This is a genomic window from Terasakiella sp. (assembly GCF_048267425.1).
Lineage (GTDB): Bacteria > Pseudomonadota > Alphaproteobacteria > Rhodospirillales > Terasakiellaceae > Terasakiella.
This window is the reverse complement of sequence record NZ_JBLWXN010000005.1, coordinates 1-57,671: the sequence shown is the minus strand read 5'-3', so window position 1 is coordinate 57,671 and position 57,671 is coordinate 1. Positions and strand designations below refer to the sequence as shown.

Annotated in this window: 52 protein-coding genes and 1 pseudogene (1 of these 53 running past the window's edge); 28 read left to right on the top strand and 25 right to left on the bottom strand. The window is 44.7% G+C overall.

The window, feature by feature from the left end; all coding sequences use genetic code 11:
• Nucleotides 1-1,103, bottom strand: partial view of a hydrogenase small subunit gene (locus ACN0VA_RS09525; protein ID WP_188665005.1) — the 5' portion only. 13 nt of this gene lie to the left of the window's left edge; only the first 1,103 of its 1,116 coding nucleotides appear in the window; it begins with the start codon at nt 1,101-1,103; its stop codon lies off the left edge, out of view.
• A 454-nt stretch (nt 1,104-1,557) separates the two neighbouring features.
• Between ACN0VA_RS09525 and hybE the strand changes: the two genes are divergently transcribed.
• The 4 genes from hybE to menA all read left to right on the top strand — a co-directional run bounded on the left by hybE (nt 1,558) and on the right by menA (nt 4,997).
• The gene (gene hybE / locus ACN0VA_RS09520) at nt 1,558-2,151 is read left to right on the top strand and encodes a [NiFe]-hydrogenase assembly chaperone HybE (RefSeq protein WP_417820921.1); all 594 of its coding nucleotides are present in this window, start codon (nt 1,558-1,560) and stop codon (nt 2,149-2,151) included.
• Nucleotides 2,152-2,162: 11 nt separating this feature from the next.
• Nucleotides 2,163-3,626 (top strand): sigma-54-dependent transcriptional regulator, encoded by a 1,464-nt coding sequence (locus ACN0VA_RS09515; protein ID WP_417820920.1) that lies wholly within the window; start codon nt 2,163-2,165, stop codon nt 3,624-3,626.
• Between the two features lie 111 nt (nt 3,627-3,737).
• Nucleotides 3,738-4,112, top strand: a complete 375-nt coding sequence (locus ACN0VA_RS09510) for a hypothetical protein (RefSeq protein WP_417820919.1) — start codon at nt 3,738-3,740, stop codon at nt 4,110-4,112.
• A gap of 21 nt (nt 4,113-4,133) precedes the next feature.
• Nucleotides 4,134-4,997, top strand: a complete 864-nt coding sequence (gene menA, locus ACN0VA_RS09505; protein WP_417820918.1) for a 1,4-dihydroxy-2-naphthoate octaprenyltransferase — start codon at nt 4,134-4,136, stop codon at nt 4,995-4,997.
• 79 nt (nt 4,998-5,076) lie between these two features.
• On the opposite strand, the gene ACN0VA_RS09500 is transcribed toward menA, so the two are convergent.
• From ACN0VA_RS09500 to ACN0VA_RS09490, 3 genes are all read right to left on the bottom strand, one after another.
• On the bottom strand, nt 5,077-5,283 hold the full coding sequence (locus ACN0VA_RS09500; RefSeq protein WP_417820917.1) for a cold-shock protein: 207 nt from the start codon (nt 5,281-5,283) through the stop codon (nt 5,077-5,079).
• Between the two features lie 285 nt (nt 5,284-5,568).
• Nucleotides 5,569-5,889 carry a hypothetical protein gene (locus ACN0VA_RS09495; RefSeq protein WP_417820916.1) on the bottom strand — a complete coding sequence of 107 codons (321 nt, stop codon included), beginning with the start codon at nt 5,887-5,889 and terminating at the stop codon, nt 5,569-5,571.
• Nucleotides 5,890-5,940: 51 nt separating this feature from the next.
• On the bottom strand, nt 5,941-7,134 hold the full coding sequence (locus tag ACN0VA_RS09490) for a GAK system CofD-like protein (RefSeq protein ID WP_417820915.1): 1,194 nt from the start codon (nt 7,132-7,134) through the stop codon (nt 5,941-5,943).
• A 259-nt stretch (nt 7,135-7,393) separates the two neighbouring features.
• On the opposite strand from ACN0VA_RS09490, the gene ACN0VA_RS09485 reads away from it, so the two are divergent.
• From ACN0VA_RS09485 to ACN0VA_RS09450, 8 genes are all read left to right on the top strand, one after another.
• Entirely contained in the window at nt 7,394-9,019 is a 1,626-nt protein-coding gene (locus ACN0VA_RS09485; RefSeq protein WP_417820914.1) for a PhoU domain-containing protein, read from the top strand.
• The gene (locus tag ACN0VA_RS09480) at nt 9,016-9,906 is read left to right on the top strand and encodes a GAK system ATP-grasp enzyme (protein WP_417820913.1); all 891 of its coding nucleotides are present in this window, start codon (nt 9,016-9,018) and stop codon (nt 9,904-9,906) included. Before ACN0VA_RS09485 ends, ACN0VA_RS09480 begins: the two co-directional genes overlap by 4 nt.
• Entirely contained in the window at nt 9,903-10,976 is a 1,074-nt protein-coding gene (locus ACN0VA_RS09475) for an HprK-related kinase B (RefSeq protein ID WP_417820912.1), read from the top strand. Before ACN0VA_RS09480 ends, ACN0VA_RS09475 begins: the two co-directional genes overlap by 4 nt.
• 7 nt (nt 10,977-10,983) lie before the next feature.
• Complete coding sequence (locus ACN0VA_RS09470; RefSeq protein WP_417820911.1) at nt 10,984-11,937, top strand: NUDIX domain-containing protein; 954 nt, start codon at nt 10,984-10,986, stop codon at nt 11,935-11,937.
• A complete protein-coding gene (locus tag ACN0VA_RS09465; RefSeq protein ID WP_417820910.1) occupies nt 11,930-12,625 on the top strand; it encodes a histidine phosphatase family protein in 696 nt (231 codons plus the stop codon). Before ACN0VA_RS09470 ends, ACN0VA_RS09465 begins: the two co-directional genes overlap by 8 nt.
• On the top strand, nt 12,626-14,002 hold the full coding sequence (locus ACN0VA_RS09460) for a metallophosphoesterase (protein WP_417820909.1): 1,377 nt from the start codon (nt 12,626-12,628) through the stop codon (nt 14,000-14,002).
• Nucleotides 13,999-14,268: an amphi-Trp domain-containing protein gene (locus tag ACN0VA_RS09455; protein WP_417820908.1), complete on the top strand. Its 270-nt coding sequence runs from the start codon at nt 13,999-14,001 to the stop codon at nt 14,266-14,268. Before ACN0VA_RS09460 ends, ACN0VA_RS09455 begins: the two co-directional genes overlap by 4 nt.
• A gap of 83 nt (nt 14,269-14,351) precedes the next feature.
• The gene (locus tag ACN0VA_RS09450; protein ID WP_417820907.1) at nt 14,352-17,180 is read left to right on the top strand and encodes an EAL and GGDEF domain-containing protein; all 2,829 of its coding nucleotides are present in this window, start codon (nt 14,352-14,354) and stop codon (nt 17,178-17,180) included.
• On the opposite strand, the gene ACN0VA_RS09445 is transcribed toward ACN0VA_RS09450, so the two are convergent.
• From ACN0VA_RS09445 to ACN0VA_RS09435, 3 genes are read right to left on the bottom strand one after another with little or no spacing between them, the layout of a single operon-like run.
• Nucleotides 17,177-18,736: a SpoVR family protein gene (locus ACN0VA_RS09445; protein WP_417820906.1), complete on the bottom strand. Its 1,560-nt coding sequence runs from the start codon at nt 18,734-18,736 to the stop codon at nt 17,177-17,179. The two genes, ACN0VA_RS09450 and ACN0VA_RS09445, sit on opposite strands and share 4 nt — an antisense overlap.
• Nucleotide 18,737: 1 nt before the next feature.
• Entirely contained in the window at nt 18,738-20,051 is a 1,314-nt protein-coding gene (locus ACN0VA_RS09440; protein WP_417820905.1) for a YeaH/YhbH family protein, read from the bottom strand.
• Nucleotides 20,052-20,056: 5 nt separating this feature from the next.
• Entirely contained in the window at nt 20,057-21,991 is a 1,935-nt protein-coding gene (locus ACN0VA_RS09435) for a PrkA family serine protein kinase (RefSeq protein WP_417820904.1), read from the bottom strand.
• A gap of 249 nt (nt 21,992-22,240) precedes the next feature.
• Between ACN0VA_RS09435 and ACN0VA_RS09430 the strand changes: the two genes are divergently transcribed.
• The 5 genes from ACN0VA_RS09430 to ACN0VA_RS09410 are packed head-to-tail and all read left to right on the top strand — an operon-like array spanning nt 22,241 to nt 25,552.
• On the top strand, nt 22,241-22,915 hold the full coding sequence (locus tag ACN0VA_RS09430) for a c-type cytochrome (protein WP_417820903.1): 675 nt from the start codon (nt 22,241-22,243) through the stop codon (nt 22,913-22,915).
• A gap of 11 nt (nt 22,916-22,926) precedes the next feature.
• Complete coding sequence (locus ACN0VA_RS09425; protein ID WP_417820902.1) at nt 22,927-23,499, top strand: SCO family protein; 573 nt, start codon at nt 22,927-22,929, stop codon at nt 23,497-23,499.
• On the top strand, nt 23,496-24,212 hold the full coding sequence (gene ubiE / locus ACN0VA_RS09420) for a bifunctional demethylmenaquinone methyltransferase/2-methoxy-6-polyprenyl-1,4-benzoquinol methylase UbiE (RefSeq protein ID WP_417820901.1): 717 nt from the start codon (nt 23,496-23,498) through the stop codon (nt 24,210-24,212). The genes ACN0VA_RS09425 and ubiE overlap by 4 nt, the downstream gene beginning before the upstream one ends.
• 21 nt (nt 24,213-24,233) lie before the next feature.
• Entirely contained in the window at nt 24,234-25,109 is an 876-nt protein-coding gene (locus ACN0VA_RS09415) for a bile acid:sodium symporter family protein (RefSeq protein ID WP_417820900.1), read from the top strand.
• Entirely contained in the window at nt 25,106-25,552 is a 447-nt protein-coding gene (locus ACN0VA_RS09410; protein ID WP_417820899.1) for an SRPBCC family protein, read from the top strand. Before ACN0VA_RS09415 ends, ACN0VA_RS09410 begins: the two co-directional genes overlap by 4 nt.
• On the opposite strand, the gene ACN0VA_RS09405 is transcribed toward ACN0VA_RS09410, so the two are convergent.
• The 10 genes from ACN0VA_RS09405 to nosZ form a co-directional block, all read right to left on the bottom strand.
• Nucleotides 25,530-26,357, bottom strand: a complete 828-nt coding sequence (locus ACN0VA_RS09405) for an ABC transporter permease (RefSeq protein WP_417820898.1) — start codon at nt 26,355-26,357, stop codon at nt 25,530-25,532. The two genes, ACN0VA_RS09410 and ACN0VA_RS09405, sit on opposite strands and share 23 nt — an antisense overlap.
• A gap of 14 nt (nt 26,358-26,371) precedes the next feature.
• Nucleotides 26,372-26,848 carry a nitrous oxide reductase accessory protein NosL gene (locus tag ACN0VA_RS09400; protein WP_417820897.1) on the bottom strand — a complete coding sequence of 159 codons (477 nt, stop codon included), beginning with the start codon at nt 26,846-26,848 and terminating at the stop codon, nt 26,372-26,374.
• A 5-nt stretch (nt 26,849-26,853) separates the two neighbouring features.
• Nucleotides 26,854-27,720 carry an ABC transporter ATP-binding protein gene (locus ACN0VA_RS09395; RefSeq protein ID WP_417820896.1) on the bottom strand — a complete coding sequence of 289 codons (867 nt, stop codon included), beginning with the start codon at nt 27,718-27,720 and terminating at the stop codon, nt 26,854-26,856.
• Between the two features lies 1 nt (nt 27,721).
• Nucleotides 27,722-28,699, bottom strand: coding sequence for a NapH/MauN family ferredoxin-type protein (locus tag ACN0VA_RS09390; protein ID WP_417820895.1), 978 nt, complete (start codon nt 28,697-28,699; stop codon nt 27,722-27,724).
• Nucleotides 28,696-29,442 (bottom strand): 4Fe-4S dicluster domain-containing protein, encoded by a 747-nt coding sequence (locus tag ACN0VA_RS09385; RefSeq protein ID WP_417820894.1) that lies wholly within the window; start codon nt 29,440-29,442, stop codon nt 28,696-28,698. Before ACN0VA_RS09385 ends, ACN0VA_RS09390 begins: the two co-directional genes overlap by 4 nt.
• A complete protein-coding gene (gene nosD, locus ACN0VA_RS09380) occupies nt 29,439-30,773 on the bottom strand; it encodes a nitrous oxide reductase family maturation protein NosD (RefSeq protein WP_417820893.1) in 1,335 nt (444 codons plus the stop codon). The genes ACN0VA_RS09385 and nosD overlap by 4 nt, the downstream gene beginning before the upstream one ends.
• A gap of 21 nt (nt 30,774-30,794) precedes the next feature.
• Nucleotides 30,795-32,081: a hypothetical protein gene (locus tag ACN0VA_RS09375; protein ID WP_417820892.1), complete on the bottom strand. Its 1,287-nt coding sequence runs from the start codon at nt 32,079-32,081 to the stop codon at nt 30,795-30,797.
• A gap of 109 nt (nt 32,082-32,190) precedes the next feature.
• Nucleotides 32,191-32,895 (bottom strand): c-type cytochrome, encoded by a 705-nt coding sequence (locus tag ACN0VA_RS09370; protein WP_417820891.1) that lies wholly within the window; start codon nt 32,893-32,895, stop codon nt 32,191-32,193.
• A 24-nt stretch (nt 32,896-32,919) separates the two neighbouring features.
• The gene (locus ACN0VA_RS09365; protein WP_417820890.1) at nt 32,920-33,642 is read right to left on the bottom strand and encodes a c-type cytochrome; all 723 of its coding nucleotides are present in this window, start codon (nt 33,640-33,642) and stop codon (nt 32,920-32,922) included.
• Nucleotides 33,643-33,718: 76 nt separating this feature from the next.
• Entirely contained in the window at nt 33,719-36,016 is a 2,298-nt protein-coding gene (gene nosZ, locus ACN0VA_RS09360; RefSeq protein ID WP_417820889.1) for a Sec-dependent nitrous-oxide reductase, read from the bottom strand.
• A gap of 421 nt (nt 36,017-36,437) precedes the next feature.
• On the opposite strand from nosZ, the gene ACN0VA_RS09355 reads away from it, so the two are divergent.
• The 5 genes from ACN0VA_RS09355 to ACN0VA_RS09335 all read left to right on the top strand — a co-directional run bounded on the left by ACN0VA_RS09355 (nt 36,438) and on the right by ACN0VA_RS09335 (nt 43,063).
• On the top strand, nt 36,438-36,629 hold the full coding sequence (locus ACN0VA_RS09355) for a (2Fe-2S)-binding protein (protein ID WP_417820888.1): 192 nt from the start codon (nt 36,438-36,440) through the stop codon (nt 36,627-36,629).
• A 128-nt stretch (nt 36,630-36,757) separates the two neighbouring features.
• On the top strand, nt 36,758-37,252 hold the full coding sequence (locus ACN0VA_RS09350; RefSeq protein WP_417820887.1) for a MarR family winged helix-turn-helix transcriptional regulator: 495 nt from the start codon (nt 36,758-36,760) through the stop codon (nt 37,250-37,252).
• A gap of 223 nt (nt 37,253-37,475) precedes the next feature.
• The gene (locus tag ACN0VA_RS09345; RefSeq protein ID WP_417820886.1) at nt 37,476-38,807 is read left to right on the top strand and encodes a TrkH family potassium uptake protein; all 1,332 of its coding nucleotides are present in this window, start codon (nt 37,476-37,478) and stop codon (nt 38,805-38,807) included.
• Nucleotides 38,808-38,891: 84 nt separating this feature from the next.
• Complete coding sequence (locus ACN0VA_RS09340; RefSeq protein WP_417820885.1) at nt 38,892-39,950, top strand: efflux RND transporter periplasmic adaptor subunit; 1,059 nt, start codon at nt 38,892-38,894, stop codon at nt 39,948-39,950.
• Nucleotides 39,947-43,063, top strand: a complete 3,117-nt coding sequence (locus ACN0VA_RS09335) for an efflux RND transporter permease subunit (RefSeq protein WP_417820884.1) — start codon at nt 39,947-39,949, stop codon at nt 43,061-43,063. Before ACN0VA_RS09340 ends, ACN0VA_RS09335 begins: the two co-directional genes overlap by 4 nt.
• On the opposite strand, the gene ACN0VA_RS09330 is transcribed toward ACN0VA_RS09335, so the two are convergent.
• The 3 genes from ACN0VA_RS09330 to putP form a co-directional block, all read right to left on the bottom strand.
• Nucleotides 43,060-44,745: a methyl-accepting chemotaxis protein gene (locus tag ACN0VA_RS09330; RefSeq protein ID WP_417820883.1), complete on the bottom strand. Its 1,686-nt coding sequence runs from the start codon at nt 44,743-44,745 to the stop codon at nt 43,060-43,062. The two genes, ACN0VA_RS09335 and ACN0VA_RS09330, sit on opposite strands and share 4 nt — an antisense overlap.
• Before the next feature lie 22 nt (nt 44,746-44,767).
• Nucleotides 44,768-45,379, bottom strand: coding sequence for a hypothetical protein (locus ACN0VA_RS09325; RefSeq protein ID WP_417820882.1), 612 nt, complete (start codon nt 45,377-45,379; stop codon nt 44,768-44,770).
• Nucleotides 45,380-45,645: 266 nt separating this feature from the next.
• Complete coding sequence (gene putP, locus ACN0VA_RS09320; RefSeq protein WP_417820881.1) at nt 45,646-47,112, bottom strand: sodium/proline symporter PutP; 1,467 nt, start codon at nt 47,110-47,112, stop codon at nt 45,646-45,648.
• Between the two features lie 302 nt (nt 47,113-47,414).
• On the opposite strand from putP, the gene ACN0VA_RS09315 reads away from it, so the two are divergent.
• Entirely contained in the window at nt 47,415-47,870 is a 456-nt protein-coding gene (locus tag ACN0VA_RS09315; protein ID WP_417820880.1) for an Lrp/AsnC ligand binding domain-containing protein, read from the top strand.
• A gap of 5 nt (nt 47,871-47,875) precedes the next feature.
• On the opposite strand, the gene ACN0VA_RS09310 is transcribed toward ACN0VA_RS09315, so the two are convergent.
• From ACN0VA_RS09310 to pxpB, 3 genes are read right to left on the bottom strand one after another with little or no spacing between them, the layout of a single operon-like run.
• On the bottom strand, nt 47,876-48,649 hold the full coding sequence (locus ACN0VA_RS09310) for a LamB/YcsF family protein (RefSeq protein ID WP_417820879.1): 774 nt from the start codon (nt 48,647-48,649) through the stop codon (nt 47,876-47,878).
• A gap of 2 nt (nt 48,650-48,651) precedes the next feature.
• Nucleotides 48,652-49,743: a biotin-dependent carboxyltransferase family protein gene (locus ACN0VA_RS09305; RefSeq protein ID WP_417820878.1), complete on the bottom strand. Its 1,092-nt coding sequence runs from the start codon at nt 49,741-49,743 to the stop codon at nt 48,652-48,654.
• Nucleotides 49,743-50,486 carry a 5-oxoprolinase subunit PxpB gene (pxpB, locus tag ACN0VA_RS09300; protein ID WP_417820877.1) on the bottom strand — a complete coding sequence of 248 codons (744 nt, stop codon included), beginning with the start codon at nt 50,484-50,486 and terminating at the stop codon, nt 49,743-49,745. The genes ACN0VA_RS09305 and pxpB overlap by 1 nt, the downstream gene beginning before the upstream one ends.
• A gap of 120 nt (nt 50,487-50,606) precedes the next feature.
• Here pxpB and ACN0VA_RS09295 point away from each other — a divergent pair, with 120 nt between their 5' ends.
• The 5 genes from ACN0VA_RS09295 (at nt 50,607) to ACN0VA_RS09275 (ending at nt 54,965) form a co-directional block, all read left to right on the top strand.
• Nucleotides 50,607-51,581, top strand: coding sequence for a TRAP transporter substrate-binding protein (locus ACN0VA_RS09295; protein WP_417820876.1), 975 nt, complete (start codon nt 50,607-50,609; stop codon nt 51,579-51,581).
• 66 nt (nt 51,582-51,647) lie between these two features.
• Entirely contained in the window at nt 51,648-52,187 is a 540-nt protein-coding gene (locus ACN0VA_RS09290) for a TRAP transporter small permease (protein ID WP_417820875.1), read from the top strand.
• Nucleotides 52,187-53,488, top strand: coding sequence for a TRAP transporter large permease (locus tag ACN0VA_RS09285; RefSeq protein ID WP_417820874.1), 1,302 nt, complete (start codon nt 52,187-52,189; stop codon nt 53,486-53,488). The genes ACN0VA_RS09290 and ACN0VA_RS09285 overlap by 1 nt, the downstream gene beginning before the upstream one ends.
• Nucleotides 53,464-54,342, top strand: coding sequence for a universal stress protein (locus ACN0VA_RS09280; protein ID WP_417820873.1), 879 nt, complete (start codon nt 53,464-53,466; stop codon nt 54,340-54,342). The genes ACN0VA_RS09285 and ACN0VA_RS09280 overlap by 25 nt, the downstream gene beginning before the upstream one ends.
• Before the next feature lie 92 nt (nt 54,343-54,434).
• A complete protein-coding gene (locus ACN0VA_RS09275; RefSeq protein WP_417820872.1) occupies nt 54,435-54,965 on the top strand; it encodes a winged helix DNA-binding protein in 531 nt (176 codons plus the stop codon).
• A 91-nt stretch (nt 54,966-55,056) separates the two neighbouring features.
• Here the strand turns inward: ACN0VA_RS09275 and ACN0VA_RS09270 are convergent, their stop codons facing one another.
• Together ACN0VA_RS09270 and ACN0VA_RS09265 are read right to left on the bottom strand one after the other, a co-directional pair.
• On the bottom strand, nt 55,057-57,267 hold the full coding sequence (locus tag ACN0VA_RS09270) for a methyl-accepting chemotaxis protein (protein WP_417820871.1): 2,211 nt from the start codon (nt 57,265-57,267) through the stop codon (nt 55,057-55,059).
• A 107-nt stretch (nt 57,268-57,374) separates the two neighbouring features.
• Nucleotides 57,375-57,671, bottom strand: a pseudogene (locus ACN0VA_RS09265) (amino acid ABC transporter ATP-binding protein); the annotation flags it as partial.

Genomic DNA, 57,671 nt, shown 5'->3' with positions numbered 1-57,671 from the left:
TCGGAATCAGATTTTCCAAGCCGGGTTGACACCACCGCCGCCGCACCAACGGCCGCACCTACAGCCGCACCAGCAACAGCTGCCGCACCGGCGCTCATACCTGGGGTATCTTCACGTTGTGCAATTGATGGAAATGCATTTGGTGGCGTATGGGTTTGCACTTCTGCAAGACTGAACAAAGGCTTGGTAAAGCCAACCCCCTGTTCCGTACACCCGAAACAAGGATGCCCAACGCCGACCGGCCATGTACCGCCACCGACGTCATTAAATTCCACCGCCGGACAGTTGGAATAGGTTTCAGGCCCCTTACACCCTAATTTATACAGACAATACCCTTTTTTATGTCCTTCATCGCCGAATTCCTTGGCAAAACGCCCAGCATCAAAGTGCGGACGGCGTTCGCAGTTTTCATGGATAAGACGCCCATAGGCAAATTTTGGTCTATTTTGACTATCCAGTTCCGGTAGGGTACCAAACGTCAAGAAATGCATCACTGTCGCCAAGAAGTTATACGGGTTCGGTGGGCAGCCCGGAATATTAACAACGGTTTTCCCCGGTAAAACAGCTTGCGCACCAACAGCCCCTGTCGGATTTGGTCCGGATGATTGCACCCCACCCCACGACGCACAAGATCCGAATGCAATGATTGCCGCTGCATTTTCCGCAGCTTCGACCGTATGTGCCAACATCGTCTTACCGGCAATTTTACAGTAAACACCGCCGTCTCTCGTCGGGATAGACCCTTCAACGACCAGCAGATATTTACCGGCATTTTCCTTCATGGACAGTTCTTTTAAATGCTCAACCTGATGGCCGGCACCGGCATCCAGCGTCTGGTGATACTCCAGAGACACCATTTCCAAAATCAATCGTTCCAGCGTTGGATGCTCGGAACGTAACATCGTTTCCGTCGGCCCTGTACATTCCTGACCATGCAACCAGATCACAACCGGACGCTTTTTAGGTTTCGCCACGGCTTCAGCCATTGCAATGGCTTCAGACGTTGACAACCCCAGCGTTGCTGCGATCCCTGTGCAATATTTCAGAAAATCCCGGCGGCTGATCCCAAGTCGTTTCTCAAGCGCGTCAAAATCACCCTGCATAATTCGGATATCCTCCCATCTTGGAGCAATTGCCCCTATAACCAATAATCGTCCCAACACCTTTCAGCAAAAAACGTACCAAACAAACAATCCATTGTTATTAATGAATTATTTTGATTTCTCATTCTTTTTTCACAAAAAAAGTGGCAGCCGTAACGTATATCGCAGCCAAAAAATGAAAAGTAAGTAACCACTTACACAGGGAAGTGACCTCAAACCCCTTAGCTTTTGCATATTTAATAACTAATATGAGAGTTATTATTAAAAAAATACCTATCCGTTAGAATGGTATTACCAGTATGCAGCGCAGCATTTTAGGTACTTAAGTACTATTTTTTATGTGCAACGCAAACTAACCAACCACTTACATATTTTTTTGAAAAAAAACCTTCCAATTTTCTAAAAATACTGCTTCCCTATATCCTCATTTTTACTTTATTTGAGGACCGGGACAGTGACATATCCACTGCATACCCTCAGCCCATCACAAGCGGCTGAGACATTAGAAGGCTGCTTCAATAAAATCTGGAAAGAAAATATGGTCGGGATTCAAATCTTGAATAACGACCTTGTCGTCGAAGCGGTCGAATTTCAGCAATGGGATGAACGTGTTCTTGGCATGATGGTCACCCCGTGGTTTATCAACCTTATTATTCTCCCTAAAGAAGGAGAGAATTGGGAATGCGAAAAGTTAGGCACGCGTGAGACGTTCAACTTCCCTCAAAAAGAATGTCCGGTCATGGTCAATGAAATTGAAGGCTTTGGCTTTTGCAAAACTTACTCGCTATATTCCCCGGTCAACGATTTCCCCAATCCAGAAGCAGCACGGATTGCCGCTGCCATTTTCTTGCGCGACCTGCTGGACGAGAAAAAACGTGTCGACCCCACCTATTCTGAAGAACAAATTCAACGTTATTTGAACAAAGAAGAAATGGTACATCGCGAAGAATTGAAAAAACAATTCTCAGAACCTGCCGATATGAAAAAAGAAGTTAACCGACGTGATCTCCTTCGTGGAAAATTACGTGAAACCCCGCCCTCGGCATAAAGGTTGACACAATGACGCAAAAAACAACCATCCTGATCGTCGACGATGAAGTTCGCAGCCTGGAAAGCCTCGAACGCATCCTTGAAGATGACTTCAACATTTTAACCGCGGAAAACACCATTGAAGCGGAAAAAATCCTTCAGACGGAATGGGTTCAAATCATCTTGTGCGATCAACGCCTGCCGGGTTTAACCGGTGTGGAGTTCCTCAAACTCGTGCGTCATAAATGGCCCAATATCGTACGTATGATTATTTCCGGCTACACGGATTCTCAGGACATCATCAGCGCATTAAATGATGCAGGCATTTATCAATACATCACAAAACCGTGGCAACCGGAAAGCTTGATACATTTACTAAAAAATGCAGCCCAACTCTTTGATCTACAACGTCTAAATGAATCTCTTTCTATTGAATTAAAGATGGCACCTGATGCTTTTAAAGATAGTATCGAGCGCAAAAGAGAGAAGTTAAAACAAAACTATCAAAGCGACGATGGCATCACCCGATCCGAACAGTCCATTATGAACGAAATTTGCGCAAAAATTCGTCGTGTGGCCCCTTATGATATTTCCGTTCTCATCACGGGTGAGTCCGGCACCGGGAAAGAACTCGCCGCACGCGCACTTCATTATAATTCACACCGTGCCAACAAGGCTTTCGTCGTTGAAAATTGCGCTGCCCTACCCGATCAACTGCTGGAAAGTGAGCTCTTCGGCTACAAAAGCGGTGCCTTTACCGGTGCGGTTGAAGATCGCATCGGTCTTTTTGAACGGGCCAATGGCGGTACAATTTTTCTGGATGAGATTGGCGAAGTTTCACCCGCCTTTCAGGTCAAACTTCTTCGCGTCCTCCAAGAAGGTGAAATCCGCCCCTTGGGTGCCAGCAAGACAAGGCAAGTCGATGTTCGCGTTATCGCCGCAACAAACCGTGATTTAGCCGCAGATGTTAAATCCGGGCGCTTTCGCGAAGACTTATATTACCGTTTAACCCCTATTGGCATTCACTTACCACCCTTGCGTGAACGCATTGAAGATATTCCGGTTTTGGTTCAAAAACTTCTTCATCAGGCAACAATCAACCTCGGAAAAAAAGTCGATGGTATTAGCGACGAAGCTATTACCTGCATGCAAGCCTACCATTGGCCCGGCAATGTACGCGAATTGCAAAATGAAATTCAGCATCTGCTGGTAATGAGTGACAGCAATATTTTAGGGGCAAACAATCTTTCCGCCCGTATATTACGCGCAGCCCCCCGAGACGAAGAATTGGAAATTCAAAGCTTATCCAAGCTGAATGGAAATCTGAAAGACAGGGTTGAATCCATTGAATCACGCATTTTGAAAGAGTGTCTCATTCGACATCAATGGAACAAAAGTCGCGCTGCCAAAGAACTTGGCTTATCCCGTGTCGGTTTGCGCTCTAAACTTGAACGATACGGCCTTTCTAAAAACGATCAAATTCAGACAGGATAACGCGTCTTCCTCGGTTTCGAGGATTAGGCAAATATTACCTATTTTTTATTTTAGCTTTTAACGCTAAAATAACCTTATCCTGTCAGAAATGGAGGATACCTTGTCTCTTTTATGATTGATCAAACAATGAAATGCACGACGTTTTTTAAATGGACATCAAAAGCAAAAATAGCATTTCCCTTGGCTGCACTTTTCTTATTATCCGCTTGCTCTGAACTGCTTGTAACGGATGCAATCTCAACCATTGCTACTGACAAGACAATCGGCGATCACGTTATTTCCTATGTCAGCAAAAAAGATTGTTCAACCATTCGCAGTGAACAGGGCATGACCTATTGCAAAGAAGATGACCCCAGTCTTAAAAAAGACCCGAAACGCTATTGCTACCATGAGCTAGGCAAAGTAACCTGCTACGAACAAGCAGACTTAAATAGTGTTCGACGTGATATCGAGGACAAAAAAGAGCCTGTTCCCTCAATAAAATAATAAACTGGCTTTTAAAAACAAATGCTTCTGCCTCGTTTCTCCGTTTTATGGGTCGGCATACGTCCCAAAACATTATCCATGTCGTTAACACCGATCCTTGTCGCCTTCAGCCTCGCACTCCACAACCAGCAGCCCCCGAATTATCTTGTCTTGCTTGCAATCTGCATCGGTGCAATTTCCATCCAGATTGCAACGAATTTGTTTAATGATGCACAGGATTTTTTAAATGGCACGGACACAGGCACCCGTATTGGCCCCCAACGCATTACACAGGCAGGTCTTGCGACACCATCGCAAACCCGATATAGCGCTTTTCTCTTTATAACGATTGCGGCTTTTTGTGGTTTATACCTGATTGGCATTGGCGGCTGGATCGTAACATTATGCGGGGGCCTTGCCTTACTTTGCGCATACACCTATTCCAATGGCCCTTTCCCTATTTCACGCGGTCCCTTCGGTGAATTGTTCGTTATGCTCTTTTTTGGCATGGCCGCTTTTAACGTCAGCTACCTTCTTTTGGCAGGCGACTGGCCTGAAAACGGGTGGATATATGGGGTTGCAATTGGCTGCCCGGCATGTGCGATTTTGTTATTGAACAACTATCGCGATTTGGAAAATGACGCCCTTGTGGGACGCAAAACACTCGCCGTATATTTAGGGGCCAGAGCCTCACAAATTGTCTTTGCCTTCTTTATGTTTGCCCCTTATGCCCTGCTCCTTACTCTGCCTGTTCCCTTATGGTTTTTAGCGGGTATTCCTCTCGCAATTCTCGCAACTTTCAAAATGTTTACCGTCAAGAACAAGATAGAACTCAACGCCAATCTTGGCATTTCTGCAGCCAGCCAGATTTTATTGTGTATTGGCCTTGCTATCAGCCTTCTGTAAAATTGAAAAAGGCATTCCGACCTAGATCGAAATGCCTTTATTCTTTATCCCTTGAACAAACAAGGAATATAGGTCGAGATTAGTCAACCAGTTTGATGTCAGCTGCTGCTTCTTTGCCGCGGCTTACAGAAATTTCAAAAGAAACTTTCTGACCATCATTCAGTTGCTGAATACCAGACTCGTGCAATGCTGAAATGTGAACAAAAACGTCTTTGCCGCCTTGTTCCGGTTCGATGAAGCCATAACCTTTTGTGGCGTTAAACCACTTAACTGTACCGTTAGCCATTAATCTTTAGTCCTTAGGATGTTTTATAGTCTGCCCCCCTTTCAAGGGACGTATTGAGTTCGAAGAAAGTCTGCGATGAAGTTTTGGAGAACTCAAGGAACAAATAGAATTATCCTTCGAAAAAAAGGAGTGGCCCTAAAAGGTTCGGCTTAAGGTCTATATTCTACCCCATAACGAGCAAAAAACGTAACTCACGAATAAACTGTATGTGAGTTTAAAAATAAAAGCAATTCATATTCTATTACAATATTTGCTCAGTTACATTTCAGCAATCGAACACAAAGATTACAGCTCTAATTCACCCGGTGAAACGGCGGCACGACGTTCTTCATTCAAGGCCAGAACCTTAATTTTCCCATTGGCAATTTTAAAAGAATCATAGCCAAAATCAAAAGCGAGACTCAACAGTGTATTCACCACTTCCATATCACTATTGCGGAATTTATCATTTTGCATCCAATGGTTTGCAATAGACTGCACAACCATTTGCTCAACGGTTATTTGATTGGCTTTTGCCTTATCAACCAAGGCCTTCAGCGTCCATTCACTGATAACCTGATCATTGATAACGATTTTCTTCTTATTGATACGGATGAATTTTGCCATTGCCCTGCTCTGGATATTAAAATGTTATTTCATCCAGACAGGAATACACCATCACGTCAAAGACAACAATGCCGTAACCAGCAACTGCGGATCATAATAAGGGGCACTTTGCGGTATCACCAAACGCGTATCGACTACCGAAATTTTTTCTTTTCGCAGCCTTGCTTTGGTTTCAGGTCGCAAGTTTTGACCATTCTCACTATCAATAAACACATGCGTGATAAAGGCAGATGCGGGGGGATCCTCATCCGTATCCAAGCATAGGTATTCAATTAATTTAAAAATAGAATCATCCAGCGAAAGGCCGATTCTTTCCGGATCGTCCCCCAAACTCGGCACATAAACCTTTGGACATTTTTTTCGTGCGATCGCCTGCCCCACCCCTTTGGGAAGGAGATTGGCAACAATGCTTGTATAAAAGCTTCCCGGTGGAAAACAGATTAAATCGGCTTCATCTATAAATCGCTTTTTCTTCTTTGAAATTTGTGTCGTTGTGCGCTTCTGTGTCTTCAAATCTTTTACGAGGAAAAGTTCCTCCAATGCCTTATCTAGCTTACAGACTTCCTTACCGGTGATCATATGTTGCCCATAGATCACCTGACCATCTTCCAAACGTGCCGCTAAATGCAGGGTGTCGTTCACAATTGTCGTTACTTCACCCAAAACATTCACAAGTTTCGAAAACATAAAAATAACCGGATCCATTTGCTTTCGATGGTTGAGATATCCTGCAGACAAAATCAGGTTGCCAATACTGGCACCTCTCAAATCAAAATCATCAGGCATAGCATCTAGAAACATAGATAAATGTGTTCTAATCAACCGGCGCATAGGCTGCTTAATCGCTGCAACCTGCGGGTCCTTTCCACTCGCCATCGCCTGTAGCAGCACCAACAGCTCTTTGCGTTTTGCCTCTTTGGGCAAACGATGCGCAAATAGACTAAAGATTTCAGGGCTACCACTGATGCGTTCATCCGCCAGCGCCATCATGCGTGAACGCATATCCCCAATGGCTGGCATGTCAAACGCTTTTCGTAAAATAGCCGAGCTTCCCCCGCTATCAAAAGGCGTCACTAAATGAATGGAATTATGTGTAAATTTTTTGAGAACGCGACTGGTTTCCGTCAGCGCTGTTCCCCCTGAAAAAAACAATACCCTCGGCCCGTATTCAGGTGCTCTTTCATATCGTGCGGCACGCAGCATATCGGGCATAGTCACGGTGCGAGAAACTGTTGTTTTTTTCATATCGTCCCAAAAATAATAGATCTTTTATGATATAATGCGAACCGTTGCTTCAAAGGTCCAGAAGATTATTGTTAAACTTCCAAGGAAGGTTCAGCAGGTTGCTTTTAAATTTAAACTACATTTTTAAGGACCGTCACAGAACTGAAACACAAATGACGCAAAATGCGGACCGCTTGCATAGCCGCTTAAATATAAAGATTTAAAATTTTTAATCCCTCGTTTTCGATTGTACTGAAACATCCGGTTCGCTGATATAATTATGCATTTACCCAAATCCATTCACGATAACCTGCATTTCCTTTTGGCTGAAACCCAGTCGCAAGTGAACAACCTTCTTGTTCTGCTGGAAACAGCATCGCAAACGGTTTCCCAACGCATTCTGGATCGCCAAGGCTACACCTACAATTTAAAAATGCGCGTCCATGATGGATGTTTGGACACTTTACGTCATGGCAAAAAAGGCAACGTCAATATCTATTCTTTAAGAGCTGCCGAAGCCATCGCATCTGATTTGGAACGTATCACCGATCTGTGTCACGAATGCGTTCGCCTGATGGCAAATCTATCCAGACGTGATGCCCTTAAAAAAAGTGATAATGCGGCCCTTTTATCCAAGATAGATAAAGGGATTGCCTTGATTGAGCGCGCCATAGAGGAAGATGACACGCGTCTCGCTTTAAAGATCGGCAATATCGAACGCGAATTGGACCGTGCCTATGAACGTGTCTTCAAAAAACATCTCAAAACCTTATCCAAGCAAAAAAAGCCTGAAGATGCCTTAACATCCTTGTTTGTTTCCCAGCGGATTGAAGAAATGGGCGACATTCTTTTAACCATTTCAGAATCGATCATGTCCGCAAAACTTGGGCAACCCATGCATATTGATCGTTTTCGTTCACTTAAAACAGCCTTATCCGACCTTGGGCTTCTGAATGCAGACGTCGAAACCATTGCAGAAACAAAATCCGGTAGTGCAATTGCAGGCATCAGTGCAAGTGATGACGAAACAAATGGCTATCTGGCTATTTTTAAAGACGGCAAAAAAGAAAAGTTAAAAGAAGAATTGGAAAGCGTCGAAAGCTGGCACGAAATTTATCCCGGTCTGGCCCCGCAAATTCTGTCTTATAAAAAACAAGGTAAAAATGCAGCGCTTTTGATTGAACATCTTCCAGGTCTGACTTTTGAACAAGTTTTGCTGCAAGAACATGATGATGTTGTTGAAAAGGCTCTCAAACGACTGAGTAAAACCTTAAAGGCTGTGTGGAACGAAACAAAAAAGAAAAAGAAAATTCCAGCCAACCATATGGCACAACTCAAAAAACGCTTAAAGTCAGTTTTGGATATTCATCCGGAATTCCAAACATCCTCAGTTAAAATTGGTTCGCAAAAAGTCATTTCTTTGGATGATTTGATTACACAGGCGGCACAGATTGAAAAAGACCTAGATCCTCCATTTTCCGTCTATATTCACGGAGATTTCAATCTGGATAACATCATCTTCGACCCGGAAAACCAAACCATCAAATTTATCGACCTGCATCGCTCATGCTATCAGGATTACACACAGGACATATCCGTTTTCATGGTGTCCAATTATCGTTTGCAGGTCTTGGATAATCGAACACGTAACCGAATTAAAACCAGCGCTCTTTATCTACATTCTTACGCAAGAGAATTTGCCCGCAAAAACAATGATGAAACCTTCGAACTTCGTCTTGCTTTGGGTTTGGCTCGTTCATTCATTACATCCACCCGTTTTATTTTAGACAAAGGCCTTGCCAACACCATGTATTTGCGCGCGGTCTATATTCTGCAATGCATTCAGGCTTGCCCGAAAAAAAATATAAAGAAATTTAAATTGCCGATTGAGGATCTCTTCACATGATTAATAAAAAGATTGCTGTCATAGGAATACCGGGCAAGTGGTCAACCGAAGTACTTGCTGAACGATTGGAAGAGAAAACAGGATTTCGTCTGGTTATATCTATGGCGGATGTCCATGCTGACCTTTCGACAAATACCCTTTATGCACAAGGTGTAAACCTTTGTCAGTTAGACGGCATAATCGTAAAAAAAATTAGCCAAACCTATAATCCCAATACACTGGATCGTATTGAATTGCTGCGTTTGGCTGAAAAAAATGATGTCCGCGTCTTTTCAAAACCCGACACCATTATTCGAATGATTGATCGCCTTGGCTGTACCATGACATTACGCCACGGGGATATTCCCATGCCGGCAACACGTATCAGCGAAGACATTGATTATGCGCTTAAAACCGTTCAAGATTTTGGCGCAGCCGTTTTCAAACCCCTTTATTCAACAAAAGCCCGTGGTATGTGCGTTATTGAAAGCAATCAATCTGATGATCAAATCCTGAACCAAATTTCAGAATTTAAACGCGATAACCCGATGATGTATATGCAAGAAAAAGTCGAACTCGCGGGTCAAGATTACGGAATGGTCTTTCTAGGCGGGGATTATATGGGTACCTATGCCCGCATTTCCCAAAACGACAGCTGGAATACGACCATTAACAGCGGCGGCAAATATGCCCCTTATACCCCACCGCAAAGCACAATAGAACTTGCACACAAAGCACAAGCCCTTTTCGGAATGGATTTCACCACCGTTGATGTAGCTGACACCGAAAACGGCCCCATTATTTTTGAAGTTTCCGCATTTGGTGGTTTTAAAGGCGCGAAGGAAGGTATCGGAATTGATGCCGCCAATCTTTATGCCGATTATGCGTTAAAGGAGCTCAGCCAATGATCACCCTGCAAAACATTGCACACCGTATGCAAAGTGGCTTTCCCTTATGTGATGGCCAAGTTCTATTGGACTTGGATGGTTATAAAATCGGTATTCAATCCAACTGTGAAGAGCTGTTGGAAAAACTTGGTATTTATTTCGCCCATACCTTAGGCCACGGTACACCGGATATTGTCGTCAAAGCCATTCAACGCCCACAAGACGCTTATGATTTGACTTTCACGGACTGGAAACGCGAACCCGGCAAAACTGGACGCAAAGATGCCTACGTCGATATTGAACACGCACGTATCATTCAAAAAGTTCGCACAGGCATGGTCTTTTTACAAAGCCAAACCGAACGCATCGCCGCAGGCCCTTGTCTTGAAAATGATAATCAGGTTATTAATTTCATCAATGCACAATATATGAACCACCTACAACAAAACGGTGCTCTCATTTGCCATGCATCCGGTCTTTGCGCCCGTGAAAAGGGCTTAGGAATTGCCGGGTTCTCCGGTGGGGGCAAATCTACATTGATGCTCCATCTGTTAAGCACAGATAACGTTCAATATCTGACAAATGACCGATTATTTTTACAAGATGACTTGGCCATTGGCATTCCAAAACTGCCACGCGTTAATCCCGGCACCATGCTGCATGATCCCAATTTGATCGACCTCCTCCCCACCGACAGGATCGATGCGTTAAAAGCACTTCCCCCGGCTGAATTATGGGATTTGGAAGAAAAGTATGACGTCTTTGTTGAAGATATTTATGGCCCAAATAAAATAATCGATCACGCGCCGCTCAATGCTTTCCTTATTCTCAACTGGAAACGTGAGAGTGAAGCCCCCTGCACAATACAAGAAATCAATATTGAAGAACATGTCGACCTTTTAAAAGCTGTTATGAAGTCACCCGGTCCCTTCTATCAGGATGCAAATGCAGATTTCATTTCACAAGATATGCATCAAGACAGCCTTGCTTACCTAAACGCGCTTAAAAATGTTAGGATATTTGAAGCCAACGGAAAAATTGATTTCACCTATGCGAAGGATTTTTGCCTTCAACATCTCTTGATGAAATAAGGTGAAGATGATGGTCAGAAACTTATTACTCTTGCGACATGGACATACAAAAAACACACACCCGGAAGGTGATTTTTATCGCGAGTTAAAAAACAAAGGAAAACGCAATGCTCAGCGTATCGGTGTCTGGTTACATGAAAACAAGCTACAGCCAGAACTAATCCTCGCCTCCCCTGCAGAACGGGCACGTACCACAGCGGCAAAATCTTGCAAAGCCGCCGGATTATCAACAAAGATCATCGCCAATGTGCCCCGCCTTTATAACGCCGCGCCGATTGATTTGCGCGGTGCCATCGCAAAGACACCCAATAGTATTGAATGCCTCATGGTCGTGGCCCATAACCCCGGTCTGTCCATGCTGGTTGGACAACTGAGCAATCGCTACTTGGCAATGGCTCCGGCAACCTTGGTTCACCTGCAATTTGACGGAAGTTGGAAAGACATTTCACGCTGCCATTGCACCAATATTATTGAGGGGGCAAACCTGCCTGAGACCTTTCCGTTTAATGGTCCGGGCGGTACTGAACAACGAATACGCCCGGCTTATTATTACAATCAATCCGGTGTGGTTCCCTATCGAATTGTTGATGGCGAACCGCAGGTCTTACTCATTTCATCCAGCAGCGGCAAACATTGGGTCACGCCAAAAGGCATTCACGACCCCGGTATGAGTGCGCAAGAAAGTGCCGAAAATGAAGCACGCGAAGAAGCCGGTGTAAAAGGCGCTGTCGCAGATTTTCTTTTAGGGCGTTACAACTACGAAAAATGGGATGCGACCTGTGATGTACAGATTTTTCCAATGGCCGTCACACATGAACTTGCGCCAAATGAATGGGAAGAAAGTCATCGTCTGAGAAAATGGGTTTCCCTTGCAGCTGCCATTGAATTGGTAAACACCCCTGCCCTCGCTGACATCATTGGTAACCTACCCGCTTATCTGGAAGGTATTCAACATGACTAAGCCCGTTGCCATTCTCCTGCGACATGGTGATTATCACCAATTAGAAGACACCCCCAGCGCGTTGCAACCTTTCCCGTTAAATGAACAAGGGTTCTTGCAGGCACAAGATGCGGTTGGTTTGCTCAAAGGCTTTGCGGAGCGACATAATTGGCAATTTGATCCAATTATTGAATGTTCCAATCAACTCCGTTCATGGCAAACGGCGGATGTTATATGCGAAGCATTGGATTGTTTTCGGGACATAAAAAGTAATGATCATTTAAGTGAACGCCAATTGGGAAGTGCCGCAAACCTCACAGTTAAAGTGATCGAACAAGTCCTCAACGTCGATCCTCGTTTTGAAAACCCGCCTGCTGACTGGAAATCAAACTCACATTACCGCCTCCCCCTGCAAGGTGCTGAATCTTTAATGGAGGCAGGCGAACGGGTAGCCAACCATATCAAACACACCTTACATCACCTTCCCTCAAACACTTCTGACCAACCAATCGCCAAGCTATTTGTTGGTCATGGCGCTGCTTTTCGACATGCTGCCCATATCCTTGGCATATTGGCATTTGAAGATATCGCCAAACTAAGTATGTACCACGCCAAACCTGTTGCTTTGTCCTATGATGAGGATGGCACATGGTTTCATGTATGTGGAGAATGGAAAGTCCGCCACCTCAAAGAAGAATATTCGGACTAAATGACAATGCAGCAACACTCCAAACACACTCTTTTGCCGCGCTATCACGGTAAATCCTGGCTTAACGTTCGTCTACCCCGCAAAGCTGTTGAATGGTGCGAAGGGGGGGATAAGTCGCTCGCCCCGGATTGTACCGACGAAAAGTCCCTGATGACGACTTTAAAAGAGCTAAATAAAACGAACGCATGGGTTTGGCCCAAACGCAAACATATTTTCTTTTCCGATCTACATGGCGACCCCGATGCTTTCGCCGCCTCGTTGGTCTTATCCGGTTGTGTTAAAAAAAACGGGCCTGATCCTACCGACTTTGTTTTGACTGAAAGCGGATACAAGGCCAACTTTATCATCGGGGGTGATTGTTTTGATAAAGGACCGAGTAGTCTTGGATTATTGCGTACCATTCGGCATCTCAAAGACCAAGGGGCACGTGTGCGTGTCCTTGCCGGCAACCACGATGTCCGTGTTCTATTTGGAATGCAAGCCGTCGGAAAACATAAAACACCGAAAAATGAACATTTTTTCATTCGCACCGGGCAAAAAATAATTCCGTTACTTCTCGAAATTTGGAATGAGTATTTACAGGACGAAAATTCACTGAAACATATTCCCAACAAACATATTTGCAAAAAAATGCTCTATCCTTCGCGGAAATGGTTCGACCACTTCCCCGATCTTGCAGAACCTCACTTAATTTCGCATCAAATTGAACGTGAGCTCACCCGCATTGGAAAAAAATACGATAATTTCGAAGAAAAATGTGAAAAAGCAGGACTAAACTTACGCCAAGTTTATGCCGCAGTCCTGAAGTGGCGAGAATTGTTCTTGTCTTCCAAAGGGGAGTTCCACTGGTTTTACAAGCAAATGCGCCTTGCCTTTAAATCTGGTTCCTTTCTGTTTATTCATGCCGGCTTAGATAACAAAATCGCTGCACAACTATCAGGAATGAGAATCAAAGATTTAAATCAAACATTTAAGCAAGCCCTTCAAGGCGACCCCTTCGATTTATATTACAGTCCCTTATGCAACACAGTGCGAACAAAATATAGAAATGTGGACCACCCTTTTACAAACAAAGGGGCACGGCATGTCCGTCGGGCAGGTATAAGCGCGATTATTCATGGTCATCGAAATTTACATTCAGGCCAACGGATTGCCCTTCGTAAAGGTGTGCTCAATTTTGAATGTGATGCAAGTTTAGATAGTCACACCCGTCGCAATGAAAAAATACGCGGACGCGGTGCCGCGGTCACAATTATCCATCCCAAAGGGAAAATATTGGGCTTATCCAGCGATTATCCGCATATCAAGCTATTTGCACCGCACAGCACTTTATTGCATTTACAGAAAAAACACGCAAAGAGAAAGACCAAACAATGAAAGATGATCAACGATTTAAACATGAATCTTTGCAGGATTCCAAAACAATTGCCACACTTCTAAACGCACTGACAAATGCAATTTCGGATGGGAAAATTGTCATGGAAGATGGCAATGCCTCATTAACAATGGAACCAAAAGGTTTATTGCACTTTAAACTTTCCGCCTCAAAAGAAGATGATCAAAATCGCCTAAACATTAAAATCTCATGGCAAGGAAAAACCACGGTTGAGAGCGGAAAAAACATTAAAATCTCAGGTGGATGATCACATAACAAAAGGTTGTTGTCAGCCCTATTCTCCGTGTGGCACTATGAATTAATAAAAATTCTTAGCCGAGAAAAATGACAATGAACCAACATAACGTGATTTTGATTGATCAATCAGAACCAAGTGACATTGTCATTTGCCTGCAGGAAATCGGTATCGTCAATTTCAAGATCACCCCGACCCTTGATATTGATAGCGACTTTTCTAAAATTGATTTGATTATCGTTGATGCTCAATTGACCGAGGAATGTCTGGATTTATTCGACAATACGGCCCGTCCGGCCCTCGTCACCATTGCCCCAAAAGGGATAAGCTACGATCAGTTCAGTTTTCTTGCCGAAGAATTTGACGAAGTCTTCATTCGTCCTTTTGACCCATATTTTGTAAAGCTGAGACTTTCCAACCTTTTAAAAACAAAACCACTCGCCAGAACGGCATGGAGTCAAAACAAACAGGACGCACACTACAAAAAGTTGCTAGACCTCTCTCGAGATATCATTTTAACGGTCACAAACGGTGTCGTAACATATGCCAATAAGACAGCTTTAAATACTCTGGATATTTCGCAAGGTACTTTAATCGGCAAGCGGCTTTCCCACATCGCCCATAACGATTGTGCGCAATTCATCGAAGAATCATTACCTGAACTTGCGGAAACCCAGGATCGACAACAAGTCCAATTCAAAGGCAAAAAGAATGACAAAATTCATGCCCTGCTAACAGTCACGCCTATTCCCGACGAATGCCCCAATACATATCTCCTGCAAGCTATTGATCACCTTGAACAAAAAAGTGCACTGGAAACGCTTTTACAACGCGAACGCCAATATAAAAGTTTGGTGGAAATGTCCTCCAATTTAATTTTTATAGTAAGCGACGGCGTTATTATTTATGCAAATCCCAGCAGTGAAGAAAAATTAAATAACGATCGGCAAAAAGGAACCCTCATCGGCAGGCCCTTAGCCAGCATCGTTGATATAGATTACGTTTCCATCATTGATGGTAGCTTAGGCGAACTTGCCGAAATGAATGAACGTCTGCCCCTTAAAATTCATTCATTAGATGGGACGCTTCTTGATGTCGTTCTACGTGTCGCTCATATGAATAGCGAGCTTAACGAAACTTATCTGATTGAAGCTGTTGACGTCAGTAAACAGAAACGTTCTGCCGAAGCTTTATTAGAACGTGAGGAACGCCTAAGTGGCATTGTTGATAATGCCCCGGATGCTATTATATCAATGGATGAACAAGGCAATATCGAGTCCTTCAATAATTCCGCCGTTAAGATCTTTGGGCTTGCAAGTGATGATGCAATCCAGAAAAACTTGCTGGATCTTGTACGTTTCGATAAAGACTTGGATAACTTTACAAAAAACGAAGAAATACTACTCAAAGATTGTTCGGCAAAAGAAGCTGTCGGCTTGCATATATCAGGCAAAGAAATCAATATCGACTTGTCAATTAAGTCCATGCACTTCGGTGAGCAAAAAAGCTACATTGCCATTATTCGTGATGTCACTTTGCAAAAACGTGACCATGAAGAACTGGCATTTTTGGCGAACCATGACCCGCTCACCAAACTGCCAAATAGCCACTTCCTTTTAAAGACCCTTGAAAGAATTACTGAAGATAAAAGCCAAACATGTGTTTGTTGCGTTTTATTCATCACACTTGAACGGTTGAACCGCGTGAATGACCTTTTTGGTCATCAAATGGTCGATCAGGTATTAAGCGCGGTCGCTATCCGTCTCAATGAAACCATCGGACATAACAATATAATCGGGCGCTGGGGCGGCGGTAAATTTGTTGCTATCATTGATGACCTCTCTCGTGGGCACTCCACCAAAGAAATCTGTGAGTCTGTTATCACGACACTGAGCCAGTCCTTTTTCATAGAAGATAATGAAATTGTGATTGGGTGTAAAATAGGTGTCAGTTGCTATCCAATTGATTGTGATAACCCATCCAGTCTTGTAAAGAACGCGGGCATGGCTGCGTTTGCTGCGCGCCAGGAAGAAAACACCCATTACCTTTTCTATACCAAGGCAATGGAGGCCGAAGCAGAAGAGCGCGATATGTTGGAGCGCGAACTGCGACTTGCCTTGGAACACGACCAACTTCAAGTTTACTACCAACCAAAAATTGACCTCTCAACCGGTCATATTCGCGGTATGGAGGCCCTTATTCGCTGGATCCATCCTGATTTAGGGTTCATTTCACCCGCGAAGTTTATTCCCATTGCTGAAGAAACCGGACAAATTATCACTATTGGCGAATGGGTCTTACGGCGATCCTGTTACGATACTCAAAACTGGATCACTCAGGGCGCATCGCGTCATTTAAAAGTCGCCGTCAACCTGTCCGGTCGACAGCTAGATGAAGAAAAGTTGCCCCAAACCATTCAAGATATTTTAGAAGAAACTGGCCTCCACCCCACCAATCTGGAACTGGAAGTCACCGAAAGTTCCTTGATGCGCGATATCGATCAAGGGATGCGCATACTCAAAAGTCTACGCGATTTGGGAATTACGACAGCGATTGATGATTTTGGAACCGGGTATTCATCTCTGAGTTACCTAAGGCGCATTCCACTGGACACCTTAAAAATTGACCAATCGTTCGTACGAAATCTTCATGTTGACCCGGATGATGCCGCTATTGCCCGCACCATTATGGATATGGCGGACAATATGGGATTGACAGTCGTCGCCGAAGGGATCGAAATCGAAGAACATGAAACCTTCTTGCAGTCTATTCACTGCCATATCGGTCAAGGGTATTATTACTCCAAACCAGTCCCAGCTATCGAGTTTGACAAACTTCTAACAACCTTTTCACCCCCTAAAAGCCTAAATAACAGGCGTGCGGGTAAAGACCGTAGAGCACAAGAAGACCGTAGAAAACCTTAAAAGCCGCTCTCTTCTTTCTGTGGACGGGTTGTTGCACAATAAAGCTCTTCGTTTGTTTCCTGCTCAATCCCGGTTAAAACGACATGATATCCCCATAACAATTTTAAATGCTTCAGGACTTCATTCCTTGTCTGTTCGTGAAGAGTAATTCTATTTTTGCACCGATGGCGTAGGAAAAGAGTTCGATCGCCTCTGATATTTACATCAACCACCTGAATGTCCGGTTCTTGTAAAGAGAGGTTATAACTCTCCGCCAATGCATTTCGCACCTGACGATAACCCGATTTATTGTGGATCGCCCCCACTTCCAATGTCGGAGACTTACTATCATCCCCAATGGAAAACAGCCTCATCTTACGCATCAGATATGGGCTAAGATATTGCAAAATAAAAGATTCATCGCGATAATTGGCCCACGCATCCAATAAGGTATCACGCCATTCCCCATTGCCCGCAATGGCAGGAAACCAATCACGGTCTTCCTCCGTTGGTTCCATACAAATGCGTTTAATATCCGTCATCATATTAAAACCAAGCGCATACGGATTTATGCCGCTGTAGCGCGGATCATCAAAATCAGGTTGAAAGACAACGCTTGTATGACTGTGCAACATCTCCAACAACGCGCCTTCACTTATCAATCCCTTATCGTAAAGACGGTTCATAATCGTATAATGAACAAATGTCGCGCAGCCTTCATTCATCACCTTCGTTTGTTTTTGCGGATAAAAATATTGGGCAATATTGCGCACAATACGCAAAACTTCGCGCTCCCACGTTCTTAAATTGGGGCTATTTTTCTCCAAAAAATAAAGAAGGTTCTCCTCTGGCAGCTTAAACATTTCCTGACGTCTTTTTTGTTCAACCTCGCATTCATCCAATTCTGCGACTGCCTCACTGGCTGCCGGGACAGTGCGCCAAAGGTCGTTATAGCTACGCTCCTCGTATTCCTCTCTTTCCTGTACTTTCTTTCGCAGCGCCTCTTTGGACAGTTTTGGGGGACGGCGATATCGAAACACCCCTTGATCCATCAGGGCATGGGCAGCATCCAGAATTTCCTCAACCCGCTCAATGCCATAACGTTCTTCACATTTCGTAATATAATCTCGGGCAAAGGAGAGATATTCAAGGATACCTTCGGCATCTGTCCATTGCTTAAAAAGATAGTTATTTTTGAAAAAATGGTTATGCCCAAAGGCTGCATGCGCCATCACCAAGGTCTGCATCGCCATTGAATTGTCTTCCATATTATAACTAATACAGGGACTGGAATTGATGACAATTTCATAAGCCAAACCGGAATATCCACGTCGATAACTATGTTCATCACGCGCAAAACGCTTTCCAAATGACCAATGTCTGTACATCAAAGGCAAACCGATGGAGGAATAGGCATCCAACATTTGTTCTGACGAAATAACTTCGATTTGATTGGGATACGTATCCAAATGAAGCTCATTATGCGCAATTTCTTCAATCGCATCATAGACTTCGCTCATTGTATCAAACGTCCATTCCGAACGTTCAAAGAGAGGCTTTGTTTTTTCTTCAATCATTTCAGGCCCCCTTCAGGTCTTTGGCAAACAGTTCCCTAAAGACCCCGTAAATATCACCAGGTTGAGAGATTTTCCCCATTTTGAAAAGCGGCCAACCATCACGAACTTGACGATAGGCTTTCCATAAATCTGAACCGCCTTCCCCGTTACGAACAATTTCCATTTCCTGAACATCGACCACTTCGATATAGGTGTAATATTGAACAACCGGCAAAATATCGTTGTTCAACAATGAAATACATGTTCCTGAATCACCTGTTGTATTGTCACCATCGGAAACTTGCGCCCCGTAAATATTCCAAATATCTGTTGGATAACGATCTCGTTGAATTTTCTTCATTTCTTCCAATGCACGACTAACAACAGTTCCGCCGCTTTCTCGCCCATAAAAGAAGGTTTCCTCATCCACTTCTTGCGCAATATGTGTATGACGGATAAAGACAATCTCGGTATATTCGTAACGCCGATCCAAAAATAAATGTAGAAGCAGGAAAAAACGTTTCGCGAGATCTTTCTCTCGCTCCCCCATAGAACCCGAAACATCCATGAGACAAAACATAACGGCCTTTGAATTGGGTTGAGGAACTTTTTCGAATGCATGATACCGCACGTCAATGGGATCAATAAAACCGACGACCTGACGTTTCCGTTCTTTCTTAATCAACAGACTTTTTAATTCTTCGAGCCGTTCTTTTTGCTTCACACCAAGCCGAGACTTGGCTTCCAGTTCCGCAATTTCGTCTTCGATCTCATCCATTTCAGCTTTTTTCGGACGTTTCAGGGCTGTGCGGCGCGCTAAGGACTGGCGCATCGTACGAACAAGCGTAATATTCGATGTCGTCCCCGACGTTCGATATCCTGCGTGTTTGGTCTGAAAATTCCGTACATCTGTAAGAGATTTTTTGACGAGATCAGGTAATTCTAAATCTTCGAAAAATAAATCAAGGAATTCATCCCTTGTCAGAGTAAAGCTGAAATCATCTTGGCCTTCGCCATCATCTGAACCTTGCTTACCCCGTCCCCCAGCACCACCGCCTTCAGGACGTTTTATTTTATCACCCGGCATAAAGTCTTTATTACCGGGAAAAACCCGGTTTTTTGAACCTGTTCGACCATCATTTAAAAATTTAGGTTCTTCAATCCCTTTGGTCGGAATAGTGATCTTTTCACCCGTCGCCAAATCTTTAATGCTGCGATCTTTCAAAGATTTATTAACAACTTCCTTAATGCGGGCACGTGCCCGTTTCACAAAGCGTTGTCGATTGCCCAGGCTTTTGCCTTTCGGGTTTTCACGTCTATCAACGAAGTAACGCATCGCACTTACCCCGCTTTGTTAACGCGCATATACCATTCTACAAGTCGTCTGACCTGACGTTCGGAATATCCGTGTTCTTTCATCCTTTCGACAAACTCGCCATGTTTTGCTTCGGTTTCCCCATCTTTTTTGGTGCCAAAACTGATCACAGGAAGTAAATCTTCAACCTGATTGAACATATGTTTTTCAATCACATCACGCAATTTTTCATAAGAGGTCCAAAGCGGGTTCTTACCTTTATTGTTTGCCCTTGCGCGCAAAACAAACTTTACGACCTCATTTCGGAAATCTTTTGGATTGGCAATGCCTGCCGGTTTTTCAATTTTGGAAAGCTCGCCATCCAAAATATCACGAGAGAACATCTGCCCCGTATCCGGATCTTTGAAATCCTGTTCTTCAATCCACGCATCCGCATAGGCGATATAGCGATCAAACAGGTTTTGACCATATTCTGAATAAGATTCCAGATAGGCCCGTTGAATTTCATTACCGATAAACTCGGCATAACGCGGCCCCAGTTCGGATTTAATAAAGTTTAGATATTCTTCTTCTTTCTCTTTGGTAAACTGCTCGCGTTTAATTGCCATTTCCAATACGTACATCAAATGTACCGGATCAGCAGCAATTTCAGCCGTATCGTAATTGAATGTCTGGGAAAGTACTTTAAAGGCAAAACGAGTCGAAATACCGTTCATTCCTTCATCAACCCCGGCCATATCCCGATATTCCTGTACCGAGCGCGCTTTGGGGTCTGTATCTTTCAGGTTTTCGCCATCATACACACGCATTTTTGAAAACAGGTTAGAATTATCATGCGGTTTCAAGCGCGTCAGAACTGAGAACTGAGCCATTAATCGTAAAGTTTCCGGCGCACACGTCGCCGTGGACAACTGCGAATTTTTTAAAAGTTTCTTATAAATTTTGGTTTCTTCGCTCACCCGCAAACAATATGGCACCTTCACAATACAAATTCGGTCTAAAAAAGCCTCGTTATTTTTATTGTTCTTGAATTGTACCCACTCACTTTCATTAGAATGGGCTAGAATAATGCCCTGATAAGGAAAAGCACCGAAACTTTCTGTCCCCAGATAGTTTTCTTCCTGCGTTGCTGTCAATAATGGGTGTAACACCTTGATCGGTGCCTTAAACATTTCAACAAATTCCATAATCCCTTGTGTTGTCCGATTTAGCCCACCGGAAAAACTATATGCATCGGGGTCATGTTGGCTAAAATGTTCAAGTTGGCGAATATCGACTTTGCCAACCAATGTTGAAATGTCCTGATTATTTTCATCACCGGGTTCAACCTTGGCGACACAGCGTTGATGCAGTTTGGACGGCATCATTCTGACAACCGTAAACTGGGAAATATCCCCATCAAATTCTTGCAGGCGTTTCGCCGCCCAAGGGGACATCAAACCGTTTAAACGACGTCGAGCGATATTATATTTATCTTCAAACAAATCCGCAAACTTGGTCGGGTTAAACAACCCGAGGGGTGATTCAAAAACCGGACTGACTTGCTCCCCTGCCTTCAGTACGTAAATCGGAAATTCTTCCATCAATGCTTTCAATCGTTCTGCGATTGAAGATTTCCCGCCACCAACAGGACCAAGCAGGTATAGCACCTGTTTCTTTTCTTCCAAGCCTTGTGCGGCATAATTGAAATAACCAGCAATGCGCTCAATGGTTTCTTCCATCCCATAAAAATCTTTAAAAGAGGGATAAACCTTGATCGTTCTATTTTGATAGATACGCCCTAGGACCGGATCGGAGTTGGTATCGATCAATTCTGGTTCCCCAATCGCCATAACCATACGCTCGGCTGCTGAGGCATACATCATTGGGTCGTCACGACAGCCCAACAGGTATTCCTGCAGAGACAGCTCTTCCTGACGTTCCTTCGCATACATTTCGGAATATAAGTCGAAGACTTCCATGACACGTTCCTTTTTTCTCGGCGCGAACCGTTTTTAGGAATGTCCGTCAACACGCTTCGCACGTCTTAGTTATTGAATTCATATCCTACTATTGAGGTGGGGATTGGATTTATCGTTTCAATGCATGCAATTATAAAAAAAGAAAAAAATGACGTTTTAGGACAGGCGAATTTTGATTAAGATCAATGCTGCATTCCCTAATCTAGGACAGAAATATGAGAAGATTGTCAGATAAGCAGGCAAATGATTATGTTGCATAAATTTTGGCATTTCAGCGTGGTCATGCTGGGATTATATCCACTTGGCGTATATGCTGATGTCGCACATGATAAAACAGCAACATATGACGTTGAAAATGCAGAAGATATCAATGAATTATGCGCTGGCTGTCATGGACGTAAAGGACAAGGTGGAAAAGACGGTATTTACCCACGGCTCGCGGGCCTGACACCGCAATATATGACCCGCCAGATTGAATCCTTTAAATCACGCGAACGCGTCAACCTGCCCATGTTGCCATACGCTAACGACCGGGAACTCTCTCAACAGGATGTGCATGACATCACCCATTATCTTGCGGCAATAGACCTCCCGACCCGGCTTCCACCGTCCTCCGAAGTGATTGACGGATTGGAACGTTTACGCCAAAGCAAAAGCATCGTACAAATCGGGCGCTACCCGGGCAATATTAATCAAGGGGAGCGAATGTACATGGAAGCCTGCCGTGTTTGCCATCAAAGAGACGGGTTTGGACGTACCGACAAACCACGCCTGCGTGGACAGTACACACAATACTTAAAAAAGCAGATGCACGATTTCAAAAAAGGGACGCGTCAACATGTAGACTGGGAAGTCAAATTCGCAGACCTTTCTGACAATGATATTAACAACATTCTCGCCTTCCTTTCCATTCTGGATGATTAACGGAGTACATAATGAAAAAAATACTGGCGCTTATCCTCGCACTCTCAGCCTTCGCTACAAGCGCTGATGCAGAAGATACAATTGGGGGACGTTGGCTTTTGAACAACCACTTCAATGAAGTTGTCACAGATCAACATTTCACGGGCAAATTCCGTCTCATCTTTTTTGGTTATACTTTCTGCCCCGATGTTTGTCCGACATCTTTATCCAATGTGGCAGATGCCATGGATATCCTTGAAAAAACAGAAGGCTTTAAGGAAGAAATCCAACCCTTATTCATTTCCGTCGATCCCAAACGCGACACACCAACCGTCTTGCGCGAATATGTCAAAAACTTTCATCCGAAAATCATTGGTTTAACCGGCCCTGAAGCTATGATCAAACGCACGGCCGACCTGTTCAAAGTCAAGTATAGCATTGCACCGGAAAGCAAGGGAAAAGAAGATGAATTTTACCTGATCGATCACAGTGCAGGTCTTTATTTTATGAGCCCGACGGGTATTTTCATTACTAAATTTGCGCATGGGATTTCTGGTGAAGAAATTGCCAAACGTATTCTGGAAATTCTGGAAGCAAATCAGTGACCAACACACCTTCAACAAGCTTTACCCAAGGCACAGAACAACAAGACAAGCATCGTAAAGAAGTACGCGATATGTTCGATATCGTCGCGCCACGCTACGATATCATGAATGATGTTATGAGCATGGGGATACATCGCCTGTGGAAACATTCCTGCGTCTCTATGCTCGCGCCAAAATACGGGGAAACCATTGTTGATTTGGCGGGCGGTACAGGGGATTTGGCAGCTGCATTTACCAAATACGGGGCACGATCGATTGTTTGCGATCCTTGCGTTGGTATGATGTCTGCCAGCAAGCAAAAAACGCACCCTATTCAATGGGTGGCAGCTTATGGGGAAACGCTACCATTTGCCGACAATAGCATAGATGCTCTTTCCATCGCCTTTGGTTTGCGCAATATGTCGGACCCACATACCGGGTTAAAAGAAATTCATCGTGTCTTAAAACCACAAGGGCGTTTTTTATGTCTGGAATTTTCAGAAGCTGCCCCTTGGCTGAAACCCCTTTATGACGCATATTCCTTACATGTTATTCCGCAGTTAGGGGCAATGATTGCCGGACAAAAAGAAGCTTATCGATATCTGATCCAGTCCATACGTGAATTTCCAAACCAGCAGGCGCTTGCTTCCATTATGGTAGATTGCGGCTTCAAAAATGTAGGCTATAAAAATTTATCATTCGGAATTGCTGCAATTCATACAGGCAATAAGTAATTTCACGAACGGAAAACCAATATGACCATACAACAGCTACTCCCACTGGGGCTTGCCTTTATTATGCTTGCTGTCGGCATTGGTCTACGTGTAGATGATTTCAAACAAATTGCGCTACGTCCCCGAGCCCTGCTTGTTGGTCTGAGCAATCAAATCGTGCTTTTACCGTTAATCGGTCTTGCCCTTGCTTTGCTTTATACGGGGCCTAAAGAGTTTGCCTTCGGTATTATGATTTTAGCGGCCTGCCCCGGCGGCATTACATCTAACCTGTTATCGGTTCTTGCTGGTGGAAACGGGGCTTTATCCGTTTCCATGACGGCCGTGACAAGCCTTGCCTCCATCATCACTGTGCCGCTCATTTTAGGGCTTTCCCAGATGATTCTGCTGGAAGGCAATAGTGAAATATATATGCCTGTTAATCAGGTTATGGCTGGTATCTTTTTAATCACAGGTTTGCCAATTTCCATTGGGATGCTTCTGAACGCAAAATACCCTTCCTTCTGTCAAAAAGCCCAACCCAAAGTCCGGGCACTCGCAACCGTGATTTTTGCACTTATTGTTGCCGGTGCCTTTATCGCCAACAAGGACAATATTGCGCAGCATTTTCTTGATATTGGTCTCTTTATGGTTTTGTTGAATATTGTCACAATGTCTTTGGGCTTTTACAGCGCACGTACATGCAGTAGCCCCCCCGCAGACAGTATAACAATCAGTCTGGAATGCGGGCTACAAAATGTTGCACTCGCCATCTTTATTGCGGTTAATGTCATGGGCGATGCCAAATTGATGGTTCCGGCAATTATCTATGCCTTAACCATGAATATAAGCGCCGCTGCCCTTATCTGGTTTATCCGCCGTACATTTTCCACAACACCAACAACATCTACCTGTAAATGATTCGGGAAAAACGTAAACTTACAGCCCCTTATCCACGCTCTCTGCTGTTTCAGATTGCAGCAGACGTTGAAAACTACCCAAGCTTTCTCCCCCATTGCATTGCCGCACGTGTCAAAGATAAATCCTCTACGCACTGGCGTGTCGAAAATCTATACCGGTGGGGACCAGTCAGTTATAAATTCATCACTTTTGCACAAGTACAGCCAGAGCACAGCATTCACATCATGGCGGACCCGAAAGATCGGATAAAACTGGATGTCTTATGGAAATTTACGCCTGTAGATAATACAAAAACAGACGTTTCTTTTGAAATCGGGTTTGAAAGCCGTATCACGCTATTAGAAAAGCTCGTTCATGCCATACTCGGTGACATTGCCCAACAAACAGAACGAGCTTTCTTAAAACGTGCAGAATATCTTCTTAGGGCAAATCCCCTCGTCTAAAGACCCAAAAACCAATGCCTGCAGACAATCCCCCCAGTACAATGGGGTAAAGCACAGACCAAACCATGTATCCTGTATGGCCAAAGCTATCCAAAATCACATATGCCGACGGACCTAACAAGATTAACTCAGGATCAAACAGCATCATAGAAGCAGTTCTAAATGTTTGCAGCGGGTTTGCCAGTGCAATTGCAATAACGGTTTCCGGTGGGGCATGTGCTTTGATAATTGAGCCTAGCAAAATCAAATCAAGGAACAGCAACATCAACAACCATGTCAAAAACGCAACCGCTTGCGATACATCTGTTGAACGGGCCAGACTCGATGTCATAAAGCCAATACCCAGAAAACAGGCAGAAACCGATATTATCAATAATGTGTAGTAAATAAAATGGAACCACGGGATATCAAGCCCTGAAATCAGTCCGTATAGGACAGATCCAAACATTGCGACAAAGACAGGTAAAAAGACAACGATAAAGCGCCCAAGAAATTTACCCCAATACCATCCCCCCAAGGTCACAGGCAAAGCAAGCAGGTATTCAAACACACCGGCTTCGCGATCACCAGCCAAAGAGCGCACTGTCGAAAGGAGTACAAAAATCGGCAAAATCGCCATCGTAATTTGGATAAATGTAACCAACAGTCGTGACAACCCCGTAATCCCCATAATGCGGGATTCCGTCACACCAAAAACCAGCAGCCCGACAACCAGACCGCCAAAAATCAGCGCATAAAAAAAGAACCACTTGGCCCGAAGGGATTCTGAAATATCCAGCTTTGCGGTTAACCATAAACCAGCCATGCTTAGGCTCTCCGTTAATTATTGTTTGTTAAATTGGAATGTTGCGGATCAAGCGGATCGCAATTGATCGTAATTTTCTTTTTCAAAACCTTCTCCAGCATGGTTTTAAAGTCTACGCTCATCGGTCTTTCCGCTTTAAATGCTGCAAAACCATAGGCCATTGGTGATAAATACCCCGGTACGAAATATGCACTACGAGCATCCACCCATTGTGTCCCGCTGGTATAATCCATCACCCAAATTTCTGTCTCTTTATCCCCTGCCCACGGTTTGTCGTTTAACCATGTAACAGCGTCTCCGATATCATCAAATTTCCAAACCTGTTTGTTCGGGCCACCACGGACCTGAGCGACAAATTTGGGCTCGCTGATAATCATGCGGCAACGTTCACACATATCACGATCATAATGCACATCGACCGGACCTGTTTTTTCTTCGTTACAAGCCAAAAGCAGAAAAGGCAGTAAGAAAAGGCAGAGCCATTTTTTCATCTCGATTACGCCTTTCCAGCCTCATCCATATGAACAGCCTTTACCAAGCCGACATATCGGGACAAAGTTCCCAGAAAACGCAGACGATCAGGTCCGCCGACTTCGCCGACCCATTCCATTTTATCCTGACTGGTGAAATTCCATTCCGTGATCGTTTTTTCAAAGGCCTCGACATATTTTGAAATAACCACACGGCATTGTAAGCGTCCAGCAGTTCCAACAGCATCCTCAACATGGTCATTCAGCACAATACGGCCACGATCCATTTCCACAACTCGGTTCACAAGGGCAGCAACCTCTTCCAAACGGTGTGAAGATATAATCATCGATTTATCAGAACGTTCCGCCAATAAATCAAACAAGACCTGCCGTGCCGCCGGATCAAGGTTGGCTGTAGGTTCATCAAAGACCAACAAGTCACAAGGGCGACCCAACGCCATTGCAATCAATAGTTTCTGTTTTTGACCGCCCGATAATTTCATAAAGGGCTTTTTTTCAATTTCAAAAATGTCCAAACCCATTCGTGCGGCAATTTCAGAAATTTGCGTGGTATCTGTACCACAGGCTTTTGCCACATAGTTCACCAAATCATGAACTGGCATGCGTAGAGGCGGCGGAATTTGCGGCACAAATCCAATCCGCCCCAACACATCTTCACGATTTTCTCGCGGATCCATCCCGTCAAACAAGACTTCTCCATCGAAGGTATATTCACCAAGAAGACAACGAATAATCGTCGTTTTACCAGCCCCGTTAGAGCCAACCAAGGCAATACGATCACCCAATTCAATCGTAAGCGAGAGATTATCCAGTGTTTTTTGCTTCTTAAAAACCTTGGTAACATCTTTAACGTCGATCAACGTTTTAGTCATATCAAAGCATCCCATCCAACCCTTTGACCTTAAAAGTCAAAGCTTGCGTTGGACATACATCTACACACATTCCGCAACGGGTGCAATCGGCACCGACCTGAATTTTAACATCGTCGGCATATCCCATCTTGGTAATCTCCAAAACATGAGGGACAAGGCACACCTTACGGCATTCCCCTTCATGCAAACAATTTTCCAAATTATAATTGATGTGAACGGGTGAAAGTGAACCGACAAAGCCATATGTCAAACCGATCGGACAAGCATAGCGGCACCAGAAACGGCGTGAATAGAAAACTTCTACCAAGAACAGCACGCCGATCCATAACAGGGCCAAGGACGCACCATAAGTAAAGGCTCGACTTAAAATGCCAACAGGATTGATGGTTTCGAAAACTGTATACCCTGTTGCGAAGGCAAGTAAGGCGAAAATCACATACAGAACAGTACGCAAGCGGCGATCAAGCGGATGATCTTTGACCAAGCCCATTTTCACCAGTTTGAGGTGCAGCATCTCGCCAAGTTCGGAAACCAGGTGATAAGGGCACACCCACGAACAAAAGGTGCGTCCCCCCAAAGCCCACCAGAGCAAGAAGACTGTCACCGTCCCGATCACAAGGTTCACCACCATATGCTTATAAGCCAGTGTCACCTGTAGGGCCGAGTTCAAATCCGCCATATGGAAACCAACAAAGCGTGATGCCGTCAGAGCACCTTCAACCAGTTGAACGTCAAAATGATATGAAATTACAAACAGTAAATTAATAGTAATAATGGAAATCCAGCGACGAATTTTCCATTTCTTTGAAGAATGACCTGCCGCCAATTCTTCTTTAATTGCTTCACGCCGAATAGCAACCTGCTCTGCCGACTTCTTGTAGGCGTGCATTTCTTTTGCTTCCGGCGTCCAAGTTTCTTTGGCGGGACGAGTTGGTGCCAGTCCCAGCATCAACTTCAATGAGTTCAAAAGACGTTTCATGCTGACGACCCCATCGGATTAACTTCCATTTCGATACAGGCAGGTTCTACCGGACATATCATTTCGCACATACCACAGCCGACACAGGCATCTTTAATCACCGGTGTTTTACCGGGACCATTCTCCATCGGGACCAACTCAATCGCATCTTTGATGGGACATTCACGCACACAAAGATCACAGATTTCCAAATCGTAATCGAAATCTGCAACTTTGATTGGTGTCCATCGATCCACCTCGGTATATCGATGAAGCCCTTCAAAATCGGCGCCTCGCGCCTGTCCTGTAAAGCCTTTATTTTGCCGGGCAAGGCAGGCATTCGGGCGAACAAGTTTGGCTTTACCCATTTTCACTTGTTCTTTTTTATCAATATCGTGGCTCAAGGCTCCGGTTGGACAGGCCAGCACACATTGCACCGCATCACAGGAAAAATCACAGGCTTGTTCACGCGCATTTACATAAGGAGCACCAAGGCCAAAGCCATCCGTGGCATCGGCAAGCACCAAAGCCTCAACCGGACAAACCTGAACACATTGCCCACATTTGATACAGGAAGCCAGATAGTCTTTTTCTGCGATTGCACCAGGTGGGCGCAATCGTGTATCGGCATAACTGGAGACAGGAAACCATCCTGCAAGAGCCACACCCGTCACACCGGCACCGGCAACGGCAGCACGTAAAAATTCGCGTCGTGCACGTTTACTCGCCGGACTATTCGGATTACGTTTAACTTTTTTCGTCATTGATTTGTTGTCCCAATTTTTGGGTTGCTGAGACCAAAGGGATCATAGCCAGATGTACCGGCATCTTCATCGGCAATTTGGCCTGTCTTAGTATCCGTGACATATTCGAATTGTCGCTTAAAACGAGGCCTCTCGTCCTTGAGCATGGTCAAAGGTTGGGTAAAAGGCGCTAGCCTTTCCAAAAAATCGACCAATGACAACAACGGCGTTCCCAAGAAAAATGCTGTTTCAGGCACATCCATCCAAACACGATCCGCAAAAACCTGTGGCTGATAGGCTGTATCACCATACCCATCGCCATCATTGTCAAAACCTTGATAATCATCCCAATAATTACCTTCCCACACATTACGTGCAGCACTGGCAAAATTGGCGACGGAGACTTGACGGATATTGTCGCGGAAGATGTTATCTTTCAGAATGTTCCCTTTCCAATCATTCAGAAAGTTCAAACCAATCCGGTTAAAGCCAAGGGTATTACGATAAATCCGGTTTGTCGTATCTGGTTGAAAAGGCGAAACGTCCGAATAAAGGCCGGTACTGGAATACAAAATTTCATTATCTACAACATCAATATTGGAAGATTCTTTCATTCCAATACCCATGCCTGCGGCCCCGAGTGCGTGATAAATTTTATTACCACGAATAACCACATCATCACTATACATCAGGAAAATTCCGACTGTATTTTTGTGAATGTTGTTATCTTCTACCCGGTTATATTTGGCATACATGAAGTGGATGCCGTACCGCCCATTGCGAATATCATTTCGCGCAATCACATTGTTCGCGCTATACCACACAACAAAATCACGGGAGTCGGCAATTTCATTGTCAGTAATCTCATTGTCAAAGCTATACCACAGACGAACCGCATCGCCACGCAAGCCTAAAGAAAGCTTTTTAGATATCAAAAGGTTGCGTTTCACAAGGTTGTTGTTTGATTTTGAAAGATCAATTCCAAACAGACAATCTAAAATCTTGTTATCTTTAATAACATTATATTTACCACGGACATGGATACCCGCATCAACATCGTTATGTAAAGTGCCTGAATTTTGAAGCGTTAAACCACTAACGTTTGCGCCGTCTGTTTCAATTATTAATGCCGTGCCAACACCACCAGCATCAATTGTCACCTTCCCCTGTCCTTCCAGCGTTATCGGCTTGGTGATCTTAACATTTTCGTTATATACCCCCGGCGGAGGTACAAGGATGCCGCCCTCTTCGGTCTCATCAATAAGTTCCTGAAGGGTCGGTGCAGCAATGCCTGTAGCGGCCCAAAAGACCGCTACAAACATCACTACCAAAGATTTCCAGTGTTTAATCATCGCTCCTCACAATATGCGATGCTACTCACCTTCAATAATATGCTTTCTGCGCAACAACATCGCAAGCAGCATGCATACCAAAACGCCGAGCATCATGCCAAACCCGATAGACGGATATGACAATGTCGTAAATTGCGCCACCTTCCCTTGACCAAACACTGTTGGCATAAAGGGTTTCAGTGTAAAGGCGCCCATATCGTTCAGGCTATGTCCGTACCACCAAAGCCAACCGGCGTATTCAATCAAGAAGAACACAGGCAACAATGCAGGAATACCCGGAAGCAACCAATAGAACAAACTACCGTTCTTGACGGTTGCAACAACCATAAAGACCATTGCCGCAATAACACCCCAGAACACAATTGTTCCAACAGTCGTCATTGTTGCGACCAGAGGTCGGATTTCGTCTTGGTTATTGAACCAACGACCCAAACTTTTTTCATAATGCCAGAACATGACCTGTTGTAATGAACCAGTCCATTGTTCACGTGTTGCAAAGGGTTGGCGTGCCTGATCTGCTTCAAAGGAAGCTTTTAACACCTCAATATCAGCTTCTTTCCCACGATGACCTTTATTCTTAGCTTCTTCCAAAATTTCTTTAAGAGACTTCGGCTTAGCTTCTTCACTGCCTTTGTGTAGTTTTGCCAAAATACCAATCAATTCGGTTTGACCACTACGTTCAAGCGTATCATTCACTTCATCGCGTGTTGCAAGACTGCTTTCGCCGCTATCCATCAGAGACTCTTTGAGTTTTGAAATAATTGGGCTTAATTCTTCGCCCTCTTCTTCATTCCCATGTCCAAGAGAGACAACCAAAGCACTCACATATCCAGAATTCAATAACGCAATCCCGTTAGCGGTATAGAAGGACATATACATCCATACGCCGATAGCAACGAACCCGACAGACATAACAATCGTACGAATACGAGATTTAAAAATTAAGAACCCAACCAGCATGACACCCAGCATGCTGAAAAGGAATTGAGAAAAACCTTTTTCAACCACACCACCTGATGCAATCGGGTACATACCGACAAAGTGGTTAATCGCATCCATCTCGTGGACACAATCAAGTACTTCTGTTTCCATAACCTCTTTACTATTAATGGCACTACAACCATTAAAAACGCCATTGGTATGGAAATTGATACGCACCCCATCCGGGAAAGCTTCCGGTGGGTACTGCGGAGCTTCAAGCGCCACCCACCAAGTCGGTTGAAAATAGAGAACGGCGATCAGAATCAGCGCGACAATTGTCAGGCCTCTCGCAACCAATCCGCGTTTAGTTTGTTGTTCGTCATTCATTGGGCTACTGCCTTCCCTAGAATCACTTAAATATGATACTTTTCGAATTAAAATAGGTTTAAAAGAACCCGGCTAAATGGAGAAAACCGGGTTCTTAAACTTTACTGGCTTACTCGAAGTCAGGGTTTTGCCAACCCGGAGGGGCCACTTTATCCTTTGGCGGAGATAGGCGAGAAACGTAGTTGATTACTTGTGCCATATCTTCATCGCTAAATTCTGCAATTTGTTTCACCATGTCCGGGTTTGCATTCCGGCGTTTGCCATCACGGATCCATTCAAACTGACGGATGATGTATTTGTAATGCTGACCTTGGATCAAAGGATAGAATTTTTCAGGTTTACCTTCGCCGCGATCACCGTGGCAACGCACACAGTTATCAGCGTAAAGTTTCTTACCTTTTTCAAATTCAGGTGTACCTTCTTCCCACGGGCCTTTACCGTTATCCGGGTTCATCGGCAATGTAGAAATATATTTGGCAACGTCGGCCAATGCTTGTGCCCCACCAATTTCACTTTCCAGTGCGAACGGATACATTGTCGGGTTATCACGGTTGCCGGCACGAATATCAGCCAGCTGCTTAATAATAACTTCGAAATGCTGACCTGCGAGCTGCGGGAATGTACCGTCTTCAGTACCCCAACCTTCTAACAGGTGACAGGCAGAACAAACTTCATAAACTTCAATACCGTTTTCATGGTCCGGTGTCAGGTGCAATGCAGAGTCTTGCTCCCCACCACCTTCGTTCCAAGCCATTGCAGGCGATGCAATCAAGCCAGCAAGTACAGCTGACAATACGGTCTTCTTAATAGACATGGAATACTCCATTTACTTGAGGGGTTATTTCGTGCGGTCAACCTGAGACAGGTAGTCCGCGATCAGTTTAATTTCTTCATCCGTTAATTTCTTAACGAAGGAGACCATCATCTTACTTTTAGAGTTCTTCCGAACTTTTTCTTTGATGTCGGTCATTTGATTCACGATATAATCGCTTTTCTGACCTGCAACGTAAGGATAAGCCTTATTCGTCGGCTTTGTGCCTTCTTTACCATGACAGGTTTGGCATTTTTTCTTTTTGTATAGTTTTTTACCTTTTTCAAGGTCTTCAGCTGAAATCGGCTCTTTTGGTGCCTTTGGTGCCGGAGGCGCGAGTTCCGAGAGATATTCTGAAACCAGTTTAATTTCATCTGCAGAAATACGGTGCTCACCTTCTGCTGTTACCAAAGCGCCACGCATACCTTCGGTGCGCGGTTTGCCATTGGCATCCGGGCTGGCAACACGCTTTTCATTCAAAATATCTGTAATTTGCGCAACTAGATATTTTTCATTCTGACCGGCAAGATTGGGGTAATCTAAAATAGCTTTTGCACCACCTTTACCATGGCATGCCATGCAGGTTTTGCGCATATATACTTTTTGACCCGGGTGTTTCTTCTTTTTCGTCTTTTCAGCCGCAGCAACTTCAATCACCTTGTCGGCGGAAGCATGCGCAGCGGGAATAGTAAAACTTGCAGAAACCCCAAGCGCAATCAAGGCTGAAGTGGTTTTGATGAATAATTTCATAACCGTCTTCCAAATAAAAGTATTAAAGAAAATAGGAGGTGGCCGTCGCCGACCACCCCCAAAAGTCGAGGTTAAATTATTTTTTGACCTCTACAGCACCGTTCTGCTCCAGGTAAGTTTTCGCACGCAGACCAATGTCTGCAGCTTTAACCTGGTATTGGAACCATTGCTGTGCCCACAGTGTACCGTTGTGGAAATCTTTCTTCGCAGCATAATCTTCAGATTTCTTCTTCGCATCAGCAGCGAAGTTCAACTGGTCTGTTGCATCTTCTACAAGAGCGACAACCGGTGCGAAATCTTTGAAGTTACGGCTAGTGATGAAAGCAACCACACTGTCGATAACTGCTTGTGTATCGTTGTTGGTTTTAACTTGCTTGGTGTAGTCATCTTGAGTGTAAGTCTGACCTTCGTCAACTGCACCACTAGAAGCTTTCGTGCCTTTCGGACGAACCAACAGGTAGCCTTGCATCTCCAGGTGGAGAGCTGAACAGAACTCAGTACAGTAGTACGGGAATACGCCAGCACGGTCAGCCACGAATGTTGCAGAAACAGTTTTACCCGGTTCAGCAGAAAGGTTGACGTTGTACTCGTTCACAGCGAAGCCGTGAGTTTCGTCTTCCGCACGTTCCAAGTTTGTCAGGTGGAAGGAGACAGTTTGGCCTTCTTCAACTTCAACAATCTCAGGTGTGATGTGAGAACGGATCAAAGTACCGTAGACGTGAACAACACCGTTTTCTTCAACGATTTTCTCACGACCCGGACGAGCGCGATATGCAGACTTCTCGTCTTTACGGCTGTTCCAGCCAACTTTGTAACGGTTTGTCGGCTTCAGACGGTCCGCCTTAACGGCAACTGCATAGTGCGGCTCACCCAAAGGAAGCGGCATATCGTACAGCAGTTCCATTTTATCACCGGAGATGTCGATCAGCTGGTGGTTCTGCGGATGCAGCGGGCCAACAGGCTGGAAGCGGTCAATCGCCAGTTTGTTCAATGAAACGAGGTACTTACCTTGCGGCTTAACAGAATCGCCTTCCATAGTCATCAAGTGACCGATGTTGTAATGGATAGAGATTTTGTCCAGAACTTTACCTTCACAGTAGTTCCACTTGGTTACTTGGCTGTCTACGTAGATAGATGTGTAAACAACACAAGGGGTAGAGTCATACTGTGTATGAAGCGGGCCCAAACCAACAGAAACTTGAGTGTGCAAAGACTTTTGCAGGTCAAGGATCGGAATACCATACGGATCTTTCGCTGCGAAATCTTTGTTTTCGATCAGCTTGAAGATTTTTTCCATGCTGTAAACAGAAGCATGCGTATCCAGCTTACCAGAAACGATGAAGAACTTGCCGTCCGGGCTTACGTCCATACCGTGCGGAGACTTCGGTTCCGGGATAAGGAACAGAATGCCTTCTTTAACGGCTGTGTCGATTGACAGAACGTCATGTCCGTTAATCTTGTCGGCTTTACCGGCAGCAACCAGTTCAGCTGCTTTTTTCCAGTTAACCATGTGAACGAAGTCGGTATCTTTCTGAGAACAACCTGCCTCAAACGGAGGACGGCCATTTTCGATACCACCGATGTAACGTTCGGTACAGAAAGAGTTTGTGAAAGACCAACCATCAGACGGACCTTTACCGAAATCGGAAAGATCCTGGCTGTACGGCGGTAATTCAACAGAGAAAGATTTAGACTCGTCGATGCGGCCTTTCTTACGGTCAAACTTCCAGTAAGTTACAGCACCACGATATTTGTCGTTAAACTCAGACAACGGCACATAATCGTGCGTCAACGGAGTCGCATATTGTGCGGCTTCAATAACGTAGTCAGTGTTCGGGGATACAAATGCACCACCGTGTTCTGACTTCAGAATCGGGTTCACAACAATTTGTTTTGTTTCGAAATCATGTAAATCAATTACAGCAATACGTGGGTTCGCTTTATCGTTGATAAAGAGGAACTTACCATCATATTCGCCATTAGTTTCTGAAATCGCAGGGTGGTGAGTATCACCGAAAGTGATGTCTTTACCCTTGATACGACCTTGTGCAAGGACTTCTTTTGACTCGTCGTCAAAACCATAACCTTGCCACGGTTCCGGCGTAAACACACCGATATACTTCAGGATACGCATAGACGGAATGCCGTATACGATTACCTGACCACTTTGCCCACCAGAAGCAAACGCGACGAATTCATCACGACCACCAGTCGGAGTATAAGTTTTTGCAGCGGCCAAAACATCTTTCTGAGTTAAGCCACGTTCTTTCATGACTTTCTCAAGATTATCTTGTGCTGCGACCTGAGACGATGCCAAGCCCATACCAAGAGCTAAAGCAGCGAAGCCCAGAGTCTTCCCAAATTTTTGAATCATGGAGCCACCTCGATTCCATAGTTATACATGCTTGGAAAATCCAAACACACCCCCACCCAGAATGCTCATGCAAACAGGTGTATGGCAGTAAGCTACATCTCAGGCCCATGTTCTAAATTGATCTTGGTCAAAAAAAGAAAGAACGTCATTAAAATACTGTTTTTTCTTATACTTTTTAAAAGTCTAATTTTAGATACGCTGTCCTCTTCCCCTCCTCTTTTGGGTTAATTCATTCGACTCGCTCAATCCGTAATCTTTATATAAAATCTTCGCCTCAACCCCAGAAAAACAAACTACAATCTCTCTAAAAAACGTTAGAACCAGTTTCAAAACAGCCCCATTAATAATGATTATCATTAGTATTGACAATCATTATTAATTGCACCATATTCTCCCTATCCATATCAGGAGGGATTTTTAAATGTATGTCTGTGTATGTAATGGATTACGCGAAAAACAAGTCCGTAACGCGGTAAAAGGCGGTGCCGACACTGTTGGTCGCATATTTAAGGCGCATGGTTGCAAACCTGATTGCGCACAATGCATTGGCTGCATGCGCGATTTCATCGAAGAAGAAATTGCCCCCACTGACCAGCTGCTTGCAGCGGAATAATCCCCATTCTCTCCACCGTCCTCACTTTTCGCTATAGCCCTCCCCCAAGGATCCATAACAAAATCGCATAGCAGTCATGTTAAATATTCAGTTGTAATCCCCTTTGTTGTTATTGCAACATTATTCCCATGATAAACCAAAAACAAAATACGGTTCCTTTATTGCTCCACGACGTTGCCCACCAATTGCGGGTACTCATAGATGGAAAAGTTGAACCCTATAAATTAACCCGCCAAATTTGGGTTGCTCTGTCTATTTTGGAAGAAAACCCCGGAATTTCCCAAATCGAGCTTGCCGCTCGCCTCGAAATTGACCGTTCTTCAGCAGGACGTTTACTGGACAGAATGGAAAAAAGGGAACTCATCCGGCGCCATAAAGATGAACAAGACCGTCGTATCGTGCGACTGTACATTAATGAAGAGACCCGCCCTTTACTTGAAAAATTAAATACTGTCTCCCATGAAATAAAATCTGTCGCTGAAGATGGCCTGACGCAGGAAGAACATCACGACCTTGTACGCCTATTGCGCAAAGTACAAACCAACCTAAAGATGGGGTTCGGAAGTTTTTGCTGTTTTTTTGAACTGCCAGAACAAATCTATTTGATGATGAATTTACTGTAGCCCCCTGACCAAGAGTCTCAACCACTCAAGGTCCTCCTTCCCCCGTTAACGTCTGTTGTCCACCTGGAAAGCGTTGACGGGGGATTTTGAATGTAGTCGGAAAATGGTTCTTCGCCCTTTATTCTCCCCCTTAGCTGGTCTTCTTTTCGCCTTAGCTGCTGCTATGGAAGTGCCAGCCTTGTTTGATTACATTGTTCACAACAAGGAGTGGGAAGCCTTTCAGATGAGCGCCATAGTTACCTTGTTTACAGGTCTCGCTCTTTTTCTGGTACGAGACCGTGACAGTTCTCACTTTTCACTAAAACATGGCTATCTGTTTACTGTGGCTTGCTGGATTTTATTACCTCTTTATGCGGCTTTGCCTTTCTATTGGTCTTCTCAGGACATGACCTTTACTGATGCCGTTTTTGAGACAATCTCCGGCCTCACAACAACGGGTGCAACAATTCTGACCGGATTGGAACACCTCCCCCCCGGCATTTTATTGTGGCGCGCCCTATTACAATGGATTGGCGGAATTGGGATTGTTGTCATGGCTATTTCCATTTTCCCTGTTCTTAAAACAGGTGGTATGCAGCTTTTTAAACTGGAATCTTCTGAGACTGCCGGAAAAATATTCCCGCGCATTCAAGATATCGCCATTGGTGTCTTTGCGATCTATTCCGGGCTGACAATTTTATGTGCCCTCATATATTATTCTGAGGGAATGGGAACATTTGATGCCATCGTGCACGCCATGACAACGCTTTCCACTGGCGGTTTTTCAACAACAGATCAATCCTTTGCCGCCTTTCCAGACAAAGGCATTATATGGACGGGGTCCATATTTATGTTTTTAGGGTCCGTCCCGTTCTCTTTGATGTTATTTTCCATGAAAAAACGACAGTGGTCTTTGTTCTTTCTGGATTCTCAAGTGCAAATTTACGCGGCATTTGTTTGTGTTGTCAGTTTTATCTGCGCCTATCTCTATTACGAAAATTCCGGAGCACAAGATTTTTTCACGGCGCTGACCCTTGCGACCTTTAACGTGATATCCGTCATTACAACAACCGGATATGCATTTGAAGATTACAGCCTCTGGGGCACATTTGCGCCTGTACTGTTCTTCTTTCTAACCTTTGTCGGTGGTTGTTCAGGTTCCACCGCTGGCGGCGTAAAAATGTTCCGTTTTCATGTGTTGTGGCTGTCCTGTCTGCAACAACTCAGAAGACTGATTTATCCCAATGGAATATTTTTGCAAAAAATCGAAGGGAAACCTCTGAATAACGAATTGAGCCAATCCGTCTTGATCTACATCTTCATGCTGATCATTAGCTTTGCAGTTATTTCCACATGCTTGAGCTTTACAGGACTTGATTTTACGACAGCCCTCAGCGGTGCGGCAACTGCCCTTTCAAACGTTGGGCCGGGGTTGGGGTCAATTATCGGACCAGCTGGGAATTTTCAGTCTTTGCCGGACTCTGCAAAATGGATCCTTGATATTGGAATGATTTTAGGGCGATTGGAATACGTTACGATTATCGTTTTATTGCAGCCACGATTCTGGCATTACTGAGAAAGACATCTGATTTATTTGCTAGCGGGAAACAACAAAATAACATAACTTTTCTACAAATTAACGCTATCGAAAAGTTTTCAAATGGTTCCCATCATCAAAGCAGTTGTTTTCATATTTTTTACCTTTCTTATTCAAAGCAATATTTCTTCTGCATCCGCTGCAGAAGATACAGGGATTAAAGTCGGAACCGCGCCCACAAAATATCGCAACATTGAAACAATTGTGGAAGCCGTTGGCACGACCAAAGCCAACAAAAGCGTTAAAATCATGGCAATCAGTGAGGGGATCGTTCGAAAAATCACCTTTGCCGATAGCCAATTTGTAAACGAAAATGATGTTTTACTTGAATTAGACAAAGAGATTGAGCGCGCAGACCTCGCCGAATCTCAAGCTAAATTACGTGAAGCACAACGCTCATTGGAACGATCGAAATCATTACGTAAAAGAGATGCTGTTGCTGTTTCGATGGTGGATAAACTTGAATCCGAAGTTGAAATTGCAAGGGCAGAACGCGAACGTGCGGCACGGCGTTTACAAGATCGAATAATCAAAGCACCCTTTTCTGGTCGTATCGGTTTTTCAGACATCGAAATCGGCAGTCATATCAAAGAAGACCAAACCATCGCTTTGCTTGACGACCTTTCCTCTATAAAGGTCGAATTCTTCTTACCTGAAACACTATACGCAAAAATTCACATCGGAACCGTTATTTTGGCAGAGGCTGCCGCATTTGAAAATCAAACCTTCAAGGGGAAAGTCGAAGCGATTGATACCCGTGTAAATGCAGATTCCCGTTCCTTCAAGGTCCGTGCGGTTATTGAAAATGAAGATGGGAAACTACCAGCAGGCATGTTTTTAAGACTGAGCCTTATTCTGGAAGCCCATGATGTTCTGAGTATTCCCGAAGAAGCCGTGATCATTGATGGGGCGCAAAATTATGTCTTTGCGGTCAATTCAGAAGGCACCAATCCCAAATCCGTCAAGACATCCATTAAGTTGGGGCGGCGCGCATTCGGTTGGGTCGAAGTTCTTGAAGGTTTAACTGAAAATCAATTGGTCATCACACGCGGTATTCAAAAAGTTAAAGATGGTAGTTCGCTGAACATTTTAAATGAAAGTGCCATGCAGGTGACCCAATGACACTTTCTGAACTTTCAATTCGGCGACCTGTTCTTGCGATTGTCTCCAGCCTGCTCATCATCACCGCAGGTATTGCTTCTGTTTTCTCAATCCCCATTCGCGAACTCCCCGATGTCGATACAGCCGTTATCACGATTACGACCTATTACACCGGCGCTTCACCCAAAATTGTGGATACAGATATCACCGAAGTGATTGAAAGTTCCATTTCCGGCGTATCCGGCGTTAAATCCATTCAATCACAAAGCCGTCGTGGACGCGCCAGAACTGTCATCGAATTTGAAAGCGGACGCGATATTGACGAAGCCACCAATGACATTCGGGATGCGGTTGGACGCATTCGTTCAAAACTTCCCGAGGGTGTCGATGAACCGGCTATTGTAAAAAGCGACAGCGATGCTGATCCGGTCATGCGCCTTGCCGTCGTATCAGATCGCCATAAACCAGAAGAAATTACGGATTACGTCGAACGCTATATCATTGATCATTTATCCACTTTGGAAGGTGTTGCCAGCGTGGATATCAGGGGGGAACGCCGCTACGCCATCCGTGTATGGCTAGACAGGCGGGCAATGGCGGCGCGCAACGTAACGGTCAGCGATATTGAAAATGCGATAGAACGCAATAATATCGAACTTCCGGCTGGTGAAATCAAATCGCAAAACCGTTTGCTTGAACTTCGCCTCAACGCGCGCCTTTCCACACCTGAACAATTTGAAAACATCATCCTTGGCAAGATAAATGGTTACTCCGTTCGCTTACGCGATGTCGCACAAATTGAACAAGGGGTAGAAAGTGATGATTTGATCCTGCGCGCCAATGGAAAACCAGCAGTCGGGCTTCAAGTTATTCGGCAAAGTCAGGCAAATACGATGGCCATTTCACAATTGGTTCGTCAAAAAGTTGAAAGCCTGAAAGATAACCTGCCTCAGGGGATGGAAGTCATTGTCGGTTCTGACGATGCCTTATTTATTTCCGCCTCAATCGAAGAGGTCATCACGGCCCTTATTATATCACTCACCCTCGTTGTCATGGTTATCTTGCTGTTTCTGCGATCCTTACGCACAACGCTCGTTCCGGTCGTTACTATTCCGGTTGCCTTAATCGGTTGTCTTGCCTTGATCGCACTTTTTGGGTTTTCCATTAATGTTCTAACATTACTCGCCCTACTTTTGGCGATCGGCTTGGTCGTTGATGATGCTATTGTCGTTCTGGAAAATATTAAACGACGTATTGATGGTGGTGAAACTCCAATTGTCGCCGCCATGCGCGGTACCCAGCAAGTCACCTTTGCTGTCTTGGCAACCTCGGTTACATTGGTCGCAGTCTTTATTCCAATTTCCTTTCTAGGCGGACAGGTTGGTCGTCTTTTTAGTGAATTCGGGCTGATTATGGTCGCCGCAGTTGCCATTTCTACTTATGTCGCCCTGAGTTTATGCCCCATGATGGCATCGCGTCTTATTAAGGCACCCAAAAAATCTGAAATTGCAGACGGGATTATAGATGACGACCATCTCCTCGCCCAATCAATGATCGGCACAGTATATAGAAATCTGTTGGAAAAGGCCCTACAGCACCCATATTTCATCCTCGCCATTTGCTTGATTTTCAGCTTGGGTGCCATCGGCATATATAATGAATTACCACGGGAACTGGCCCCGCGCGAAGACCGCGGCGTTGCCTTTGTTCCCATGACAGCACCACAAGGATCTACCCTGTCCTATACAGATGAGCAGGCGGTACAGGTTGAAAAGATGCTTGCCCCACAGGTTCAGCAGGGCAACATTCGGTCCGTTTACACAATTATTGGCTGGGGGAACCGCCCCTATCGTGGTTTTGTCGTCATGCGCCTAGCCCCTTGGGACGAACGAGATCAAACTCAGGATCAAATCGTCAACAGTGTACGTCCACAGGTAAAGGACTTACCGGGTGCGCGTGCCTCGGTTTCCAGCCCTGCTGGCTTGGGTTTACGGGGGAACTCCACGCCTTTACGCATCGTCGTTGGCGGGACAGATTTCGACCAAGTGAAACAATGGGCCAACATTTTATTAGAACAAGCAAAACTAAATGAAGGTCTGGTCAATCCAGAAATGGATTATGAAGAAAACCAACCGCAATTGGACATCCAGTTTGACCGACAACGGGCATATGATCTGGGGATTAATGCTCAGGAGATCGCAACAACCCTTCAGGTTATGTTTGCATCTAAAGAAATCAGCACCTACGTAGACCGTGGACGTGAATATTCCGTTGTCGCTCAAATCCAACCGGAAGATCGCAAAACATACAATAGCCTAGAGAACGTCTTTATTCGCCCACACACAAATAATCCTTCGGCATTGGTCCCGATTGGTGCTCTTGTGCAGGCAGAAGAAACGGCAGCCTCTGCTGAATTACGCCGTTATGCACGTTTGCCCTCCATCACCATTCAAGCCGCGCTTGCTCCCGATTATACACTCGGACAAGCCGTCAGCTATATGGAAGAGGCCGCACAGGAGTTTCTTCCCGTAAATGCAAAAATTGGATATGCCGGACAATCAGCAACGTTTAAAGATACATCTGGGGGTATCCAGACTGTTTTCATACTCGCGCTCGTTATTGTTTTCTTGGTTTTAGCGGCCCAATTTGAAAGTTTTATTCACCCTCTCGTCATTATGCTGTCGGTTCCCCTTGCAATCGCCGGGGCTGTCTACACCATGATGTTGGCGGGCTTATCCTTAAATGTTTACAGCCAGATCGGCATATTGTTGCTGGTTGGACTTATGGCTAAAAACGGTATCTTAATCGTTGAATTTGCCAATCAATTACGTGACGAAGGGATGAGTGTTCGTGAAGCTGTTAAAGAAGCAGCAATTTTGCGTTTTCGCCCCATTATTATGACCGTTATCTCAACCATTCTCGGCGCCGTGCCTTTGGTCATTGCTACAGGTGCCGGTGCAGAAAGCCGCATTGCAATTGGTTGGGTTATTGTTGGCGGACTAGGTCTTGCCCTTTTCCTAACTTTGTTTCTAACGCCCGTCTTGTACAGTCTTCTTGCAGGTTTTTCACAACCGAGGTCATCTGTTAAAAAAGCACTGGAAGAAGAACTGCAACAAGAGGATCAGGCTTTTTAAATTTGTTTAACCGCATTTAAGAAGCTGCTGATATCATTTTTCAATCCATCATTGTTATTCCCTAAATCGGATACTGTAACCTGTTGTCCTTCAGCAAGTTTACCTGTTTCTTCAGCCGCTTTGGCAACAGAGAGTACAACGTTCGAAACTTCGTTTGCCCCTTGGGCTGCTTCATCAACATTGCGTGCGATTTCACTGGTTGCCGCCCCTTGTTGTTCAACTGCGGCCGCCACAACAGCTGTCAGTTCATCAATTCTGCGAATGGTTTCGCCAATACCAAGAACAGCATCCGCCGCAGATCCGGTTTCACGTTGAATTTCATCGATTTTACGACTGATTTCATCCGTGGCCTGTCCGGTTTGCGTCGCGAGATTTTTAACTTCACTGGCAACAACAGCAAATCCCTTACCTGCTTCACCGGCACGTGCCGACTCAATCGTTGCGTTCAAAGCCAGCAGATTTGTCTGTTCTGCAATATCACTGATAATCTGAACAACTTGGCCAATGCTGACAGCCGCTTCGTTCAATGCAACAACACGTGTGTTCACCATTTCAACTTCTGAAACGGCTGCGCGTGAGACTTCAGAGGCTTGAGACATTTGTCTTGAAATCTCATCAATGGAGGAAGACAATTCTGTCGACGCCGCAGAAACCGTCTGAATATTCGAACTGGCTTCTTCAATCGCCGTTGATGCATCTTGGGACAAGGCACCTGTCTCAACCGCATTTCCTGCCATTGTAGATGCAGACTCCATGACCTCAGCAACAGAACGGCTTACGATATCAAGGCCAATTCTCATTTTCTCATCAAAGTTCTTGGCAAGTTCTTCCAGTTTTTCGTGTCGACGACGTTCCAACTCTTGCTGCTCTGCTTCCTTGGCCTGCATTTCACGCTGTTCAATGGCATTTTGTTTGAAGACTTCAACCGCTTTTGCCATACCACCGATTTCATCTCGACGATCTGCGCCATTGACCACTGTATCCAACTGCCCTGCAGCCAAATCACCCATAACATTCGTCATACGTCCAATCGGCCCAGCAATAACGCGGGTCAGAACAATCCCAAAGAAAATAGCGGCAACAATCAACAACCCGACAGAAACTATAATGGTTGTTGAAAAACGTGTCATTGCGGCTTCTTTGGTCGCCAATGCTTCTTTTGCAATCTCCATTAGATTTCGTGAAAGTTCTTGGGCCGTATGATCAAATTTTGAAATAACTCCCTGCGGCAAGCCCGTTACTTCAACGGCACGGGCCTGATTAACAGTAAGGTAATTCCTCATCAAACGAATTTGTTCCGAGGCGTAGAGCGTCACCCACTCGCCATAATATTCACCTAATTTATTAACCTGCCCATCCACGTTTTTTGAGTTCTTCGATAAATCCTTGAGACGTTTAAAGTGTTTCGTAACGACAACACCAAAGTCGTTAAATTCCTTTAAACCTGCCCGGTCACCCGTCAACAAATAGTATAAAAGCCCCTGACGTTGTTCAGAAAAGGCCTGTTGATATAATTGATAAGTTGTCTCCATTTCATGGGCATTTTCGCTCTCATGTTCAGCGGACTTAATTTCATTAATCGCCGAAAAAGAAATAATGGCCATTAGAACTGTGACCACGATAAGAATTGAAAAACTCAAACTTAGCTTTTGAGCGATTTTCATATGACGTAAAAACTGCATATTATGTTCCTTCTCTTATCGCTTAAAGCATGCCGCGACGGCGTGCCAGTTCCGTCAGGTTATATTCAACAGTAACCGCACCGATCGGTTTTTGATCTGCCCCGGTTACGGTCAAATTAACTTGAGTGCGCCAGGTACTACTGCCCTCGTGGAACTCTGGCTCATCAATGAACACAGCGGCAGCACCATTCGGAAATGTTTTTTGAAATTTCCCCTCGTCCCCTTGCCAAAAATCCGAAGTGATGGAGCTTTGCCCCACGTTCAACCCTTTTGCATCCATGATAAATATTTCGGTAAACAAGCCACCGGATGCAGCCTGAATTTGTGTCAAATAGCTTGATAAGGGACTACTGAGCGTCGCCGCAATAAGGGGTTGATCATCACTTTTACGTTCTGCTCGCCACTGCTTATCTAATTTATCAACTTCTTCTTGGGGTAAAGTTTGATAACGCTTGTTTTGTGCACTGATCGACATCTCCACAACGGGGTTTTTCAACCATTCTTTAATTTGTGCAATTGCCGCTTGATCCAGTATAGACGTAGGTGGTGGTGCCGGTTGGGCGAATACATGACCTACAGTCAGAAAACACAATAAAGTAAAGATGAACTTACTAATAATACACACTTTTTTCATCGACTTGTTCCTCCCGATATATTCATACTTGAGCAAGGACCAACGCGATGTCAACATTAGCATATATAAAAAAAAGATTTTTATGCTAAAAAAATTCTACCATATGGATAATTCCCTAAATAGTTTTACATACAATAGTAAAAATGCAACTTAACTTGGTTTTTAAGTTATTTTCAAAACTTGAAGGCAAAAAAAAGCCCGTCCTCAACAAAAGGACGGGCTTTCAACGATCTGCAACAAAGTTGATAGAACGAGCTATATCAATGTTATGATTTAACCTCGGCCTCAACTTCATCAAAGAGAGTCTGAACATTGTCAGACGGCGGCGTGCTGATCTTGGAGACAATTAAAATCGCAAGGAAAGAGAATACAATCCCGGGGATAATCTCATAAAGGTCAAACCAGCCACCAGAAAGCTGCTTCCATACCACAACCGTGACACCGCCGACGATGATACCTGCATAGGCGCCTGCTTTCGTCATTTTCTTCCAATAAAGGGAAAGAATGAGCGCGGGACCAAATGCCGCACCGAACCCGGCCCAGGCATAAGAAACAAGTGCGAGGACTTTTGAATCTTTGTCCATTGCCAACGCTGTCGCAATAATGGCGATACCAACAACGGCCAAGCGCCCTACCATAACCAGTTTTTCTTGAGACGCTTCTTTGTTAAACAACGCTTTATAAAAATCTTCAGCCAAGGCGGAAGAGGAAACGAGAAGCTGAGAGTCAGCCGTACTCATAATCGCCGCGAGAATAGCCGCCAGCAAAATACCGGCAACGACAGGATGGAAAATTGCGTCTACCAGAACCATAAAGACAGTCTCGCTATCGCCTAGTCCATCAGGTAAATAACCAATCGCCACCAGACCAATTAAACAGGCACCAATCATGGATACCCCTGTCCAAAGAACGGCAATTCGGCGCGCAGACGGTACAGCGTCCTTACTTTTGATCCCTTTAAAGCGGGCTAAAACGTGCGGCTGACCAAAATAACCAAGCCCCCACCCCAAAAGCGAAAGCGTACCGATGAGCGTAATGGAAGAACCATCTGCTTCCGTGAACATATTCAGGAGTTCAGGGTTTTTAGCCTCAATAGCCGACAAAGTGCCACTCAAGCCACCAATTTCCCCCATTGCCACCAACGGAACAATCAGCAAGGCACCTACCATCAAAAGCCCTTGCACGACATCCGTCCACGAAACGGCAAGAAACCCACCGAACATCGTGTAAGAAATAACCGCAACGGCCCCTATGATAACGGCAATTTCATATTGAAATCCAAAAACCGTTTCAAAAAGTTTCCCCCCAGCAACAAGGCCGGAGCTTGTATAAAACAAGAAGAAGATGAGAATAAAAATAGCAGAAACTACACGCAAACCATGACCGCTGTCTTCAAAGCGCTTTTCAAAAAATGCCGGTAAGGTCAAAGAGTTTTCCGCACGAAACGAATAAACGCGCAAACGCTGTGCAACCAAGAGCCAGTTCAGCCATGTTCCAACCAGCAAGCCACCCGCAAGCCAGAAAGAACCAAAGCCAGCCGCCATCGCATAACCGGGAAGCCCCATAAGCAACCAACCACTCATGTCAGAAGCACCCGCACTTAATGCGCTGGGTAACGGACCAAGGTTACGCCCACCGAGAATATAGTCAGACAGGTCTTGTGTACGACGATAAGCGTACAGGCCAATCCCCAGCATCAAAACCAAATATATAACGAAAGTAAAAGTGATCATTCAGATATAAACCCTTATTAAACTGTATTTATATGCCTTACATCATCGGCCTTTGTGTTCGGCCCTCCGGCGCCATCCCTCCCATAACCCCGAAGATAACGCGACTCATGTGCAACAGTTGCTAAGACTAACAGTTTGACCAAAGTTCATATCTCTATTTTTTAGGTATTTTTAGTATATTTAACTTTTTAAATCAGCATAAACAGGATATTAACGTAATAAGCTATAACATTTAAGAATTATAAACTGTAAAACATTCTCTAAATATGTAAATATCGGTTAGTCAAAAAAGAGGGAATATCATGTTAGACAAATTTGACCTGTCGATCCTAAGAGAATTACAGCGCAATGGTCGAATAACAGTTACAGAACTGGCAAATCGCGTCGGGCTGTCCAAAACCCCCTGCCAAGTCAGAATGCGCAAACTTGAGGACATGAAGTATATAAAAGGATATATGGCGATCCTTGATCAAGGAAAGCTTGGTGCCAAACATGTCGCTTTTGTCAAAGTTTCCCTCACCGATACCCGGTCCAACGCCCTTGAAGCCTTTAACGATGCCGTGCGTGACATAACAGAAATCGAACAATGCCACATGATTGCAGCAGATTTTGATTATTTGTTAAAAGTGCGCACAGCCAATATCGAAACATACCGGACTGTCTTGGGTGAAAAAATTTCAAGACTTCCCTTTGTGCAACAAACCAGCACATTCGTCGTTATGGAAGACGTGAAAGATATCGCCCACAGCCTATTTTAAACCCCTCAGGTAAAGTCCATTTGATCCAACGGACAAACGTTTAAGCCTTGTTTTTCAAGGCCGTTTAACACAAAGGACGCGGTATCACAGGCTTTTGGGGTATCACCATGCACACAAATACTGTGAATATCTGTTTTCAATACTTTGCCATCTATTGAAATTAAAGCCGACTTTTCCACCATTTCCATCACGTGATTAAGACATGTTTCAGCATCATGGATTACTGCACCTTCGACCTTCCGGCTCACCAAGGTGCCTTTATCCGTGTAAGCTCGATCTGCAAAAATCTCTTCAGCAACGTTTAAACCCGCCTTTTTTGCAGCAAGGGAAAGTTCTGACAATGCCGGTGCCAAAAAAATCAAGTTTTGATCAACATCCTTAACAGCACGACAAATAGCAGAAGACAGATCGGCATCTTCACACGCCATATTATTCAGGGCACCATGCGGTTTAACATGCGTCACCTTGCCACCTTGTGATGCAGCAATGGCAGAAAGTGCACCGATTTGATAAACAATCATCGCGTAAACGTCATTTAACGCCATTTGCATGGGGCGTCGACCAAAACCTTGTAAATCCGGAAAGCCGGGATGCGCCCCAATTGAAACATTATTTTCGAGCGCCATAGAGACTGTTTGTTGCATGACCAAAGGGTCACCGGCATGAAACCCACAGGCCACATTGGCCGATTTAATGGCTTTCAAAAGCTGGGCATCATTGCCGATTGTATATGCACCAAAACTTTCACCAAGATCAGCATTCAGGTTAATCATTTTCATTTTTAAATATCTCCGTCAAGGTGACCGGGGAAATGGTCCGGACATCCCATATCAACAACACCACCGATCAGATTGCTTTCATAAAGTGCTTTGAGATTGATAAAACCATTGGCACTCGCAGCAACAATAGACCGTTTCAGACGTTTTAGTTCTTCACGTGACTGTCTTGCAATAACGCAGGCTTCATGCGCAGATACAGCCTCAAAATAGAATTCTGTGCCCGGCAATGAATTCGCAATCAAGTGCAAGTCAGACGAAATAACCGTTGCAATCTTCGGGTAGCCACCAACAGTTTGCCCATCATTTAACAAGACAATAGGTTGTCCACTTCCCGGTACCTGTATTGCACCGGGGGTCACACCATCCGAGATGATTTGACTTCCCTTTTCCTTCTTATGATGAAGGGGGCTGCCCTCTAATCTTGCGCCCATACGGTCGGATTGTTTGCTAATCGTGTAATAGTTTTTCAGAAACTGATTAATCGTAGTTTCTTCAAAAAAATCTTCTTGTGGACCCAGCACCACGCGGACCTTCTCAGCTGTTCCAACGGGAGGGGATGGTACAAGTTTATCAGCCTCATTGGCCAATTTTAAACTATTACTCCCGAGATTCAGGCCATCCCCGGACTTTAAGAAGCCACCATCCAAACCACCAAGTTCCGAGCGTACATATGTCGATTTGCTCCCCATTACTGGTTTGACATTCACACCACCGGAAACAGCAATAAAGCCAGACATCGTCTGTTCCAAGGTACCAATTTTGGCTTCCTCATCAGGATTAAGCGTAAAGCTTCGCCATCCCGAAACGCTATGGGTATGTAACTCTGCCTCGCCACGGGAAATAATTTCAATTTTCACATTTCCGCAAACAGCCAGTTTAACAGGCTCATCCACGGCTTTTAGCGTCGGGCCAACAACGCGAAATTCAATTCCGGCATCATCTGCAGCATTGCCGACCAAACAGTTCCCCAATTCCATCCAATGAGGCGTCACACTGCCACAGATGGGAATCCCGAATTCTTGGAACCCGGGTCGACCTTTATCCTGAATAAAAGATTGAAAACCGGGAGAGACTATTTCCAAAGCACCCTTCATCAGGCGACCTCTTTTTCCTGACAAATAGAAGAATAATCATATTCCCCCATTGCCAATGCCTGTTGAATATCTTCAAAATCTTGGACGGATACTTGACGAAAACACACTTGATCACCTGCTTTTAACAAAACAGGTTCCTCCCGTTTCGCATCAAACAAATCAATCGGCATACGTCCAATCAAATGCCAACCGCCCGGACTTTCTGAAGGGTAAACAGCCGTCAGTTGATCTGCAATCGCAAGGGAACCTTTCGGAACCGCCGTGCGTGGTTGGGAACGGCGCGGCAAACGCAAACGTTCGTCCAACAGTCCCATAAACGCAAACCCCGGTAAAAATCCTAACATAAAAACGTCATAGACCGTTTCTTGATGGATGGATATCACTTCATCTTGTGTCAGTCCGGTTGTTTCTGCAACCTCTTTTAAATCAGGTGCATATTGGTCATCATAACAAACGGGGAAAATCCATTTTGTCGTCGCATTTAAATCACTATTACCCTCTTCTATATAAGGGGCAACCAAATTCACCACTTCCTCCGGGAACAAAACTGTAGAATCAAAATGCACTGTCAATGATCGAAATGTTGGCACACTTTCAATAATACCTTTTACGAGACCATTGGAAATCGATTCCTTTAAATTTGCATGCACACCGAGTACATGATGGTTTACACGTCGGGATATAACGGAGCCAAACTCGAAAGTTATAGCGCGATCACCTAGATTCAAGACCGGATAATCCATTAGAAAACCTCGTAAAATTATATTTGCCATCTTAACGGTGACATAAAATTAAAATTTCTTTGACATTTTGTCAATATTTTATCATTGTTATGGCGATGTTATAATATGGAGGTAACTTAAATGTTCAAATTCTCGAAGCTTGCACTTGCTGCGGCTGCACTTATTGCATTAGGCGGGCAAGCGTCTGCGAAAGATGTATGGAATATGCCGACCCCTTACCCGGACGGAAATTTCCACACCGTCAATATCAAAGCCTTCGCCGATGAAGTCCGTACGGCAACAAATGGCGAACTTGATATCAAAATTCACAGCGCAGGCTCGTTAGTCAAACACCCGGAAATTAAAAATGCCGTTCGCAAAGGGCTTGTTCCGATCGGTGAATTTTTCCTCTCTCGTCTCAGTAATGAAAACCCGGTCTTCGGTATCGACTCAATTCCGTTCCTCGCAACAAATTACGCAGATGCAGAACGCCTCTGGAATGCTTCTCGTCCAATCATCGAAAAACAATTGCAAAAGCAACGCCTGAAAGTTTTATTTTCTGTTCCTTGGCCCCCCCAAGGTCTTTATGCCAAAAAAGAAGTTAAATCTTTGGAAGACCTAAAAGGCGTTAAAATGCGGGCCTACAATGCCTTAACTGAACGTTTGGCACGTCTGTCCGGTGCGGTTCCGACCCAAGTTGAAGTTCCCGACATCCCCCAAGCTTTTGCAACAGGTCAAGTGGATGCAATGATCACTTCCCCATCCACGGGCGCAAACTCCAAAGCATGGGATTTTGTTTCCAATTTTGTTGACGTACAGGCTTGGATCCCGAAAAATATCGTTGTTGTAAACCAGAAAGCTTATGACAAATTATCTGACAGCGCCAAATCAGCAATCGATGCTGCTGCTAAAGCAGCCCAAACACGTGGTTGGAAAGCCAGCCAAGCTGAAACAGCCGCTAAAATTAAAATCTTGCAAGACAATGGCATGAAGGTCTCTACACCCACGGCCGATTTGCTTAACGGTTTGAAAAAAGCCGGTAGCGAAATGACTGCAGACTGGGCAAAAGCGTCCGGTGCTGATGGTCAGGAAATTCTGGCAACTTACAATAAATAATACGACAAATGGCGAAGGGCACGTCCCTTCGCCATCGTTATATGCGGAGGTTTCAAAATGAGGGCTATGCTCGACAAACTTTATGTCATAGGGGGCGTGACGGGAGCGCTTTTCCTGTTTGGCATTTTCTCAATCGTGCTGTTACAAGTAGGGGCAAATCTAATTGATTTCATTTCCTCGGCCCTGACAGGTCATGCAATTGGATTAACAATCCCTTCTTATGCTGAAATTGCAGGGTTCATGCTGGCAGGCGCCTCTTTTCTCTCGTTGCCTTATGCCCTTCGCCACGGAACACATATTCGGGTTAACCTATTCATTCAACGCTTAGGTTCCAAGGGACAACAACTCACTGATATCTGGTCCTTTCTCATCGGAACAGCCTTAACGGGCTGGCTGGCTTATTACGCATGGGAACTGGTTCTTGAATCTTATGAATACGGGGACCTTTCCACCGGACTTATCGCTGTTCCCATTTGGATTCCACAAGTTTCACTCGCATTGGGAACAACATTAATGACGGTCTCCATGTTGGATGGTTTCATTTCATCACTTATGCAAAAAGATTTTTTTATTAAGGCTGAAAATGCCGATCTGGGGGCAGAATAATGAGTGATATTCTTCTGCCTGCCTTCATTATTTTAATTGTTTTATTCACTTTGCTGGGAAGTGGTGTTTGGGTCGGTATTTCCCTTTTGGCCGTTGCTGCCATTGCAATGGAAGTTTTCACCACATCACAGACAGGCCCCTTAATGGCCTCTACAATTTGGGGTGCCAGCAATCTTTGGTCTCTTGCAGCCCTTCCCCTCTTTATTTGGATGGGGGATATTCTGTTTAGGTCCCGCTTATCAGACGACATGTTTGAAGGGCTTCACCCGTGGATGGGGAATTTGCCCGGCAAACTCCTTCATATCAACATTATCGGCTGCGGTATCTTTGCTGCGGTTTCAGGATCTTCTGCGGCAACAGCTGCAACCATCGGGAAAATTTCAATCCCCGAGTTAAAGCGTCGCGGTTATGACGAAAAAATGATATTAGGAACACTTGCCGGATCCGCAACTTTGGGACTGTTGATCCCGCCCTCCATTATTCTGATCGTATATGGTGTTGCGACTGAACAGTCCATTGCCCGCCTCTTTGTTGCTGGCGTCGGGCCGGGTATCATGCTGGTCGTTATGTTTATGGCTTATGTCGCCATTTGGTCCTTTCTCAACAAAGACAAAATGCCTGAAACCGCCGAAAGTTTCTCATGGAAGCAACGTTTTCACAGCATTAAAAATCTCGGCCCCGTGGTTCTGCTGATTGCCGGGGTTATCGGCTCCATCTATATGGGCATTGCCTCACCAACTGACGCAGCCGCCGTCGGCGTTTTTCTATCTCTTTGCCTCACAAAAATGACAGGCGATTTGACAAAAGAAAGCTTCATCGACGGGATCCTAAGTGCAACCCGGACATCTTGCATGATTGCCTTTATTTTGGCAGGTGCCGCTTTTCTAACAACGGCAATGGGTTTTACAGGCATTCCGGCCAGTCTTGCCAGTTGGATCGGTCAAATGGGCTTAAGCCAATATCAATTACTTGGTGCTCTTACCCTTTTCTTCATTGTTATGGGCTGTTTCCTTGATGGCATTTCAGTCGTGGTTTTAACAACCGCCGTTATTCTCCCCATGATCGAGACGGCAGGGATTGATCCCTTATGGTTCGGTATCTTCATTGTGATCGTGGTTGAAATGTCCCAAATCACTCCACCTGTCGGCTTCAACCTGTTTGTTATTCAGTCCTTGTCGGGGCGCAATATTTTAGTTGTCGCCAAAGCCGCCCTTCCGTTTTTCCTCATTCTTATTGGTGCCGTCGGTGCGATTACAGCCTTTCCTGAAATCGTCACATGGCTGCCGAACAACATGAACTGATGCCCATCGTGGAGCAAATTATGAAACTCTCAAAAATCATGGTCTATCAAGATGACAATGCTCATTGCGTTAACTGGACGACTTACGCCGCCCATCTTGCAGATCAATTACATGCACATTTAACAGGTTTTTTTGTCGGACAAGACCCGACCGACCTTAAAATTTTTGATGATGCGTTGGCAAATGCCATTCAAAAAAATATCGATCTCGCCAGTATGCCATCGGCTGTAACACGGGCGCGATTTGATCAAACATTGAGCAATTTCAGCATCGAAACATCCTTTAAAATTGCAAATGAAAAACCATCGATTGCACTCCGCCGAGAAGCCCGTTTTTACAATCTTATTATTACAGGCCAACCAGATACCTCTTCAAGCGCAATGCAGGATGAAAAATCGGCTCTTTCCCATTTATTGATCGGCAGTGGTCGCCCCGTTATTGTGGTTCCTCGTGATTACAAGGCAAAACCAGCTTTTAAACGGGTCACCATTGCATGGGATGGGGGGCGTGAAAGTACACGTGCCCTTTTCGACAGTCTTCCCTTTATTGCCAATGCAGAAAGCATTGAGATCATTACGGTAAAAACCGAAGATGGAAGTCGGCCTTTTAGCGTTGCCCGACCGGATGAAATCTCAAGTTTACTCTCGGACATGGGATTGAAAAATCAGCATAAGGTCCTTGAAGCTAATGGACAGCGCTCAGGGCGGCTTATCCTTGAAAAAGCACAAGAACATCACAGTGATATCATCGTGATGGGGGCATATGCCCATTCCCGTTGGCGCGAACTGGTCTTGGGAAGTGCCACACGTTCCATCGTAAAACACACAACATTGCCTGTCTTGATGTCACATTAAAGCAAATAAACAGTCACAAAATAAGGAAAACACTCCTTGTAACACCGTCATTTCGCTGGTAAATTACAGATAAAATATACTAGGAGGCTTTTGTGACTGAAAAAAAAGAAGACTATCCCTACTCCCGCCACATCGTTTCTTCTGAACATCTTGCTTCGGAAGAAGGCTGGCAGTTAAGCGAGTTTGAATACGGATTAATCATTTCCTTTCATGCATTCAGTCGATGGATGACCCGTTGCATGACTGCGGTGGGAGAGAGTGACTTTAGTCCCTTGGATGTCTTAGTCCTTCACAACGTCAATCACCGGGCCAAAGAAAAAAGACTGGTCGACATCTGCTTCGTTTTAAATATCGAAGATCAGCACACTGTGAATTACTCCCTCAAAAAACTCCTGAAAGCAGGTTATGTTCAAGGGGAAAAACGCGGGAAAGAGCGCTTTTACAGCACAACGGAGGAAGGACAACACGTCTGTTCTGAATACCGGCGCATTCGTGAACGGTGCCTTGTCAGTGCCTATAAGGCGGTAGAACACAACAGTCTGGAGCTCTCCGACGTTGCAACCCTTCTTCGTGGCATGTCTGGCTTATACGATCAAGCATCCCGCACCGCGAGCGCTTTATAAACATAAGGTTTTGGAGGGGAATTTCGAATAAAGCTGAAATTCCCCTACCCCTCAAATACCTAGATTACTCACATTGATAAAGGAATAAGCCTTACTCACTTCCTTCCAAATGCTTCAGATATTTATCGATATTGCTTTGTAAGTTGGTGGCTTCTTCAGACAATTTACCCGATGTTCCGCGCAAATCGTTCGATAACTGACCGGTTTTTTCCGCTTCACCGCCAACAGCATTTACAATCTGATCAATTTCAGACGACCCATCGGTAATCCCCAAAACGCTTTGAGAAATTTCAACCGTCAAGCTTTCCTGCTGCGAAACCGTAGACGAAACCTCAAACTGAATGTCATGAATTTGTGAGATGACGTTATTAATTTCCTCAATGGCCGATTTGGCATCCACAACCTGATTTTGTACCACCGCAATTGTCTGTGCAATTTCATCTGTTGCATTTGAGGTCAACCCCGCCAAACGCCCGACCTCATCGGCAACAACGGCAAACCCTTTGCCCGCTTCACCAGCACGTTGCGCTTCAATTGTTGCATTCAAGGCAAGCATACGGGTTTGGGCTGCGATATCACTAATCATGCGGGTCACTTCGCCAATTTTCGAACTTGAACTTTCCAGTTCTTCCACGGCGCGATTACCCGTTTCCGCAACTGAAATCGCCGTTTCTGCCGTTTCTTTTGCCGTATTGGATTTTTCCGCCATATCAGAAAAGTTTGTGTTCAACAATGTCGCTGTTTGCGAAGCATTGCTCGCACTTTGGCGATTGCGTTCGGAAATTTCCTGTGCCTGATGAGCTTGCGTCACCGTTTCATCAGACTGTGTCCCTAAAGATTCAGATAAATGTTCCAAGCTGCGTGCTTGTTGCGCCACAATTTGTGCAACCGCAGTAACCTCTTCCATAATTTTTGCGGCAAATTCCCGTTCCTGTTTTTGCTGGGTTACATCTGTCCAGCTCAACATCGTATTCACATGGGCACCGTGTTGGCTCAAAACCGCCTGTGCATCTACTTCGACATGTCGATCTTTATAAATATATTGTTGTTTGAACGGCAAGTTTTCTGAATTTGAAATTTTAGCAATAAATGCCGCACCTTGTTCAAAGAGATCCGCAGACTTGTTGTTCACAATTTCATCTTCTGCAAATTGCAAGAAATCACGAGCGGCAACATTACAATAATCCAAATGTCCCTCCAAATCGCACAAGACAATACAGGATGCATTATTTTCAATAATGCGTTGTCGACGATAAGCTTGACGGACACTTTCCCTTAACATTTCCAACGCCGCAGCCATTGTGCGGAATTCATCATTACCGGTTGGTGGAATTTCAACACGCGTATTTCCTCCGCCCAAGTCTTTCATAGCGTTTGCAAAATTCTTGAGCTTGGCAAACACTGCAAATCGAAGCAATAACCAGCCACCAATGGCACAGCCCAACAATGCAATTGAGACAAGGGAAATAGCTTGGTTACGGATGTCTAAAAGGTTGTTCTTAAATTCGCTGATATCACGGGTCAACGAAACCGTCATCCATGTTTCACCCGTCGAAGCAGGCACATCAACAAACAAGGTTTCAAGTCCGGAATTTACAGCTTCTTCCACCGTCTCATTCTTGCTTCCCTCTTCCGAATTCGTCGATTGCGGATGGCTGGCAAGAAGAACTTCTTTCTTGGCATTCAACAACTTAACTTCACCTGATAGCGCACTCCCCAAATTGGCAAACTGAGGAATGGGATCGGTAATAAATTCAACATAACCTGCAACTTTAAACCCACCGATAGGCATGATTAAGCTATGAACTGGATGGCCGTCTTTTGTTTTCCATGTGTAGGCAACAGGCTTGCGTTGTGCCTGTTTATCGCGTTTTTGGAGTTTCTCTATAATTGCTTTATTACTTAAGACAGTTTCTTCAATGCCTTTTGATGAAAAGGTAATATTATTCAGTTCCTTATCAAAAACGTGAACACCTTGTAACATCACGGCCTTACTGACAACTTCCTGTGTCATATAAGTTGCGTCAGCACCGATCGTTAATTTCTTGGCATCCCCTTCGCGTGCACCTTGAACCAGCACACGATCACGTGACCACTTATCTACAATAGGGAAGAGTTCTTCATAGTAACGTTCAGCTATGGATTGGCGGACCAGAAAAGAAGCAATTTCACCTGACGTGTCATTGAAGTTTTTTATCGAAAATTTTTCATATGAGTTACTCAGCCATATCAGCGTTGTAATTACGACTGCTGTGCTAAACACACCGATCAGCGCCAAAATCTTACGAATTGTCCAATACATCTCGACCTAGATTCCTATTTCATTTTAATGCAGGGTTATCGTCCTCCCCGCTAAAGTATGAATAAAAACAATCGAGGCTGAAGATTGTCTCCAGCCTCGATCCTTATTCAATGTCCAATAATTTGGCTTAGGAACTCCTGAGTTCTTGGTTCTTGTGGGTTTTTAAAGAACTCGTGAGGTTCGTTTTCTTCAACGATCTGTCCATCCGCCATGAAGATGACGCGGTCGGCGACCGTTTTGGCAAAGCCCATTTCGTGTGTCACACACAGCATGGTCATGCCTTCTTCGGCCAGTTGTACCATCGTATCCAGCACTTCCTTGATCATTTCTGGATCAAGCGCCGAGGTCGGTTCATCAAACAGCATGATTTTCGGCTGCATGCACAAAGACCGGGCAATCGCCAC

What these genes read in the sequence shown, in the direction of transcription:
- ACN0VA_RS09515 (WP_417820920.1), top strand. Translation starts at nt 2,163, where the DNA reads ATGACGCAAAAAACAACCATCCTGATCGTCGACGATGAAGTTCGCAGC.
- ACN0VA_RS09510 (WP_417820919.1), top strand. Translation starts at nt 3,738, where the DNA reads ATGATTGATCAAACAATGAAATGCACGACGTTTTTTAAATGGACATCA.
- menA (WP_417820918.1), top strand. Translation starts at nt 4,134, where the DNA reads ATGCTTCTGCCTCGTTTCTCCGTTTTATGGGTCGGCATACGTCCCAAA.
- ACN0VA_RS09500 (WP_417820917.1), bottom strand. Translation starts at nt 5,283, where the DNA reads ATGGCTAACGGTACAGTTAAGTGGTTTAACGCCACAAAAGGTTATGGC.
- ACN0VA_RS09495 (WP_417820916.1), bottom strand. Translation starts at nt 5,889, where the DNA reads ATGGCAAAATTCATCCGTATCAATAAGAAGAAAATCGTTATCAATGAT.
- ACN0VA_RS09490 (WP_417820915.1), bottom strand. Translation starts at nt 7,134, where the DNA reads ATGAAAAAAACAACAGTTTCTCGCACCGTGACTATGCCCGATATGCTG.
- ACN0VA_RS09485 (WP_417820914.1), top strand. Translation starts at nt 7,394, where the DNA reads ATGCATTTACCCAAATCCATTCACGATAACCTGCATTTCCTTTTGGCT.
- ACN0VA_RS09480 (WP_417820913.1), top strand. Translation starts at nt 9,016, where the DNA reads ATGATTAATAAAAAGATTGCTGTCATAGGAATACCGGGCAAGTGGTCA.
- ACN0VA_RS09475 (WP_417820912.1), top strand. Translation starts at nt 9,903, where the DNA reads ATGATCACCCTGCAAAACATTGCACACCGTATGCAAAGTGGCTTTCCC.
- ACN0VA_RS09470 (WP_417820911.1), top strand. Translation starts at nt 10,984, where the DNA reads ATGATGGTCAGAAACTTATTACTCTTGCGACATGGACATACAAAAAAC.
- ACN0VA_RS09465 (WP_417820910.1), top strand. Translation starts at nt 11,930, where the DNA reads ATGACTAAGCCCGTTGCCATTCTCCTGCGACATGGTGATTATCACCAA.
- ACN0VA_RS09460 (WP_417820909.1), top strand. Translation starts at nt 12,626, where the DNA reads ATGACAATGCAGCAACACTCCAAACACACTCTTTTGCCGCGCTATCAC.
- ACN0VA_RS09455 (WP_417820908.1), top strand. Translation starts at nt 13,999, where the DNA reads ATGAAAGATGATCAACGATTTAAACATGAATCTTTGCAGGATTCCAAA.
- ACN0VA_RS09450 (WP_417820907.1), top strand. Translation starts at nt 14,352, where the DNA reads ATGAACCAACATAACGTGATTTTGATTGATCAATCAGAACCAAGTGAC.
- ACN0VA_RS09445 (WP_417820906.1), bottom strand. Translation starts at nt 18,736, where the DNA reads ATGATTGAAGAAAAAACAAAGCCTCTCTTTGAACGTTCGGAATGGACG.
- ACN0VA_RS09440 (WP_417820905.1), bottom strand. Translation starts at nt 20,051, where the DNA reads ATGCGTTACTTCGTTGATAGACGTGAAAACCCGAAAGGCAAAAGCCTG.
- ACN0VA_RS09435 (WP_417820904.1), bottom strand. Translation starts at nt 21,991, where the DNA reads ATGGAAGTCTTCGACTTATATTCCGAAATGTATGCGAAGGAACGTCAG.
- ACN0VA_RS09430 (WP_417820903.1), top strand. Translation starts at nt 22,241, where the DNA reads ATGTTGCATAAATTTTGGCATTTCAGCGTGGTCATGCTGGGATTATAT.
- ACN0VA_RS09425 (WP_417820902.1), top strand. Translation starts at nt 22,927, where the DNA reads ATGAAAAAAATACTGGCGCTTATCCTCGCACTCTCAGCCTTCGCTACA.
- ACN0VA_RS09415 (WP_417820900.1), top strand. Translation starts at nt 24,234, where the DNA reads ATGACCATACAACAGCTACTCCCACTGGGGCTTGCCTTTATTATGCTT.
- ACN0VA_RS09410 (WP_417820899.1), top strand. Translation starts at nt 25,106, where the DNA reads ATGATTCGGGAAAAACGTAAACTTACAGCCCCTTATCCACGCTCTCTG.
- ACN0VA_RS09405 (WP_417820898.1), bottom strand. Translation starts at nt 26,357, where the DNA reads ATGGCTGGTTTATGGTTAACCGCAAAGCTGGATATTTCAGAATCCCTT.
- ACN0VA_RS09400 (WP_417820897.1), bottom strand. Translation starts at nt 26,848, where the DNA reads ATGAAAAAATGGCTCTGCCTTTTCTTACTGCCTTTTCTGCTTTTGGCT.
- ACN0VA_RS09395 (WP_417820896.1), bottom strand. Translation starts at nt 27,720, where the DNA reads ATGACTAAAACGTTGATCGACGTTAAAGATGTTACCAAGGTTTTTAAG.
- ACN0VA_RS09390 (WP_417820895.1), bottom strand. Translation starts at nt 28,699, where the DNA reads ATGAAACGTCTTTTGAACTCATTGAAGTTGATGCTGGGACTGGCACCA.
- ACN0VA_RS09385 (WP_417820894.1), bottom strand. Translation starts at nt 29,442, where the DNA reads ATGACGAAAAAAGTTAAACGTAATCCGAATAGTCCGGCGAGTAAACGT.
- nosD (WP_417820893.1), bottom strand. Translation starts at nt 30,773, where the DNA reads ATGATTAAACACTGGAAATCTTTGGTAGTGATGTTTGTAGCGGTCTTT.
- ACN0VA_RS09375 (WP_417820892.1), bottom strand. Translation starts at nt 32,081, where the DNA reads ATGAATGACGAACAACAAACTAAACGCGGATTGGTTGCGAGAGGCCTG.
- ACN0VA_RS09370 (WP_417820891.1), bottom strand. Translation starts at nt 32,895, where the DNA reads ATGTCTATTAAGAAGACCGTATTGTCAGCTGTACTTGCTGGCTTGATT.
- ACN0VA_RS09365 (WP_417820890.1), bottom strand. Translation starts at nt 33,642, where the DNA reads ATGAAATTATTCATCAAAACCACTTCAGCCTTGATTGCGCTTGGGGTT.
- nosZ (WP_417820889.1), bottom strand. Translation starts at nt 36,016, where the DNA reads ATGATTCAAAAATTTGGGAAGACTCTGGGCTTCGCTGCTTTAGCTCTT.
- ACN0VA_RS09355 (WP_417820888.1), top strand. Translation starts at nt 36,438, where the DNA reads ATGTATGTCTGTGTATGTAATGGATTACGCGAAAAACAAGTCCGTAAC.
- ACN0VA_RS09350 (WP_417820887.1), top strand. Translation starts at nt 36,758, where the DNA reads ATGATAAACCAAAAACAAAATACGGTTCCTTTATTGCTCCACGACGTT.
- ACN0VA_RS09345 (WP_417820886.1), top strand. Translation starts at nt 37,476, where the DNA reads ATGAGCGCCATAGTTACCTTGTTTACAGGTCTCGCTCTTTTTCTGGTA.
- ACN0VA_RS09340 (WP_417820885.1), top strand. Translation starts at nt 38,892, where the DNA reads ATGGTTCCCATCATCAAAGCAGTTGTTTTCATATTTTTTACCTTTCTT.
- ACN0VA_RS09335 (WP_417820884.1), top strand. Translation starts at nt 39,947, where the DNA reads ATGACACTTTCTGAACTTTCAATTCGGCGACCTGTTCTTGCGATTGTC.
- ACN0VA_RS09330 (WP_417820883.1), bottom strand. Translation starts at nt 44,745, where the DNA reads ATGCAGTTTTTACGTCATATGAAAATCGCTCAAAAGCTAAGTTTGAGT.
- ACN0VA_RS09325 (WP_417820882.1), bottom strand. Translation starts at nt 45,379, where the DNA reads ATGAAAAAAGTGTGTATTATTAGTAAGTTCATCTTTACTTTATTGTGT.
- putP (WP_417820881.1), bottom strand. Translation starts at nt 47,112, where the DNA reads ATGATCACTTTTACTTTCGTTATATATTTGGTTTTGATGCTGGGGATT.
- ACN0VA_RS09315 (WP_417820880.1), top strand. Translation starts at nt 47,415, where the DNA reads ATGTTAGACAAATTTGACCTGTCGATCCTAAGAGAATTACAGCGCAAT.
- ACN0VA_RS09310 (WP_417820879.1), bottom strand. Translation starts at nt 48,649, where the DNA reads ATGAAAATGATTAACCTGAATGCTGATCTTGGTGAAAGTTTTGGTGCA.
- ACN0VA_RS09305 (WP_417820878.1), bottom strand. Translation starts at nt 49,743, where the DNA reads ATGAAGGGTGCTTTGGAAATAGTCTCTCCCGGTTTTCAATCTTTTATT.
- pxpB (WP_417820877.1), bottom strand. Translation starts at nt 50,486, where the DNA reads ATGGATTATCCGGTCTTGAATCTAGGTGATCGCGCTATAACTTTCGAG.
- ACN0VA_RS09295 (WP_417820876.1), top strand. Translation starts at nt 50,607, where the DNA reads ATGTTCAAATTCTCGAAGCTTGCACTTGCTGCGGCTGCACTTATTGCA.
- ACN0VA_RS09290 (WP_417820875.1), top strand. Translation starts at nt 51,648, where the DNA reads ATGCTCGACAAACTTTATGTCATAGGGGGCGTGACGGGAGCGCTTTTC.
- ACN0VA_RS09285 (WP_417820874.1), top strand. Translation starts at nt 52,187, where the DNA reads ATGAGTGATATTCTTCTGCCTGCCTTCATTATTTTAATTGTTTTATTC.
- ACN0VA_RS09280 (WP_417820873.1), top strand. Translation starts at nt 53,464, where the DNA reads ATGGCTGCCGAACAACATGAACTGATGCCCATCGTGGAGCAAATTATG.
- ACN0VA_RS09270 (WP_417820871.1), bottom strand. Translation starts at nt 57,267, where the DNA reads ATGTATTGGACAATTCGTAAGATTTTGGCGCTGATCGGTGTGTTTAGC.